The 57,671-nt window shown below is 71.0% G+C and carries 46 protein-coding genes and 2 tRNA genes (1 of these 48 running past the window's edge); 17 read left to right on the top strand and 31 right to left on the bottom strand.

Annotated elements, in window-relative coordinates:
• Positions 1-94: 94 nt before the first annotated feature.
• Complete coding sequence (locus tag ACFUCU_RS09065; protein WP_377972106.1) at positions 95-1,321, bottom strand: cysteine desulfurase family protein; 1,227 nt, start codon at positions 1,319-1,321, stop codon at positions 95-97.
• Between the two features lie 127 nt (positions 1,322-1,448).
• On the opposite strand from ACFUCU_RS09065, the gene ACFUCU_RS09060 reads away from it, so the two are divergent.
• Positions 1,449-2,456 carry a DMT family transporter gene (locus ACFUCU_RS09060; RefSeq protein WP_377972104.1) on the top strand — a complete coding sequence of 336 codons (1,008 nt, stop codon included), beginning with the start codon at positions 1,449-1,451 and terminating at the stop codon, positions 2,454-2,456.
• On the opposite strand, the gene ACFUCU_RS09055 is transcribed toward ACFUCU_RS09060, so the two are convergent.
• Positions 2,363-3,049, bottom strand: coding sequence for a hypothetical protein (locus ACFUCU_RS09055; RefSeq protein ID WP_377972102.1), 687 nt, complete (start codon positions 3,047-3,049; stop codon positions 2,363-2,365). The two genes, ACFUCU_RS09060 and ACFUCU_RS09055, sit on opposite strands and share 94 nt — an antisense overlap.
• Positions 3,050-3,056: 7 nt before the next feature.
• Positions 3,057-4,001 carry a diacylglycerol/lipid kinase family protein gene (locus ACFUCU_RS09050; protein WP_377972100.1) on the bottom strand — a complete coding sequence of 315 codons (945 nt, stop codon included), beginning with the start codon at positions 3,999-4,001 and terminating at the stop codon, positions 3,057-3,059.
• Positions 4,002-4,127: 126 nt separating this feature from the next.
• Between ACFUCU_RS09050 and ACFUCU_RS09045 the strand changes: the two genes are divergently transcribed.
• From ACFUCU_RS09045 to ACFUCU_RS09030, 4 genes are all read left to right on the top strand, one after another.
• A complete protein-coding gene (locus ACFUCU_RS09045) occupies positions 4,128-5,099 on the top strand; it encodes a J domain-containing protein (protein ID WP_377972099.1) in 972 nt (323 codons plus the stop codon).
• A 29-nt stretch (positions 5,100-5,128) separates the two neighbouring features.
• A complete protein-coding gene (locus ACFUCU_RS09040; protein WP_377972098.1) occupies positions 5,129-5,596 on the top strand; it encodes a tRNA (cytidine(34)-2'-O)-methyltransferase in 468 nt (155 codons plus the stop codon).
• 207 nt (positions 5,597-5,803) lie between these two features.
• Positions 5,804-6,406 carry a sigma-70 family RNA polymerase sigma factor gene (locus ACFUCU_RS09035; protein ID WP_364132913.1) on the top strand — a complete coding sequence of 201 codons (603 nt, stop codon included), beginning with the start codon at positions 5,804-5,806 and terminating at the stop codon, positions 6,404-6,406.
• Position 6,407: 1 nt separating this feature from the next.
• On the top strand, positions 6,408-7,328 hold the full coding sequence (locus ACFUCU_RS09030) for an anti-sigma factor domain-containing protein (RefSeq protein WP_377972096.1): 921 nt from the start codon (positions 6,408-6,410) through the stop codon (positions 7,326-7,328).
• A gap of 92 nt (positions 7,329-7,420) precedes the next feature.
• Here ACFUCU_RS09030 and ACFUCU_RS09025 read toward each other — a convergent pair whose 3' ends face one another.
• The 6 genes from ACFUCU_RS09025 to ACFUCU_RS09000 form a co-directional block, all read right to left on the bottom strand.
• Complete coding sequence (locus ACFUCU_RS09025) at positions 7,421-8,830, bottom strand: gluconate:H+ symporter (RefSeq protein WP_290255707.1); 1,410 nt, start codon at positions 8,828-8,830, stop codon at positions 7,421-7,423.
• 35 nt (positions 8,831-8,865) lie between these two features.
• Positions 8,866-9,399, bottom strand: a complete 534-nt coding sequence (locus tag ACFUCU_RS09020; RefSeq protein ID WP_290255708.1) for a gluconokinase — start codon at positions 9,397-9,399, stop codon at positions 8,866-8,868.
• A gap of 70 nt (positions 9,400-9,469) precedes the next feature.
• A complete protein-coding gene (locus ACFUCU_RS09015) occupies positions 9,470-10,249 on the bottom strand; it encodes a PIG-L deacetylase family protein (RefSeq protein WP_377972094.1) in 780 nt (259 codons plus the stop codon).
• Between the two features lie 4 nt (positions 10,250-10,253).
• Entirely contained in the window at positions 10,254-11,204 is a 951-nt protein-coding gene (locus ACFUCU_RS09010) for an electron transfer flavoprotein subunit alpha/FixB family protein (RefSeq protein ID WP_377972093.1), read from the bottom strand.
• Positions 11,205-11,215: 11 nt separating this feature from the next.
• Positions 11,216-12,016 carry an electron transfer flavoprotein subunit beta/FixA family protein gene (locus tag ACFUCU_RS09005; protein WP_377972091.1) on the bottom strand — a complete coding sequence of 267 codons (801 nt, stop codon included), beginning with the start codon at positions 12,014-12,016 and terminating at the stop codon, positions 11,216-11,218.
• Positions 12,017-12,268: 252 nt separating this feature from the next.
• Complete coding sequence (locus tag ACFUCU_RS09000) at positions 12,269-13,873, bottom strand: S1C family serine protease (RefSeq protein ID WP_377972089.1); 1,605 nt, start codon at positions 13,871-13,873, stop codon at positions 12,269-12,271.
• A gap of 263 nt (positions 13,874-14,136) precedes the next feature.
• On the opposite strand from ACFUCU_RS09000, the gene ACFUCU_RS08995 reads away from it, so the two are divergent.
• The 3 genes from ACFUCU_RS08995 (at position 14,137) to ACFUCU_RS08985 (ending at position 18,746) form a co-directional block, all read left to right on the top strand.
• The gene (locus tag ACFUCU_RS08995) at positions 14,137-16,194 is read left to right on the top strand and encodes a TPM domain-containing protein (RefSeq protein WP_377972087.1); all 2,058 of its coding nucleotides are present in this window, start codon (positions 14,137-14,139) and stop codon (positions 16,192-16,194) included.
• Positions 16,195-16,317: 123 nt separating this feature from the next.
• A complete protein-coding gene (locus tag ACFUCU_RS08990; RefSeq protein WP_290255714.1) occupies positions 16,318-17,106 on the top strand; it encodes a PspA/IM30 family protein in 789 nt (262 codons plus the stop codon).
• 215 nt (positions 17,107-17,321) lie between these two features.
• Entirely contained in the window at positions 17,322-18,746 is a 1,425-nt protein-coding gene (locus ACFUCU_RS08985) for a cryptochrome/photolyase family protein (protein WP_377972084.1), read from the top strand.
• Positions 18,747-18,863: 117 nt separating this feature from the next.
• Here ACFUCU_RS08985 and ACFUCU_RS08980 read toward each other — a convergent pair.
• From ACFUCU_RS08980 to ACFUCU_RS08965, 4 genes are all read right to left on the bottom strand, one after another.
• Positions 18,864-18,937, bottom strand: a tRNA-Met gene (locus ACFUCU_RS08980).
• Positions 18,938-19,116: 179 nt separating this feature from the next.
• A tRNA-Met gene (locus ACFUCU_RS08975) sits at positions 19,117-19,190 on the bottom strand.
• A 126-nt stretch (positions 19,191-19,316) separates the two neighbouring features.
• Positions 19,317-22,322 carry a UPF0182 family protein gene (locus ACFUCU_RS08970; RefSeq protein WP_377972082.1) on the bottom strand — a complete coding sequence of 1,002 codons (3,006 nt, stop codon included), beginning with the start codon at positions 22,320-22,322 and terminating at the stop codon, positions 19,317-19,319.
• Positions 22,323-22,414: 92 nt separating this feature from the next.
• Complete coding sequence (locus tag ACFUCU_RS08965) at positions 22,415-23,443, bottom strand: PDZ domain-containing protein (protein ID WP_377972174.1); 1,029 nt, start codon at positions 23,441-23,443, stop codon at positions 22,415-22,417.
• Between the two features lie 418 nt (positions 23,444-23,861).
• Here ACFUCU_RS08965 and ACFUCU_RS08960 point away from each other — a divergent pair, with 418 nt between their 5' ends.
• Entirely contained in the window at positions 23,862-25,343 is a 1,482-nt protein-coding gene (locus ACFUCU_RS08960; protein WP_377972080.1) for a zinc-dependent metalloprotease, read from the top strand.
• 74 nt (positions 25,344-25,417) lie between these two features.
• On the opposite strand, the gene ACFUCU_RS08955 is transcribed toward ACFUCU_RS08960, so the two are convergent.
• The 3 genes from ACFUCU_RS08955 to nudC all read right to left on the bottom strand — a co-directional run bounded on the left by ACFUCU_RS08955 (position 25,418) and on the right by nudC (position 29,313).
• The gene (locus ACFUCU_RS08955) at positions 25,418-26,023 is read right to left on the bottom strand and encodes a M48 family metallopeptidase (RefSeq protein WP_377972079.1); all 606 of its coding nucleotides are present in this window, start codon (positions 26,021-26,023) and stop codon (positions 25,418-25,420) included.
• Complete coding sequence (locus tag ACFUCU_RS08950; RefSeq protein WP_290256460.1) at positions 26,023-28,125, bottom strand: ATP-dependent DNA helicase UvrD2; 2,103 nt, start codon at positions 28,123-28,125, stop codon at positions 26,023-26,025. The genes ACFUCU_RS08955 and ACFUCU_RS08950 overlap by 1 nt, the downstream gene beginning before the upstream one ends.
• Before the next feature lie 105 nt (positions 28,126-28,230).
• Positions 28,231-29,313: an NAD(+) diphosphatase gene (gene nudC / locus ACFUCU_RS08945; protein ID WP_377972077.1), complete on the bottom strand. Its 1,083-nt coding sequence runs from the start codon at positions 29,311-29,313 to the stop codon at positions 28,231-28,233.
• A 166-nt stretch (positions 29,314-29,479) separates the two neighbouring features.
• Between nudC and ACFUCU_RS08940 the strand changes: the two genes are divergently transcribed.
• Complete coding sequence (locus ACFUCU_RS08940; RefSeq protein WP_377972075.1) at positions 29,480-30,862, top strand: phosphotransferase; 1,383 nt, start codon at positions 29,480-29,482, stop codon at positions 30,860-30,862.
• A 6-nt stretch (positions 30,863-30,868) separates the two neighbouring features.
• On the opposite strand, the gene ACFUCU_RS08935 is transcribed toward ACFUCU_RS08940, so the two are convergent.
• From ACFUCU_RS08935 to ACFUCU_RS08925, 3 genes are all read right to left on the bottom strand, one after another.
• Positions 30,869-34,348: an ATP-dependent helicase gene (locus tag ACFUCU_RS08935; RefSeq protein WP_377972073.1), complete on the bottom strand. Its 3,480-nt coding sequence runs from the start codon at positions 34,346-34,348 to the stop codon at positions 30,869-30,871.
• Positions 34,345-37,644: an ATP-dependent helicase gene (locus tag ACFUCU_RS08930; protein ID WP_377972173.1), complete on the bottom strand. Its 3,300-nt coding sequence runs from the start codon at positions 37,642-37,644 to the stop codon at positions 34,345-34,347. Before ACFUCU_RS08930 ends, ACFUCU_RS08935 begins: the two co-directional genes overlap by 4 nt.
• A 68-nt stretch (positions 37,645-37,712) precedes the next feature.
• Positions 37,713-38,129, bottom strand: a complete 417-nt coding sequence (locus ACFUCU_RS08925; RefSeq protein WP_377972171.1) for an MGMT family protein — start codon at positions 38,127-38,129, stop codon at positions 37,713-37,715.
• An 85-nt stretch (positions 38,130-38,214) separates the two neighbouring features.
• On the opposite strand from ACFUCU_RS08925, the gene ACFUCU_RS08920 reads away from it, so the two are divergent.
• The 4 genes from ACFUCU_RS08920 (at position 38,215) to ACFUCU_RS08905 (ending at position 41,787) form a co-directional block, all read left to right on the top strand.
• The gene (locus ACFUCU_RS08920; protein WP_364132957.1) at positions 38,215-38,925 is read left to right on the top strand and encodes a 3'-5' exonuclease; all 711 of its coding nucleotides are present in this window, start codon (positions 38,215-38,217) and stop codon (positions 38,923-38,925) included.
• Between the two features lie 380 nt (positions 38,926-39,305).
• Positions 39,306-40,256 (top strand): ABC transporter substrate-binding protein, encoded by a 951-nt coding sequence (locus tag ACFUCU_RS08915; protein WP_290256463.1) that lies wholly within the window; start codon positions 39,306-39,308, stop codon positions 40,254-40,256.
• 32 nt (positions 40,257-40,288) lie between these two features.
• Complete coding sequence (locus ACFUCU_RS08910) at positions 40,289-41,053, top strand: amino acid ABC transporter permease (protein WP_364132960.1); 765 nt, start codon at positions 40,289-40,291, stop codon at positions 41,051-41,053.
• Positions 41,050-41,787, top strand: a complete 738-nt coding sequence (locus tag ACFUCU_RS08905) for an amino acid ABC transporter ATP-binding protein (RefSeq protein WP_377972070.1) — start codon at positions 41,050-41,052, stop codon at positions 41,785-41,787. The genes ACFUCU_RS08910 and ACFUCU_RS08905 overlap by 4 nt, the downstream gene beginning before the upstream one ends.
• Before the next feature lie 66 nt (positions 41,788-41,853).
• On the opposite strand, the gene hemL is transcribed toward ACFUCU_RS08905, so the two are convergent.
• The 10 genes from hemL to hemE form a co-directional block, all read right to left on the bottom strand.
• Complete coding sequence (gene hemL / locus ACFUCU_RS08900) at positions 41,854-43,185, bottom strand: glutamate-1-semialdehyde 2,1-aminomutase (protein WP_377972069.1); 1,332 nt, start codon at positions 43,183-43,185, stop codon at positions 41,854-41,856.
• Between the two features lie 13 nt (positions 43,186-43,198).
• The gene (locus tag ACFUCU_RS08895; RefSeq protein ID WP_377972067.1) at positions 43,199-44,332 is read right to left on the bottom strand and encodes an LLM class flavin-dependent oxidoreductase; all 1,134 of its coding nucleotides are present in this window, start codon (positions 44,330-44,332) and stop codon (positions 43,199-43,201) included.
• Complete coding sequence (hemB, locus tag ACFUCU_RS08890) at positions 44,329-45,312, bottom strand: porphobilinogen synthase (protein WP_377972066.1); 984 nt, start codon at positions 45,310-45,312, stop codon at positions 44,329-44,331. The genes ACFUCU_RS08895 and hemB overlap by 4 nt, the downstream gene beginning before the upstream one ends.
• Before the next feature lie 10 nt (positions 45,313-45,322).
• Entirely contained in the window at positions 45,323-46,249 is a 927-nt protein-coding gene (locus tag ACFUCU_RS08885) for a uroporphyrinogen-III synthase (protein WP_377972064.1), read from the bottom strand.
• A 17-nt stretch (positions 46,250-46,266) separates the two neighbouring features.
• Positions 46,267-47,265, bottom strand: a complete 999-nt coding sequence (gene hemC / locus ACFUCU_RS08880) for a hydroxymethylbilane synthase (RefSeq protein WP_377972063.1) — start codon at positions 47,263-47,265, stop codon at positions 46,267-46,269.
• Positions 47,262-48,563 (bottom strand): ferrochelatase, encoded by a 1,302-nt coding sequence (locus ACFUCU_RS08875; protein ID WP_377972062.1) that lies wholly within the window; start codon positions 48,561-48,563, stop codon positions 47,262-47,264. Before ACFUCU_RS08875 ends, hemC begins: the two co-directional genes overlap by 4 nt.
• Positions 48,560-49,261 (bottom strand): hydrogen peroxide-dependent heme synthase, encoded by a 702-nt coding sequence (gene hemQ / locus ACFUCU_RS08870; protein ID WP_290255731.1) that lies wholly within the window; start codon positions 49,259-49,261, stop codon positions 48,560-48,562. Before hemQ ends, ACFUCU_RS08875 begins: the two co-directional genes overlap by 4 nt.
• Before the next feature lie 102 nt (positions 49,262-49,363).
• Positions 49,364-50,122: a hypothetical protein gene (locus ACFUCU_RS08865; protein WP_377972061.1), complete on the bottom strand. Its 759-nt coding sequence runs from the start codon at positions 50,120-50,122 to the stop codon at positions 49,364-49,366.
• A gap of 110 nt (positions 50,123-50,232) precedes the next feature.
• Positions 50,233-51,780, bottom strand: coding sequence for a protoporphyrinogen oxidase (gene hemG, locus ACFUCU_RS08860; protein ID WP_377972170.1), 1,548 nt, complete (start codon positions 51,778-51,780; stop codon positions 50,233-50,235).
• Between the two features lie 20 nt (positions 51,781-51,800).
• Positions 51,801-52,934: a uroporphyrinogen decarboxylase gene (gene hemE / locus ACFUCU_RS08855; RefSeq protein ID WP_377972059.1), complete on the bottom strand. Its 1,134-nt coding sequence runs from the start codon at positions 52,932-52,934 to the stop codon at positions 51,801-51,803.
• A gap of 158 nt (positions 52,935-53,092) precedes the next feature.
• On the opposite strand from hemE, the gene ACFUCU_RS08850 reads away from it, so the two are divergent.
• Positions 53,093-54,424: a glutamyl-tRNA reductase gene (locus ACFUCU_RS08850; protein WP_290255734.1), complete on the top strand. Its 1,332-nt coding sequence runs from the start codon at positions 53,093-53,095 to the stop codon at positions 54,422-54,424.
• A gap of 73 nt (positions 54,425-54,497) precedes the next feature.
• On the opposite strand, the gene ACFUCU_RS08845 is transcribed toward ACFUCU_RS08850, so the two are convergent.
• Together ACFUCU_RS08845 and moeB are read right to left on the bottom strand one after the other, a co-directional pair.
• Complete coding sequence (locus ACFUCU_RS08845) at positions 54,498-55,499, bottom strand: SDR family NAD(P)-dependent oxidoreductase (RefSeq protein ID WP_377972058.1); 1,002 nt, start codon at positions 55,497-55,499, stop codon at positions 54,498-54,500.
• Positions 55,500-55,510: 11 nt separating this feature from the next.
• On the bottom strand, positions 55,511-56,728 hold the full coding sequence (gene moeB / locus ACFUCU_RS08840) for a molybdopterin-synthase adenylyltransferase MoeB (RefSeq protein WP_377972057.1): 1,218 nt from the start codon (positions 56,726-56,728) through the stop codon (positions 55,511-55,513).
• Between the two features lie 82 nt (positions 56,729-56,810).
• On the opposite strand from moeB, the gene ACFUCU_RS08835 reads away from it, so the two are divergent.
• The gene (locus ACFUCU_RS08835; RefSeq protein ID WP_290255737.1) at positions 56,811-57,476 is read left to right on the top strand and encodes a TetR/AcrR family transcriptional regulator; all 666 of its coding nucleotides are present in this window, start codon (positions 56,811-56,813) and stop codon (positions 57,474-57,476) included.
• Positions 57,477-57,539: 63 nt separating this feature from the next.
• Positions 57,540-57,671: the 5' portion of a DUF3107 domain-containing protein gene (locus ACFUCU_RS08830; RefSeq protein WP_290255738.1), read on the top strand. Its footprint extends 93 nt past the window's final position; 132 of the gene's 225 nt are visible here — the first part of the coding sequence; the start codon lies at positions 57,540-57,542; the stop codon falls past the right edge of the window.

Raw genomic sequence — 57,671 nt, 5'->3', positions numbered from 1 at the left:
CCAGCCCCGATTCTACCGCCGCGCCGGAGGCTGCCCCAAAAACCGCCCCGGGCCGCGGTCGGCGGCGGCCCGGCCGGCGGCGCCGTCGGGAGGCCTAGCCCAGGGCGTTGCGGCGGGCCACGGTGCCCGCGGTCTGGATGCTGGATTCGTGCCCGGCCATGCCGGCCTGCCGGGCCCGGGCGTACGCGCCGGGCAACGCGGCCAGCAGCGCGTCGACGTCGGCGTCGGTGGAGGCGTGGCCCAGGCTGAAGCGCTGCGCGCCGCGGGCGGTGTCCTCGTCCAGCCCCATGGCCAGCAGCACGTGGGAGGGACGCGGGACCCCGGCGGTGCAGGCGGAGCCGGTGGAGGACTCCACCCCGGCGAGGTCCAGGAGGAACAGCAGCGAGTCGCCCTCGCAGCCGGGGAAGGTGAAGTGGGCGTTGCCGGGCAACCGGCCCTCCCCCGGGGCGCCGCGCAGCACCGCCTCCGGCACGGCGGCGCGGACGCCGTCGATCAGCCGGTCCCGGAGCGCCGTGATCCGGGCGGTCTCCTCCGCCAGCCGGGCCGTGGCCGCCTCCGCGGCGGCGGCGAAGGCCGCGATCGAGGCCGTGTCGAGCGTGCCGGAGCGCACGTCACGCTCCTGCCCGCCGCCGTGCTGGACCGGGGTGAGGGTGACGGCGCGGCCCAGGACCAGGGCCCCGACCCCCACCGGGCCGCCGATCTTGTGGCCGGAGATGGACATGGCGTCCAGGCCGCTGGCGCGGAAGTCCACCGGCAGGGATCCGAAGGCCTGCACGGCGTCCGAGTGGACGGGCACGCCGGTGGCGTGGGCCAGCCGCACGGCCTCAGCTACGGGCTGGATGCTGCCGACCTCGTTGTTGGCCCACATGAGCGTGAGCAGGGCGATCGACTCCGGGTCACGCTCAAGTTCGGCCGCGAGCGCGGCCAGGTCCAGCACGCCGTCGGAGTCCACGGGCAGCCAGGCCACCTCGGCGCCCTCGTGCCGTTCCAGCCATTCGACGGTGTCCAGCACGGCGTGGTGTTCAATCGTGGAGCACAGGATCCGGGTGCGGCGGGAATCCTGGGCGCGGCGGGCCCAGTAGAGGCCCTTGACGGCCAGGTTGTCCGCCTCGGTGCCGCCCGAGGTGAAGATGATCTCGGAGGGGTGCGCCCCGGCTGCGGCTGCGAGCGCCTCGCGGGCGTCCTCGACGGCGCGGCGGGCCCGGCGGCCGGAGCCGTGCAGCGATGAGGGGTTGCCGGTGCGGGCAAGCTCCCGGGTCAGGGCGGCGAGCGCCTCCGCGGCGAGCGGGGTGGTGGCGGCATGGTCGAGGTAGGCAGGCACCCTCCAATTCTACCGGCGGCCCGTCCCGCCGTCGGTGGCCGCCCGCGGGGCCGCTACTGAATCCACTGCGGAACGACGTCGAAACGGGTGCCGGTCCGGTCCCGGCGCGCTGGTGTACATTCGAGCGGTGAAAGCGCCCCTGTACCTGGTCCTGGCCACCCTGTTCTGGTCCGGAAACTTCGTCGTCGGGCAGGCCGCCGTGGCGTCCATGTCGCCGCTGGACCTGACCTTCTGGCGCTGGACCCTGGCCGCGCTGCCGCTGCTGGCCCTGGCCCACGTCGTGGAGAAGCCGGACTGGCGCGCGGTGCTGCGCCGCTGGCCGGTGCTGCTCCTGCTCAGCGCGTTGGGGATGAGCGGCTACACCCTCCTGCTGTACGGGGCGCTGGGTTTCACCTCCGCGGTGAACGCCTCCCTCATCACCGCGGCGAACCCGGCCCTGATCGTGGTGCTGGCGGTGCTGTTCCTGGGCGAGCGCACCACCCGGCTGGGCTGGCTGGGCATCGGCCTGGGGCTGCTGGGGGTGCTGCTGGTCCTGACCCAGGGCCAGCTGGAGCGGATCCTGAGCCTGTCCATCAACACCGGTGAGCTGCTGATGATCGGCGCGATCGTGGTCTGGGGCTGCTACACGATCATCGCCCGCCGGCTGGCGCTGCCGCCGATCGCCGCCACGGCGGTGCAGGTGGCCATGGCCTCCGTGACCCTGGCACCGCTGGCGCTGGCCTTCCACGCCCGGCTGCCGGACACCCCGGCCGAGGCCTGGTCGCTGGCCTACATCGCCGTTTTCCCCTCACTCGGCGCCTACCTGTTCTGGAACCTTGCCCTGCGGACCACCCCGCCCGGGACAGCCGGGAACTACCTGAACCTGATGGTGGTGTTCACCGCCGCGATCACCGTGGCGCTGGGCACGGCGCTGACGGTGGTGCAGATCCTCGGCGGGATCCTGGTCATCGCCGGGGTGCTGCTGACCGGGCTAAGGGGCCAGCCCCGGGCCCTGCCGCTCACAGCGGCCCCGGCTACGGCCTCTTGGGCGTCCCCCGCCCGTCAGGACGACGGCGGCAGCACGGCCAGGCGCGCGGCGACGTCGGCGCGGGCCGCGGCCAGCGAGCCCCGGTCCGGGCACGCCACGGACACGTAGACCGACGAGCCTGCCTTCGCGAACATCCGGGCGTAGCTGACCGCTGCCCGCGTGCCGGCCGCGGCGCCGTCGTACACCAGTACCTCCACGCGGGGGCCGGGCTTGTCCGCGTCGCCGCCCCAGCGAAGGGTGTCGGTGGCGAGGTAACCGGGCAGGATGCTCGGGTCCAGGTAGTGGAACAGCGCCTCGGTGGAGGCCTTGTCATCCCCCGGAACCGCCAGCGGCCCCTGGTTGGTGCTGACCCGGGCCGCCGCCTGGCAGCCGTCGGCCTTCTTGTAGATGCTGGCCCCGGCCGTACCCTGCCCCGCGGCGGACCAGCCCGGGGCGTCCTTGAGCCCGTCGGAGAGTTGGACGGGGACCCCGGCGGCGAGGCTCTCCCCCGCACTGAAGGGCAGGTCGCGGGTGGCGACGGCGTCCGCGTCGTGGCCCGGGGTGACGATAGGGGTGGCGGGGGCCGGCACGCCGGTGGAGGTGGCGGGCGCCGGGGCGGCCGGGTCGGGGACGCCGACGCTGCACCCGGACACGGCCAGCAGCAGGACCCCCAGTAAGGGCAGGGCCGCGGCCGGGGAGCGGCGGAACGGGCAGGCAGGCATTGGACTCCTAGGCCAGCACCCGGAGGGCCCCGGGCACCACATCGATGGTCAGGGGCAGGGGTCCCAGCCGCTCGCCGTCCGCATAGGCGACGACGCCGTCGGCCTCCAGCACCACCCGGCGCACCCGGCGCAGTTCCACGGCGGGATGGCCGACGTGCCGGCCGGTGAAGACCTTCGGAAAGACCGCCAGGAGCGCGGCACGGGAGAGCGGGTGCACCACGAACAGGTCCAAAAGACCGTCCTCCAGGCTCGCCTCCGGAGCGATCGCCATGCCGCCGCCCATGGAGCGGCCGTTGGCGACCGAGACCAGCATGGCGCCCTGCCGGCGGCGCTCGCCGTCGATGGTCAGGGCGTAGTCGATGGCTGTGAATCCGGCCAGCTCGCGGAGCATGGCCAGGTTGTAGCGGGACTGGCCCCGCGGCCAGCGCCAGGCGTTGGCACGTTCGTTGACGGCGGCGTCGAAGCCCGCGGAGAGGACGCCGGCGAACCAGTGCGTCCGGCCGGCAGACACCGCCCGGCCGGCGTCGATCCGCCGGCCGCCGGAGCCGAGGGCCGCGAGGACGCGTTCCACCGCGGCAGGAATGTCATGCCGCGGCAGCTCCAGCATCCGCGCCAGGTCGTTGCCCGTGCCGGTGGGGATGATGCCCAGCGGGGTCCCGGCGGCAGTCCCTGTGAAGCCTTCGGGGGCGCCGCCGTCGGCCCCGGCGACGGCGGGCACGGCGGCGAGCGCATTGACGCCCAGGTGGACCATGCCGTCGCCGCCGACCACCACCAGGGCGTCCACTCCGCCAGCGACAGCGTCGGCCACCCGCGCGGCGAGGGCGGCATAGCTGTCCTCGCAGAGCAGCTCCACCTCCGCGCCGGCAGCCCGGAAACACTCCGCCGCTGCCCCGCCGGCGTGCCGGCCGCGGCCGAACGAGGCGCGGGGGTTTACGGCGAGGGCGATCTTCATGGCCTGAATTATGCCAGCCGCCGGGGAACCTTCCACGGCTCCGCGCTCGTTGTTCCCCTCAAGCCGGTTAAACTGGCGACGCCGGAGCCGCCGGCGGGAAGTCCCCTCGAGGCAAAGGAACGGTGCGTGACGCAGGGCAGCAGTTCGCATTACCAGGTCCTTCGGATTCCGGTCACGGCGACGGAGAAGGACATTAAGGTGGCGTACCGGAAGGCCGCACGCACCGCCCACCCTGACCACGGCGGGGACCCGGCCACGTTCCGTCGTGTCACCCTGGCCTACGAGACCCTCATCGACGCCCGCCGCCGGGCTGACTACGACCGTTCCTACGGCAGCGGGACCTCGGCCGCCAGCAGGATTCCGCCGGAGGACGAGGGCGCGCACTTCGACGCCCCGGCCGCCGGCAGCCGCGCCTCGGCCCACGTGCGCCGGCCCAACACACCGCGCAGCACCGCCGCGGACGCCCCGGTGAACGTCCCCTCCTTCGAGGACCTGGCGGCGGCCGGCGAGGTGCCGCTGATTCCGGCATCAACGGCGCGCCAGCAGGTCCACGGGATGCCCCGCCGCCGGGGCATCTTCGGTGCCGAGGCCCGGATCCAGCGCGAACTGCGGACGGTGCAGCTGCTCTCCCGGCAGGTCCTCCCCGGCATCCCGGCCGCCCGGCTGATCAACGGGCTGCAGTCCCCGGCGGACAACAGCCACATCGATCACGTACTGCTCTCCGGTTACCGAATGGCGATCATCGGCTCCATGCTGCTGCCCCCGGGCGCGTACGCCTGGGATGGACGCACCCTGAACCACGGCGGCCGCTCGGTCGCCCCGCCGCAACTGGCCCACGTGGTCCGGCGGATGCAGGACATCTTCCCCGAACTCAACGTCACCGGCTGGACCGTGGTGCACAGCACCGACGGCAACCTGCACGAGCCGGTGATCGACCGGCCCGGACGCCGGCGGGGCGGGGAGGACGCCCTGGAGACCGTCCAGGTGGTCAACGCCGCGGGCCTGGCCCGGGGACTAAAGCGGTTCCTCGGCTCGGGTCCGGCCCCCAACACGGTCCTGGTGCCGGTCCTGGCCCGGCTGCTGCGCGGGATGCATTAGCGGCCGGGGCCGCTGGCTAGGATGGGAACGTGTTCCGCATCCTCTTCGACAGCCCAGAAATTCCCGGTAATACCGGCAACGCCATCCGCCTCGCGGCCATCACCGGGGCACAGCTGCACCTGGTGGAGCCGCTGGGCTTCGACTTCTCCGACGCCAAGCTCCGCCGCGCGGGCCTGGACTACCACGACCTCGCCGTCGTCACGGTGCACCCGGACCTGGCCGCGGCGTGGGAGGCCCTGCAACCCGAACGGGTCTTCGCCTTCACATCCGACGGCGACACCTCCTACACGGACATCGCCTACCGCCCCGGGGACGTGCTGATGTTCGGCAGGGAATCCGTGGGCCTCTCCGAGGAGGCCAAACACGACCCGCACGTCACCGCGCGGGTCCGGCTGCCCATGTTGCCGGCGCTTCGTTCGCTGAACCTGGCCAATGCCGCCTCGATCGCCGTCTACGAGGCGTGGCGGCAGAACGGTTTCGCCGGCGCCAAGCTCTGAACGGCCCCGTTTAAGTCCCTCCCATCCAACTCCGGCGCGGCGCCGAATCCTTCATGGACACCACAAATGCCAACCAAGGAAAGGAGCGAGGAGCGGCCGGTGAGCACACTCCAGGTACACAGGTCCGGCGGACCGCACCGGGCGGGGCACTCCCCGCACGCCCGGCCTGATCTCCGCACGGGCGGCGGCGGCCTATGCTTGAAGGTGATGGAAACTCCGAACGCCCCGAACCGCGAGGCCGCTCCCCCGACGAGCACCACCGATGTGAACCACCGGCTCGGCGTGCTGCTCGACCAGATCGCCGGCGGCAGTCAGTCCGCCTTTGCCGAGTTCTACGAGCTCACGTCCCGCCGTGTCTTCGGCATGGCACGCCGTGTCCTGATCGATCCCGAACTCAGCGAGGACACCACGCAGGAGGTCTTCCTCCAGGTCTGGCAGAACGCGGCCAAGTTCGACGCTGCCGCCGGCAGCCCGCTGGCCTGGCTGATGACCATCTCGCACCGGCGCGCCGTGGACAAGGTCCGCTCAACCCAGTCCGCCAGCGACCGGGAGGCCCGCTACGGTGCCAGCAGCCAGGACATCGACCACGACTCCGTGTCCGACGAGGTCGGCGGCCGGCTCGAGGCCGAGGCGGTGGTCCGGTGCCTGGAAACGCTGACGGATACGCAGCAGGAATCCGTCAGGCTCGCCTACTACGGCGGGCTTACCTATCGTGAGGTGGCGGAGAAACTGAACGCCGCCGTGCCCACCATCAAGTCCCGCATCCGCGACGGCCTGATCCGACTGAAGAACTGCCTGGGGGTGAGTTGAGATGAACGACATTAATCCGCTGAACGGCGGGCGACCCGCCGGCGGTTTCTCCGACGACATCGCCACCGATCTCGCCTCCGGCCGCGCCGTCGACTTGGCCGAGGTGTACGCGCTGCACGCCCTCGACGACGGCGAACGCGACGCCGTCGACCGCTATCTGTCCTCCGCCCCCGCCGCTGAGCGGGCCGAGTTCGAGGAACGCGTGCGTCAGGCCCGGGAGACCCTGGCCATGAGCTTCACCGCCGAGGAGGAACCACCCGCCGGGCTGTTCGACAAGATCTCCGCCGCGCTGCCCGCGGCCGCCTCGGCGTCGACCCCTGCGACCCCGGAATCGGGGACCCCGGAGTCAGGAGCACCCGTCGTAGCCCTCCCGGGCGCCTCCGCCCCGGTGGTCGCCCGGCCCGTCCGGGACGCGGCCCAGGCAACCGGCACCGACGACCTCGCCGCGGCCCGGGACCGCCGGGAGCAGCGCCGCCGGCCGCAGGGCATGCGTACCTGGCTGATCGGCGTCGCAGCGGCGGCCGCCGTCGCCGTCGGCGGCGTGGGCGTGGGTGCCTACATCGCCAACCAGAACGACCCGATGGCCCAGGTGCTGCAGGCCGGTGACGTGAAGAAGGAAACCATCGACGTGATCGGCGGCGGCACGGCGTCGCTGACGCTGTCCTCGTCCAAGGACGCCGTCGTGGTCAAGATGAACGGCGTGCCCGCTCCCCCGTCCGGCAAGGTCTACCAGATGTGGCTGATCCCCAAGGACGGGTCGGCCCCGGTCTCCAAGGGGCTGATGGACGCCGAGGCGCTGTCCAAGCCCGCCGTGGTCACCGGCATCGGCTCCGCGGCGGCGCTGGGCATCACGGTGGAACCGGTGGGAGGGTCCAAGACACCCACCATGCCCACGGTGGCGGCGGCCTCGCTGGGAGCCTGAGCGGCCGCGCGAACAATCTCTACAACGACAAAAGCCGCGCCGACCCCGGAATTCCGGGACCGGCGCGGCTTTCTTGTATCAGTTGAACGGCGCTAAATCACCAGCGAGAGCAGCATCACGAAGCCGAAGCCCACCACGGAGATCAGCGTCTCCATCACGGACCAGGTCTTGAAGGTCTGCCCCACGCTCAGGCCGAACAGTTCCTTGACCAGCCAGAAGCCGGCGTCGTTGACGTGCGAGAGGAACAGCGAGCCGGCACCGATCGCCAGGGCCAGCAGGGCGGCGTGGGTGGGGGACAGCGAGCTGGCCAGCGGACCGACGATACCGGCCGCGGTCACCGTGGCCACGGTTGCCGAGCCGGTGGCCAGGCGCAGCGCCACGGCCACGATGAAGCCCAGGACCAGGACGGACATGTTGGCGCCCTCGGCCCACTTCTTGACCGCGTCGCCGACGCCGGCGCCGATCAGGGTCTGCTTGAAGCCTCCGCCGGCGCCGACGATCAGCAGGATCGCGGCAATCGGGCCCAGGCTCGCGCCGATCTTGGTGGTGATCTTGTTGCCGGTGAAGCCGACGGCGTAGCCGAAGGTCACGATAGCGAGCAGCACCGCCAGGGTCATTGCGACCAGCGGCTGGCCGACGAAGTCGAAGAACACCCGCGCCGCGGGGGCGGTCTTGGGGTCCGGCCAGACGATGTCCACGACGGCCTTGAGCAGCATCAGGACCACCGGGAAGATGATGGTCAGCAGGGTCACCAGGAAGCTGGGCTGGCGCTTGACGCCCTCCAGGTCGGCCCCGTGCCGGGTGTCGATGCCGCCGGCAACCTCGGGGGCACCCACCGGCACCCAGCGGGCGGCGAGCCGGGCGAACAGCGGGCCGCAGATGATGACGGTGGGGACGGCCACCAGCAGGCCCAGGGCCAGGGTGGTGCCCAGCTCGGCCTTGACGGCGCTGATCGCGATCAGGGGTCCGGGGTGCGGTGGCACCAGGCCGTGCAGCACGGACAGGCCCGCCAGGGCGGGGATGGCGATGCGCATCAGCGGCATCTTGGACCGCTGGGTGACCAGGACGATCACCGGCAGCAGCAGCACCAGGCCGATTTCGAAGAACATCGGCAGGCCGATGATGACGGCCACCAGGGTGATGGACCAGACCACGCGGTTGCCGGTGGCCTTGGCCAGCAGCGTGTCCACCACGCGGTTGGCGCCGCCGGAGTCGGCCAGCAGCTTGCCGAGCATGGCGCCGAGGGCGATCAGCAGGCCGACTTCCTTGAGGACGCCCCCAACGCCGTCCTCGAAGTTGCTGATGATCTTGGCCAGTTCGACGCCGGAGGCCAGGCCCACGAACGCGGAACCGAGGACCAGGGCCAGGAACGGGTGGAGCTTGAATTTGGCGATCAGGACGACGATGAGCGCGATGCCCACGGCGGCGACCACCAGGAGTTGGGTGTCGTGGCCGGACCAGGCCTCGACGGCAGCGGGAAGCTGCAGGGCAAGAGATTTCACAGGGTATTCCTAAAGGGAGGGGGTGGCCGGAAAGGTCAGAGCGCGGCGGTGCCGGCGGCCTCGAGGTGGAGCCGGTCAATGATTTCCTGGGCCTCTTCGGCGGGCGTCGCGCCGACCGAGAGGGTGATGGCGTTCTCGTCCGCGGCGGGCTTTTCCAGCGCGTCGAACTGGGAGTCCAGCAGCGCCGGCGGCATGAAGTGTCCGTGCCGGGAGGCGAGCCGGTCCGAGATGCGGTCCTTGCTGCCCTCGAGGAAGACGAAGGTGACGCCCTCCCCGCGGAGCACATCGCGGTACCGCTTCTTCAGGGCCGAGCAGGTCACGACGCCGGGCCGGCCGGAGTCGGTGTGGTCCCGGATCCATTCCGCGATGCGTTCGAGCCAGGGCCACCGGTCCTCATCGGTCAGTGGCTGGCCCGAGTGCATCTTGGCGACGTTGGACTCCGGGTGCAGGTCATCGCCCTCGGCCAGATCCCAGCCGAGGCGCCCGGCCAGCAGGCCCGCGACGGTGGATTTACCGGATCCGGAGACGCCCATGATGACAAGGACGGGGTGCTGCGCAGTCTTCGCCATTAAAGTCTGCCTTCCATAAATATGATTTAAACATGGTCAGCATATGGCAGTGGGGGCGGGCAAACAAACACTAGAACCCGGCGATGGTCTCCGGCCCGTTGACCGCCACGACGTGGAACGCCTCGGCGCTGCGGCCGGCCGGCAGTCCGCCGCGCTGCGCGGTGGACCGCAGGAGCCCCCGGACGGTGCGGTCCATGGCGTCGACGTCGGGGTGCTGGCTGACGTGGACGTGGATGGCGGCGAGCTTCTGCTCCACCTGGCCGGTGACATCGACGAAGTGGTTCTCCCGCTCCTCCGGGCCGGCGAAGAGCCACAGCCAGGGAAGCTTGTAGGCCTTCAGGCCGGCGGCGGCCAGCTCCGGGTACGCGAGCGGGTTCTCCACGGCCGGGTAGACCGCACGGGTGACGGCCTCCCCCACGGCCAGGTGGTCCGGGTGGCTCTTCTGGATCCGGGTCCAATTCCGTTCCGGGTGCATGGCGAGCACGACGTCGGGCCGGACCGTGCGGATCAGCCGGACCACGTCCCGGATCACCTCGTGGGTGGGTTCGAGGTAGCCGTCGCGCTGGTGCAGGTAGTGGATGTCGGTGACCCCGACGAGGCCGGCGGCGTGCTGCTGCTCCTCGATCCGCTGCCGCACTATCTCCTCACGCGTGTCCGGGTCGAAGCCGCCGGCGTCGCCGTCGGTCATGATGCAGTAGCTGACCTCGACCCCGGCCGCGGTCCAGGCCGCGATGGTGCCGGCGGCGCCGAAGTCGATGTCGTCCGGGTGCGCGGTGAAACAAAGCACCCGCCCGATCCGGTGCTGCGCCGGGTCGAACGGGCTTTGCGCCGAAGTGGCGGTGGTGTTCAAATGCCTAGCCCTTGCGTTTGTTGATCTCTTCGGTGGCCTGTGGCAGGACCTGGAACAGGTCTCCGATGATGCCGAAGTCGGCGATCTCGAACACCGGCGATTCGGCGTCCTTGTTCACCGCCACGATCACCTGGGCGGTCTGCATGCCGGCCTTCTGCTGGATGGCGCCGGAAATCCCGGCGGAGATGTAGAGCTGCGGGGAGACGGTCTTGCCGGTCTGCCCGATCTGGGCGTCGTGGCCGATCCAGCCCGCGTCCGTGGCGGCGCGGGAGGCGCCGACGGCGCCGCCCAGGGCGTCAGCGAGCTCCTCGAGCGGGCCGAAGTTCCCCTCGACGCCGCGGCCGCCGGCCACGACCACCCGGGCCTCGGTCAGGTCGGGACGGCCGCTGGCGGCCTTGGCGCTGCGGGAGACCACGCGGGCCGCGGCGCCGGCGTCGGCCGGTACCTCGACGGTGGCGGTCTGCGGCGCCGTGGCCTCGGCGGCGGGTTCGGCGGTGATGCTGTTGGCCTTGACGGTCAGCAGCGCCACGGCGGTGGTGGCGCGGGCAGTGGTGGTGTAGGACCCGGCGAGGACCGGCTTGTGCGCGGTGCCGTCCGGATCGACGGCGACGACGTCGGTGATGACCCCGGCCTCAAGCTTGATCCCGGCGCGGGCCGCGATCTCGCGGCTTTCGGCGGTGTTGTCCAACACCACGGTGGTGGCCCCGCTCTCCCGGACGGCTGCGGCCAGGAAGGCGGCCTTCGGGGCGACGAGGTAGTCCTCCAGGTCCGCGGCGGAGGGCCGGTAGAGGACGTGGACGCCGTAATCGCCGAGCGTGGCTGCGGCGCCGTCGTGCAGCTCGCCGGTGACGGCGGCGGAGGCCTCGCCCAGGCTCCGGGCGAGGGTGAGCAGTTCCAGGCTGGACTTCTTCAGCGCCTCGCCCGGGTTGTCAATGAAAACCAGTACGTGTGCCATGGATGATCCCCTTAGAGCAGCTTCTGGGCGGCGAGGAAGTCGACCAGCCGGATGCCGGCGTCGCCCTCGTCGGTGATGATGGTCCCGGCGGTGCGCGGCGGGCGGGCCTCGGCGGTCTCGACGGCGGTCCACGAGCCGGAGCGTCCCACCTGTGCCGGGTCGACGCCGATGTCCGCGAGGGACAGGGTGGTGATGGTCTTCTTCTTCGCCGCCATGATGCCCTTGAAGTTGGGGTAGCGGGGGTCGTTGATCTGGTCCGTGACCGAGACGACGGCGGGAAGGTCCGCCTCGACGGTGAGCGCGGAGGTGTCCCCCTCGCGGCGGGCGGTGAGGGTGCCGCCGTCGATCTCCAGGCTGGCCGCGAAGGTGACCTGCGGCAGTCCCAGACGTTCGGCCAGCTGCGCGGGGACCAGCGAGGTCTCCCCGTCGGTGGAGGCCATGCCGGTGATGACGAGGTCCGCTGGCGCGTCGGCGCCGAGGTGGCGGACGGCGGCGGCGAGGGCCAGGGAGGTGGCGGCCGCGTCGGAGCCGGCGAGGGCGTCGTCGGAGAGGTGCACGCCCTCGGAGGCGCCGATCTGGAGGGATTTCTTGATGGCATTGACGGCCCCCGCGGGTCCCATGCTGAGCGCGATGACCTTGTTCCCGGCGGCCTCGCCGCCGCGGGCCTCGATCAGCTGCAGGGCCGCCTCGAGGGCGTACTCGTCCAGCTCCGAGAGGATGCTTTCGGACCGGTCCAGGGTGTTGTCCGGGCCGCTGAGGTGGCGGTCGAACTGGGCGTCCGGTACGTGCTTGACCAGCACAATGATCTTCAAGGGTTCTTCCACTGTGTCTACAGCAGCCTTCCGTGCGGGGGCAGCCAGCCCGGTGGGTGGTGGCCTGGGAGCGGTTCCCGGCGCGGCCGGGTCTTCCTAGCTAACCATATAGCGGCGGCCACTTCCGGCCGGGGTTAAGCCGGATGTCAGGAAGGGGCCGCCCGGTACCTTGCGGTTCCGGGCGGCCCCTTCCTGGTGCGGGTCCCGGCCGTCGCTGCGGCCGGGCTGTTGCCAGTGTTAGTGGTTCTGCTGTTACTGGTCGGCTGCGGCGCCCAGGGTGACGTCCACCTGCTTCTCCTGGCCGCCGCGGAGGACGGTGACCTTAACGGTGGCGCCGGCGGCCTGTTCGCGGACGGCTGCGGTGAGCTGGTTGGGGTCGCTGATGACCAGGTCCTGGAACTTGGTCACGACGTCGCCGACCTTGATGCCGGCCTTGTCCGCGGCGGAACCGGGCTCCACCGTCGCGACGTCCGCGCCCACCGAGAAGCCGGAGGCGGAGGAGCCGGAGGGCTTGGCCTTGACGCTGACGCCCAGCTGGCCGTGGCTGGCCTTGCCGTTGCTGATGATCTCCTGGGCCACGCGCTTGGCGTTGTTGATCGGGATGCTGAAGCCGACGCCGATGTTGCCGCTGCTGCTGCCGCTGCTGGAGTCACCGCCGGCCGAGGCGATGGCCACGTTGACGCCGATGATTTCGCCCTTGCTGTTGACCAGGGCACCGCCGGAGTTGCCAGGGTTGATGGCCGCGTCGGTCTGGATCACGTTGATCGAGATGCTGCCCTGGTTGCTGGTGCTGGGCGCCTGGCCGCCGCCCGGAGGGGCGAACTGGAAGCCCTGGTCACCGCCCTGGGAGTTGTCCGCGCCATCCTTGGGGGCGGCGGAAGACGCGACGCTGATGGTGCGGTTCAGGGTGGAGACGATGCCGTCCGTCACGGTTCCGGTCAGGCCCAGCGGGGAGCCGATCGCGACGGCGGTGTCGCCGACGTTCAGCTTGCTGGAGTCACCCAGGCTGGCCGGTACCAGGCCGCTGGCGTTGTCCACCTTGATGACGGCGAGGTCCGAGAGTGGATCCGTGCCGACGATCTTCGCGCTGTAGACCTTGCCGTCGTTGAGGCGGACCTCGACGGCGGCCTTGGCGGTCTTGCCGTCCAGGGTGACGACGTGGGTGTTGGTGAGGATGTGGCCCTCGCCGTCGAGGATGATGCCGGAGCCGGTGCCGCCCTCGGAGCCGCTGGTGGCCTTGATGGTCACCACGCTGGGCGAGGCCTTCTGCGCCGCGGCGGTGATGGCGTTGACGTCGTCCTTGTTATTGACGATCACCGTGCCGGGCTGGGTGCTGCTGCCGGTGGAGGAGACCTGCCGGCCGCCGATCAGGGCGCTGCTGCCGGCCACGACGCCGCCGCCCACCAGGCCGGCCGCCAGCATGCTGGCGATCAGGACCGGGACGCCGAAGGCGGCCTTGCGCCGCGGCGCGTTGTTGGGGTGGTTGAACGAGGAACCGGGAGCGTGCTGGGGGTGGGCCTGGTGGGACTGCTGGCCGGTCCAGCCGGCAAAGTGGCCCTGCTGGTTCTGGTGCTGGCCGTGCTGGTGCTCGCCGTAAGCGCCCGACTGCTGTCCCGGGGCGCCGAACTGCTGCGTTGGCGGGGACGGGTTCTGGGCTGACGGGTTCTGGCCGTAGGCCGGCTGGTGCTGCGGGTAGACCGGGCGCGGGGCGTCCTGGCCCGGCTGGTCAATCCGCATCGTGGGGTTCTCCTGGCCGGAACCCTGCGCAGGTGCGCCGTACCGGTCCGTGCCCTCGCCCGGCTCCCGCTCCGGCTGTGCTGGATCCGGCGAGCCGCCCTGCAGTGGGTTCTCAGTCATGGAACTTCCTTTCATCCGTGTCTGCCATTAACTATGGTCGCTCAGACTGGTACAACTGCGGACATTCGCTGGGAGGTTCCTGAACGCCGCGGCTTTTCGCTGGTGGCATATTCCCGGCGATGGACTGCCCCCGGGGGGCACCATAGAATCAAATGGAATTGCCACAGCGACCTGCGGCTTCACACCTGCGTGGGGGCGCTGCCGCAGTTCTGGGACGACCGGCACGGACCGTGCCGGCCACCGAGGCGCTGAAGGGTTTGCAGATGCGGTCAATGATGAAACGTTTCCTCGCGGGGGTTGGGGTCGCCGGCCTGCTGGTCCTGCCCGCCGCGCCGGCCCTGGCCGAGGACCCGGTCACCATCCCCTCCGGCCAGAACGTCGTGGACAACGCCAACGTGTTGGGAAGCCGCAAGGGTGAAGTCCAGGACGCGGTCCAGAAACTCCTCAAGGACCACAAGTACAACCTGTACGTCGTGACCGTAAAGACCTTCGAAAACCCCGCGGACCCGAAGGGCTGGGCGCAGGCGGTTGCCACGAAGAAGGGCATGGGCCGGGCGGACGTCATCCTCACCATGTCCGACGACGGCAAATACTACTTCTCGCCGAACTCGGCCAGCGCCATCTACTCCAAAACCAGCACCATCACCCAGAACGCCATCGCCGCCAACCTCGGCGGCGGCAAGCGCGACTTCGCCCAGGCGGCCATCGACACCGCGGCTGCCGTGGGCGACGCGGCCGGCGGCGGCAGCGGCACCGTGCCCTCCGGCGCGGGAGCCGGCTCCGGCGTGCTGGTGGGCGTCGGCGTCGTCGCGCTCGGCGGCGCGGGAACCTACCTTTACCTGCGCAACCGCCGGAAGAAGGCCGTCACGGCAGGCACCGCCGGGGAGGGCCAGCAGGCCGAACTCGACCCCCTGGCCGGCCTCAGCGTGGACGAGCTGCGCCGCAAGAGCGGCTCGCTGCTGATCGAGGCCGACGACGCGATCAAGTCCAGCGAACAGGAACTCGGCTTCGCCCAGGCCCAGTACGGCGACGCCGCCGTCGGCAACTTCACCAGGGCGCTGCAGGACGCCAAGGCGCACATGACCGAGTCCTTCAAGCTCCAGCAGCAGCTCGATGACCACATCCCCGACACCGAGGCACAGCAACGCTCCTGGTATGGCGAGATCATCCGCCGCTCGGAGGCCGCCCTGGCATCCCTGCAGGAGCAGAAAGCCGACTTCGACTCCCTGCGCGAGCTGGAGAAGAACGCGCCCCAGGCCCTCGCCGCCGTCGGAACCGGGGCCCGCGAGGCAGAGACGAAAATCGCCGCGGCCGACCAGTCCCTCACGGACCTGCGCGCCCGGTACGCGGACAGCGCCCTCACCGCCGTGGCGGACAACATCACCCAGGCGAAGGAGCGGCTGGCCTTCGTCCAGAACGCCTCCTCCACTGCGCAGGACAAGCTCGACGCCGGCGACACCAGCATGGCCGCCGTGGCGGTCCGGGCCGCCGAGGAAAGCCTGCACCAGACCAACGTCCTGCTCGGCGCCATCACCAAGGTGGCCGCCAACCTCGACGAGGCCCGCAACGGGCTGGAAACCGCCGTCGTGGACACCTCCCAGGACCTCGCCCAGGCCCGCGCCATGATCCAGTCCGGCGCACACCCGGAACTCGCCGGCCCCGTGGCCGGGGTCGAGGCGGCCCTGGCCCAGGTCAAGGCCGAGATCCAGGCCGGCAAGATCGATCCGATCGCCACCCTGGAACGGATCGAGACCGCCCATCAAAGCCTGGACAGTGCGCTGACCGGCATCCGCGACCAGCAGGAACAGACCCGCCGGGCCCAGGCCTCGCTGCAGCAGAGCATCATGTCCGCCCAGGCCCAGATCAGCGCTACCTCGGACTACATCACCGCCCGCCGCGGCGGCGTCGGCACCGAGGCGCGGACCCGGCTGGCGGAGGCCCAGCGCAACCTCGACTACGCCCTGTCCATCTCCCGGACGGACGCGGTCACGGCCCTGCAGTACGCCCAGCAGGCCCACGCCCTCGCGGCGCAGGCCGCCCAGCAGGCCCAGGCCGACGTCGACCAGTTCGGCGGCTACGCCAACCAGGGCTACGGCCGGGGCGGCATGTTTGGCGGCGGCGGTGGAGGCGGCGGCCTGGGCGGCGCCATCCTCGGCGGCATCCTGATCAACTCCATCCTGCACGGCGGCGGCGGCGGAGGCGGCTGGGGTGGCGGAGGCGGCGGCTGGGGCGGCGGTGACTCCGGCGGAGGCTGGGGTGGCGGCGGCGGCGACTTCGGTGGCGGCGGCGATTTCGGCGGCGGCGACTCCGGCAGCTTCTGAGCGGACGGGAGCACGCTCACAGAGACTAGCGCCGGCGGACCCGGTCCGGCCGGCGGGTAGAGGCAGTACATCCACAGATCACCGATTCCAGTGACCCCACTGGAGAGGACGAGAGGTAGCACCATGGTTAAGCAGTCCATTTTCGGCCGCATGGCACAGCTGGCGAAGGCGAACATCAACTCGCTGCTGGACCAGGCCGAGGATCCGCAGAAGATGCTGGACCAGATGGTCCGCGACTACACCAACAACATCGCCGAGGCGGAGTCCGCCGTCGCCCAGACCATCGGCAACCTGCGGATGCTGCAGGATGATTACAACGAGGACCTCAAAAACGCCCAGGACTGGGGCAACAAGGCCCTCGCCGCCTCCCGCAAGGCCGACGAATACCGGGCCAAGGGCGATTCCGTAGACGCCGAGAAGTTCGACAACCTGGCCAAGGTGGCGCTGCAGCGCCAGATCACCGCAGAGAACGAGGCCAAGTCCGCCGAGCCGAGCATCGCCTCCCAGACCGAGGTGGTGGATAAGCTCAAGCAAGGCCTGGACCAGATGAAGAACAAGCTCAACGAGCTGACCAGTAAGCGCAACGAACTGGTGGCCCGGTCCAAGACCGCCGCCGCGCAGAGCCAGGTCCACGACGCGCTCAAAAGCATTGACATCATGGACCCGACCTCCGAGGTGGGCCGCTTCGAAGAGAAGATCCGCCGCGAGGAGGCCAAGGTCCGCGGCCAGCAGGAGCTCGCCGCCTCCAGCCTGGACGCCCAGTTCAACGCCCTCGAGGACCTCGGCGAGCAGACCGAGATCGAGGCCCGGCTGGCCGCGCTGAAGTCCGGCGGCAGCCAGCAGGCCCTCGGCGCCGGCAACGGTTCCCACACCGGCTCCACCGTGGACGAGGCCGACTTCGACAAGCTCTGATCAAGGTCCACGCCGGCGCGTGACGCGCCGCCGGACGACGACGGCAAGGGCCGGGTTCGCTGCGCAACCCGGCCCTTGCCGTACCCGGGCGTTTCCCGGCCCTGCCCCTCCTCCTTGACCCTGTGCGTCCGGCCCTGCGCTTTCTGCCCCGTGCTTCCTGCCCTGCGCATCCGGCCCTGCGCTTTCTGCGGGGCGGCATCCAGTAGCGTTGAGCCATGTCTTCGACTTTGGTTTGGCTACGCGACGATCTGCGTCTGGATGACAACCCGGCCCTGGCGGAGGGGGCCGCCGCCGACGGGCCACTGACGGTGGTCTACGTCCTGGACGAAGAGTCCCCCGGCATCCGGCCCCTGGGCGGCGCCACGAAGTGGTGGCTGCACCATTCGCTGGAGTCCCTGGCCGCCGACCTCAAGGAGGCCGGCAACCGGCTGGTGTTGCGCCGCGGCCGGGCGGACCGGATCATCCGCGACCTGGTCAAGGAAACCGGCGCGGACCGCGTGCTGTGGAACCGCCGCTACGGCGGCCCGGAGCGGGCCGTCGACGCGGGCCTCAAGGACTGGGCCGCTAAGGAGGGCCTCGAGGCCGAGAGCTTCCAGGCCAACCTCCTGTTCGAGCCGTGGACCGTCCGGAACGGCTCCGGTGGCCCCTACAAGGTCTTCACCCCGTTCTGGAAGGCCTGCCTGGACTCCCAGGACCCCCGGCAGCCGCTGGACGCCCCGCAGCAGCTCCCCGCCCCCGCCAAAACCGGTGAGCGCCGGCTGCCGGCCACCGACACCCTGTCCGACTGGGAGCTCCTCCCCCAGCGGCCGGACTGGAGCGAGGGCCTGGCTAAGGAGTGGACCCCCGGCGAGGCGGGCGCCCACGAGCGGCTGGAGACCTTCCTGGACGGCCCCGTGACCGAGTACGGGACCGGGCGGGACCGGCCCGGCATCGAGGGCACCAGCAGGCTCTCCCCGCACCTGCGCTTCGGCGAGATCAGCCCGTTCCGGGTCTGGCACGCCCTGCGCGCCCGCTTCCCGCACCACGCCCCCGCCGACGTCGGCGTGTTCCGCTCCGAGATCGGCTGGCGGGAGTTCTGCTGGCAGCTGCTGTACGAGAACCCGCAGCTGGCCACCCGCAACTTCCGGCCCGAGTTCGACGACTTCGCCTGGGACAAGCCGTCCGCGGCGGACCTCCGGGCCTGGCAGCAGGGCCGGACCGGGTATCCGCTGGTGGACGCCGGCATGCGGCAGCTCTGGCAGACCGGCTGGATGCACAACCGCGTCCGGATGGCGGCGGCCTCGTTCCTGGTGAAGAACCTCCTGGCGGACTGGCGCACCGGCGAGGAATGGTTCTGGGACACCCTGGTGGACGCCGATTCCGCCTCCAACCCCGCCAACTGGCAGTGGGTTGCCGGCTCCGGCGCGGACGCCTCCCCCTACTTCCGGATCTTCAATCCGGTGACGCAGAGCAAGAAATTCGACGCCGCGGGACGCTACCTGCGCGCCCACCTCCCGGAGCTGGCCGACCTGGACGACAAGGCCATCCACGAGCCCTGGAAGGCCGCGGACGGCGCCGGGGACTATCCGGAGCCGGTGGTGGGGCTGCCCGAGTCCCGCGCCCGGGCGCTGGAGACGTACCAGAAGCTCAAGGACGGCTGAACGAACCGGCGGCCCGGGCGGGTTTGGCCCGGCCCTGGCCCGGAACAGCGCACCTGGCCGCGGGGCCGCGGGAACGCGAAAGGCCCGGATCCTCAATGGATCCGGGCCTTTCCTTTGTTGCGGGGACAGGATTTGAACCTGTGACCTCTGGGTTATGAGCCCAGCGAGCTACCGAACTGCTCCACCCCGCGTCGCATGATCAAGCCTACCCTACGTTTGGCCCGCCCCCGACCACCGGGCCGGATTCCCCCCTCGGCGTCCCCGCCGAAACCCGGAGTCCCAGTCCGCAGTTTCCAAGCCCGGGCCCAGGACCCACAACGCCGGTTAAAGCAAGAAGTCCGGAACATTTCTGTTCCGGACTTCTTTCCAGTTGCGGGGACAGGATTTGAACCTGTGACCTCTGGGTTATGAGCCCAGCGAGCTACCGAACTGCTCCACCCCGCGTCGCACCAACAACATTACCTGCCGGTGAACGAGGGGCCAAATCGGGGCGGCGTGATCTGCATCGCACCGCCCCGGTCCCGGGGTGGCCGGCGCCCCGTCACGGGAGGCCGGCCACGAGGCCCGCGGCTACTTGGTGGGCGAGGGCGAGGCTGTCGCCGTCGGCGACGCCGTGGGCGAGGGGCTGCCGCCGCTGGCCGGCGGGGTCAGCTTCCCCTCGGCGTCGATCGCCCGCTGCAGGGCGGCGGAGAGCTTCTTCTGCTGGTCGCCGTAGGCTGCGAAGTCGCCCTTGGCCAGGGCCTCCTGGCCGGCCTTGATGGCGCTGTTCGCGTCATCGAGTGCCGCCTTGAGGTCAGCGTTGGCGTTTGAGCCGCCGGTGGGCGGGGTGGTTCCGGTGCCCGGGCCCGGGGTCGCCGGTGTCTGGCCGTTGTTCGCCGCGTCGCCCGCCGTGGCGCCGGAGCTGCCGCCGAAGAGCTGGTTCAGCGCCTCGTCCAGGGTCGGCGCGAAGCCGATCTTGTCGCCGAAGGCCACCAGCACGCGCTGCAGCGTCGGGTAGGAGGTCTCGCCCGTCGACTTCAGGTAGACCGGCTGGACGTAGAGCAGGCCGCCGCCCACCGGCAGCGTCAGCAGATTGCCGTTGAGCACCGCGGACGCGCCCTGCCGGAGCAGGTTCAGCGCCTGGGACACCGTGGGGTCCGAGTTGAACTTGTTCTGCGCCTGGCCGGGTCCGGGGACGTTGGCCTCCGGCGGGATCTGCAGCAGCCGTAGCTGGCCGTAGCTGTCCGCCTTCACGCCCTTCTGGTTACCGGCGTCGGAGTCCGCGGCGAGGAAGCCGTAGAGGACGTTTCGGGCGTTGCCGTTGACCACCTGCGGGATGAAGGAGGAGGTCAGCTGGAAGGCCGGCTTGTCCTGGTCCGGCATCTGCAGCGACATGTAGAACGGAGGCTGCTTGACGCCGTCGTCCTTCACCGTGGGGTCGTTCGGGACGCTCCACGCGTCGTTGTTGGTGAAGAAGTTGTCCGGGTTGGTCACGTGGTACCGGCCCAGCAGCTCACGCTGGACCTTGAAGAGGTCCTCCGGGTACCGTACGTGGCTCATCAGCGCCCCCGACATCTCCGAGAACGGCTTCAGCGTGGACGGGAAGATGCTCTGCCAGGCCTTCAGGACCGGGTCCTGGTCATCCCAGGCGTAGAGGGTGACGGAGCCGTCGTAGGCGTCCACCGTGGCCTTGACCGAGTTCCGGATGTAGTTCACCGAGCTGCTGGGCAGCGCGGCGGTCCGGCCCGCGGAGGTCTGCGAGTCCCGGGTGGCGTCCGAGAGCTGTTCCTGCTGGGAGTACGGGAAGTAGGGACTGGTGGTGTAACCGTCCACGATCCACTTCACGCGGCCGTCCACGACGGCGGGATACGCATTGCCGTCCACAGTCAGGTACGGGGCCACCTTCTCCACGCGGTCCTTGGGGCTGCGGTCGTAGAGGATCTGCGAATCGGCGTTGACGCCGTCGGAGAGCAGGAGGTCCGAGGACTGGAACTTCACCGCGTACAGGATCTTGTTGAAGAAGCTGCCCACGTTCGGGCCGCCGTTGCCGGTGAAGGTGTACTGCGTGCCGGCGTCGCCCTCCTTGGCGGCGGGGCGGTCCTGCTCACGGTGCGGCGCGCCGTCCGGGGCGCCGACGATCGAGTAGTCCGGGGAGTTTTCGCCGAAGTAGATCCGCGGCTGGTACGTGGTGTCTGTGCCGAGGACGCCGGTCGACGGGATGCCGGACTGCAGGAAGTCGGGCTTGCCGTCGGCGGTGAACTTGTTGCCCTTGGCCGCGACGACGCCGTAGCCGTGGGTGTAGACGACGTGCTTGTTCAGCCAGGACTGCTGGTTGCTGGCCAGGCCGCTGGGGTTCAGCTCGCGGACCGCGATCACCGTGTCCTGGATCTTGCCGTTGACCTCGTACCGGTCCACGTTCAGGGTGCTGGGGAACTGGTAGTACGGCCGGTACTGCTCGAGCTGCGAGAACGCATCGGAGATCAGGTTCGGGTCCAGCAGGCGGATGTTCGCCGTCGTCTGGGCGTCCGGGGCCAGCGCGCCGGTGGTGGCGTTGGTCGTGGCCTCATAGCGCTTTTCCTGGATCTTATCCAGGCCGTAGGCGGCCCGGGTCATGGCGATGTTGCGCTCGATGTAGGTCTTTTCCAGGGTCTGCTCGGAGGGGCGGACCTGGAACTGCTGGATGACCCACGGGTAGACGCCGCCGGCCAGGATGGAGGTGATGACCAGCATGGCGGTGCCGATGACGGGGAGGCGCCACTTGCCGATCACGGCCGCGACGATGAAGAGCACGGCCACCAGTGCGGCGGCGACGGCGAGGATCGCCTTGGTGGGGATCACGGCGTTGACGTCCGTGTAGAGGGCGCCGGCCCAGCGGCCGCTGTTGTTCAGCACGGCCGAGTAGCGGTCCAGCCAGAAGTTCACGCCCAGCAGCAGCAGGAAGGCCGCGCCGGTGACGGCCAGGTGGATCTGGGCGGCGCGGCTGGTGAAGACGCCGCGTTCCATCAGCCGGATGCTGCCGTAGAGGTAGTGGGTGAGGATCCCCGCGATGCCGGCGACGACGGCGACGCTGATCAGGAAGCCGGTGACGAAGCCCAGGAACGGCAGGGTCATCATGTAGAAGCTGATGTCCAGGTTGAACTGCGGATCATTCTGGCCGAACGGCTTCTGGTGCAGGAACAGCAGCACCTTCTGCCACTGGCTGGCGGCCGCGCTGCCGGCGAAGAGGCCGAACAGGACGGGCAGGCCGATCATGACCACGCGGCGGATCGGCTCGAGCTGGGCCTGGTAGCGGTTGAGGTTGTCCCGGATCTCGGAGTCCGGGGCGTAGACGGGCCGGGCGGTGTAGGCGATGCGGATGGCGAAGAACATGGCGGCGAACATCACGGCGAAGCCCGCCAGGAAGATCAGGATCCGGGACACGTTCTCGGTCACGAAGACTTCGAAGTAGCCCAGTTGCTGGTACCAGAGGACGTCCGTCCACACATTGGCGAAGAAGATGAAGCCCACGACGAGCAGGGCCACGATAATCAGCGTGGGCGTCAGGGCGCCTCGCCGCTGCTGTTGCCTTCCGGGTGGGACGGTGCTGGGACGGGACAAACTCGATACCTCATAGCTGGTCGTCGGTGCTGCTGTTTTTTCAGTTGTCTCTTGTGCCACGAGCGGCACGGAGGCTTAGTTCCGGGGTCAGTCTAGTTCCTGGTGCAAGCGGGCAGCTCGGCCGTGTCGCCGCCTGACGCGGAGAGCTCGACGGCGTGCCGTGCGTCGGCCAGGGTCTCGACCTTCACCACCTGCAGGCCGGCCGGGATGTGGCCGACGACTTCGTCGCAGTTGGCCGCCGGCGCGAGGAACAGGGTGGCCCCGCCGGAGCGGGCGCCGACCATCTTCTGGTCGATGCCGCCGATGGGCCCGACGGCGCCGTCGGGGGTGATGGTTCCGGTGCCCGCGATGTGCTTGCCGCCGGTGAGGTCGCCGGGGGTCACCGTGTCCACGATCCCAAGGGCGAACATCATGCCGGCGCTGGGGCCACCCACCTTGTCCAGGGAGATTTTCACGTCGAAGGGGAAGGTGAACCTGTACTGCAGCACCACGCCGAGGAGGTAGCGGCCGTTCTCGGACTTGGCCGGCGTGATGGTAAGCGTCTGCTGGCTGCCTCCCCGGTCCACCACCACGGGGACCGGTTTGCCGTTGCCGGCGGCTAGCTCGGACTGGATGACGCTCAGCGAGGAGATCGGCTTGCCGCCGATGGAGACCAGCAGGTCGCCCTCCTGGATCTTGCCCTTGGACGCGGAGTCGTCGGGGATGCTGGCCACCTGGAGCTTCTGCCCGAACGGGATGCCGAGTTCCTTCAGGGCGGCCGCGACGGCGTTCTCCTGGGAGGTGGTCATGGCCACGGCACTTTCCTGCTGCGACTGTTCCTTGGTGACGCCGCTGGGGAAGATCAGTTCCTGCGGGTAGACGGCCTTGGCGGGGTTCAGCCAGGCGGTGAGGGCCTCGAAGACGCTCACGGGTCCGTTGGGGCCGCCGTCGACGTACACCGTGGTGAGGTCCAGGTTGCCCTTGGCCGGGTAGGACTCGTGCCCGGTGACGGTGATGACCGGTTTGCCGTTGTCCGTGCCCAGGGTGTTGAAGGTGGGGCCCGGGGATTCAATCACGTAGGGAACGGGCAGGCTGAGCGCTGCGACGCCGAGTCCGATCGAGAGCAGGCCGGAGACCACCATGGCCGAGGGCCGGCGGCCTCCTCCCCCGGCGCCGCCCTGCCGGCCGGCGCGAGCTCCGCGGCGCGGCCAGAGGCCCGCGTGGTCGGCGCCGTCGCCGTCGGTAGCGGGGCTTTCGACCGTGCCGTTGGCGGTACTGTCGGCCACGGGGCCGTTACCGGGCTGCCCGTCCTGCGTAAACGTCACTGAAGGACCTCTCGTGCCGGCGTCCGGCACCCCTGCCGGGGGTGGTCCGGACGCTGGGCCGGCGCCCGGAAACGGCGCGTCAGCCATGCAAATATTCCAGAGCCCCACACTACGCGCTCGCGGGGTGCCGGAGTGCTTTGCCGACAGCGAACGGCGCCGGTTTCTGCAAGACAGCCGCTGAGCGGGAGGGGTAGCGTGAAGTTGAGTACCAGTCACACCGACGATCGGCGGGATCATGACCTCTAACCCACACCAACCGTCCAACGGGGACGACGAGCCCAAGGATCCGCTGGCGGAAATGCTGCAGAACCTGATGGGCGGCAAGGGCATGGGGAACATCGATCCGGCCGAACTGGCCAAAGCCGCGGGCCTGCCCGATGACCCCAACCTGCTGGCGCAGATGTTTTCGCAGGTCCAGGCCATGATGAGCGCCTCCTCCGACGGGCCCGTCAACTGGCAGCTGGCGCACGAGAACGCCCGGCGGGTCGCGGCCAGCGGTTCCGACCCCTCCGTCACCGCCGCCCAGTCCCGCGAGGTGGACGAGGCGCTCCGGCTGGCTGAGCTGTGGCTGGACCAGGTCACCGAGCTTCCCTCCACGGGGCTGATCGGCCGTGCCTGGTCCCGGGCCGAGTGGGTCGAGGAAACCCTGGGCACCTGGAAGCGGCTGACCGAGCCGGTGGCCAACAGCATCGCCAACGCACTCTCCACCGCGATGACCGAACAGATGCCCGAGGAAATGAAGTCCATGATGGGCGGCGCCTCCTCGATGCTGCAGAACATGGGCGGCGCGATCTTCGGCATGCAGCTGGGCCAGGCGATCGGTGCACTCTCCGCAGAGGTGGTCAGCTCCACCGACATCGGCGTCCCGCTGGCCGACCTGGAGATGGCGCTCCTCCCCGCCAACGTGGCCAAGTTCGGTGAGGGCCTCAGCCTTCCCGAGAACGACATCCGGCTCTTCCTGGCCGTCCGCGAGGCCGCCCACGCCCGGCTGTTCGTCCAGGTCCCTTGGCTGCGCGGGCACCTGCTGGGCGCCATCGAGGCCTACGCCCGGGGCATCCACATCGACACCTCCAAGATTGAGGACCTCGCCCGGGAGCTGGACCCCAGCAACCCCGAAGGCATCCAGGAGGCCCTCTCCCAGGGTGTCTTCATGCCGCAGCGCACCCCCGCCCAGGACCAGGCACTGGAGAAGCTCGAGACCGCGCTCGCTCTGGTGGAGGGGTGGGTGGACGAGCTGACCGCCGCCGCCACCGAGAAGCTGCTGCCTTCTGCGGCGGCCCTGCGCGAGACGGTCCGCCGCCGCCGTGCCACCGGCGGACCGGCCGAACACGCCTTCTCGTCCCTGGTGGGCCTGGAGTTGCGGCCGCGCCGGCTGCGCGAGGCCGCGACGCTGTGGGCCCAGTTGAAGGAGGAACGCGGCGTGGAGGGCCGGGACGCCATCTGGCAGCACCCGGACCTGCTGCCCACCGCCGAGGACCTCGATGACCCGAAGGGCTTCAGCGAACGCCGCAAGCTGGCGGAGGCCTCCGACACCGAGGTGGACGACGCGTTGCAGAAGCTGCTCAGCGGCGGCTTCGACGAGGCGCCCGAGCCCGGCAACGGCGACGGCGGTAGCGACAAGCGCGAGGGCGGGAGCGACAAGCGCGAGGGCGACAAGGGCGACGGCGACACCAAGGGAGACGCCGGCGCCTCCGACGGGGACTCCCCCAAGGCTTAGTCCGCCGGGCGGCGTCCGGGCCTGACCGGCCCGGGCTCCCCCGCGGCCGTGCCGCTTGGCCCCCGCGTCCGGGCTTAGCCGGCCGGGGCTTCCTCGACGTCGTCCTCGTCGGCGGGGAGCCCGCGGGCGGTGGCGAAGGAGACGCCCTCGAGGAAGGCCTTCGCCCGCTCCGTCTCCGGGTAGGCCGCCAGCAGCCGCCAGAACGCTGCGTTGTGCGCCGCCACCAGCAGGTGCGCGAGTTCGTGCAGCAGCACGTAATCGATGACCCACTGCGGCATCTGCCGCAACTTGTGCGAGAGCCGGATGGTGCCCTCCGACGGCGTCGCCGAGCCCCAGCGGGAGTTCTGGTTGGTCACCCAGCGGACCGACACGGGCTCGGCCCGGCCGCCCAGGTACGTGGCGGAGAGCTCCGCCGCCCGGGATGCCAGGGCCGCGTCGCTGCCCGGCCGGCGCCGGCCGTTCCCCTTCTGCCCCCGGCTTCCCTGGGCGCGGAGCTTGGCCAGCATCCGCTCCACCCAATCGCGTTCCTGGGCGCCGCTAAAGTGCGCGGGGATGGCCACGACGGCGGTGCCGTTTTCCCAGAAGGCCGCCACCGTGCGTCGGCGCCTGGACGAGCGGCGCACCTCCACCGGCGCGCCGTCCGCCGTCGTCGTCGGAGTTCCCGCAGCCCTGCCCGGCATCAGGCGGTGGTGCTTTCCGCGAGGATGGCCAGGACCGCCTCGCCGTACTTCTCCAGCTTGGACGCCCCAACGCCGGGCAGCGTCGCGAGCTCCTGGAGGGTCGCCGGGCGGGCCTCGGCGATGGCCGTCAGGGTGGCGTCGGTGAAGACCACGAACGCCGGGACGTCCGATTCCAGCGCGGTGGCCTTCCGCCACTGGCGCAGCGCGTCAAAAGTCTGCTCCTCGTAGCTGGGCGGGCACTGGTTGCAGCGGCCCACCTTGCGTTCGGCGCCGCTGCTGAGCATGCTGCCGCACACCCTGCACGACGCCGGCGCGGCGGCCTTGCGGCGCGGGGCCGGGCCCTTGCCCCGGGCGCTGGAGGAGGCGACGGAATCCGGCCTCAGCCCGTCCAGGAAGCGGGAGGGCTTGCGGTTCGCCCGGCCGCCCGGGGTCCTCGCGGTGGACCAGGACAGGTACAGGTGTTCCTTGGCCCGGGTGATGCCGACGTAGAGGAGCCGGCGTTCCTCGTCCACGGCTTCCGGGGTGTCCGCGAACGAAATCGGCATCAGGCCCTCGCTCAGGCCCACCAGGAACACCGCCTCCCATTCCAGGCCCTTGGCCGCGTGCAGCGAAGCCAGGGTGACGCCCTGGACCGTCGGGGCGTGCTGGGCGAGGGAGCGTTCCTGGAGTTCGTTGACGAACTCGGCGAGGCCGAACTGCGGCCCCCGGGCCGCGACGAGCTCGTCCGCCAGCGCCACCAGGGCGGCCAGGGATTCCCAGCGTTCCCGCAGGGCGCCGCCGTTGTGCGGTGCTTCCTCGGTGTAGCCGAGCGAGGACACGATGTCCCGGACCAGCTGGCCCAGCGGCTCCGGCCCGTCCGCGCCGTCGATGGCCCGGGTGGCGGCCCGCAGCTGCAGGATGGCGTCCCGGACCTCCTTCCGGGCGAAGAACCGTTCGCCACCGCGGAGCTGGTAACCGATGCCCGCCGAGGCGAGGGCCTGCTCGTACGCCTCCGACTGGCCGTTGGTGCGGAAGAGCACGGCGATCTGGCTGGCCGGCGTGCCCGCCTCCAGCAGTGCCTTGATGTTCTGGGCGGCCGTGGCGGCCTCCGCCTCGTCGTCGGAACATTCGGTGAAGTGCGGCACGGGCCCGGCGGGGCGCTGCGCGACGAGCTGCAACGGCGTCGCCCAGGCCGCGTCCGCGACGGGGCCGCCGCTGCGCCGGCCGGCGAGCAGGTCGTTGGCGAGCCGGACCACCTGCGGGGTGGACCGGTAGTCGCGGACCAGTTTCACCACCGTGGCGTCCGGGTACTGGGCCTTGAAGCCCAGCAGGTGCTTGGGGGACGCCCCGGTGAAGGAGTAGATGGTCTGGCTCGCGTCGCCCACGACGCAGAGGTCGTCGCGGCCGCCCAGCCAGAGCTCGAGGAGCCGCTGCTGCAGCGGCGAGACGTCCTGGTATTCGTCCACCACGAAGTGCCGGTACTGTTCCCGGACGGTGGCGGCGACCTTCGGGTCCTCCTGCAGGATGCCGACGGTGATCAGCAGGACATCCTCGAAGTCAATGACGTTGCGGTCCGTCTTGACGTCCTCGTAGGACTGGAAGACGCGGGCGACGGCGGTCAGGTCGAAGCCGCCGGGGGTGCCGCGGCCCTGGGCCTTCTCCAGGTAGTTGGCCGGGGTCAGCATGGAGACCTTGGCCCATTCAATCTCGGAGGCGAGGTCGCGGATGGAGGCCCGGTCCGTGCTGAGCCGCAGCCGGCGGGCGGCCTCGGCGATCATCTGGGCCTTGTGGTCCAGCAGGTTCGGCAGGGCACCGCCGATCGCCTGGGGCCAGAAGAACTGCAACTGCCGGAGGGCGGCGGCGTGGAAGGTGCGGGCCTGGACGTTGCCCACGCCGAGGTCACGGAGCCGGCTGCGCATTTCCGCCGCGGCCCGGGCAGTGAACGTGACGGCCAGCAGCCGCTGCGGGCTGTAGACGCCGGAGTGCACGCCGTAGGCGATGCGGTGTGTGATGGCGCGGGTCTTGCCGGTGCCGGCGCCGGCGAGGACGCACATGGGCCCGGTCAGGTTGCTGGCCACCTCGCGCTGTTCGGCGTCGAGTCCGCCGAGAATGCGTTCCTCCAGGGAACGCTCATCCGCGGCGGGAAGCCCTTCGGCGGGCGGGGTGCCGGGAAATGATCCGGCGGAGAAAAGATCTGTGTTCACGTCTGCTGCTCAAATATCGGAGGGTCAGGGGGTGCCGGGGGCGTCCTGGATGACGCCGCCGTACCAGTGTTCAATCAGGGCCCGGGCAATGGAGAGCCGGCTGGAGATGGTGATCTCTCCGCTGGAGACCGCGGCCTGCAGTTCCTCCCGGCTGAACCAGCGGGCGCGGGTGACCTCGACGCCGTCGGGCCGGGCCTCCGTGTCCCCGGTGGTGGCGGTGAAGCCGAGCATCAGCGATGCAGGGAACGGCCAGGACTGCGATCCCAGGTACTGGGAGGCGGTCACCCGAACGCCGACCTCCTCGCCGATCTCGCGGACGACGGCTTGTTCGAGTGATTCGCCCGGTTCGACGAAGCCTGCCAGCGTGGAGTAGTTCTTCGCATCCAGCGGTCCGCCGCCGCCGAGCAGGAGCCGTCCGTCCGGGCCGACCACCGTGACGATGATCGCGGGATCGGTGCGGGGATAGTGCTCGGAGTTGTCCGCCGGGCACCGCCGCACCCAGCCGCCGGCCTCGATGGTGGTGGCGGTCCCGCAGCGCGGGCAGTGGGTGTGGGTGGCGTGCCAGTTGGCGATGGCGCTGGCTTCGATGAACAGGGCGGTGTCCGGGGCGTCGAGGCGTCCCGCCACCTCGCGGAATCCGGCCCATTGCGCCCCGGCGGGGATCCCGTCGACATGCTGCTCGAACGGCTCCGCGCGGACCTCGAACTGCTCCGGCAGGATGAACAGCACGAACTCGGTGCCGGGCCGGGACGCCGGAGCGGGGTTCCCGCTGTCCGCGTCGAGGGAAGCCCCGAGGTAGACGACGTGGAGGGGTTCGAAATCGGTGCCCTTGAGTCGGCCCGCGAGCGCCTTGGCGTCGAGGAACACCAAGCCGTCCCCGCCCACCAGCGCCTGGCGGCGGGAGAGCACCATGGCCTGCACGCCGTCGGCGTCCAGGAGTTCGTCGAGCATCCCGGGCCGCATGCGTGCGGCGGAGCGCCGGTCGATGAGGGCGGGCCGGACCGGAAGGACGGTCTCCCTCAGGTGGTTGGCCGGCTGTCCGGTCCCGCCCTGCCGGGACGCGGCGGGCGTCGTGGTGGTGGACGCGGACGGCTCCGGAAGACTCATATCTCCACCGTACCCACCCCCGCTGACAATTGACATTTGCCAGGAAGGCCGACGGCGGCCCAGCGAGGCCCGTGTCTGCCGGGTCCGGGGGGCGTTTTCGGGCCTAACTTTCAGACTCGCCGCCCTGCCTCGCCGTGTTGGGCGCCGGTCAATCTACCGTGGGAACGTGAGAAGAAACCCAATCGAACTGGCAGCGGTAGCGACGGCAGCGGTCCCCGGACTGACCCCTACGGCCGTGTGCTCCGCGCCCGACGATGCGGCTGACTTCGACTCCGCCCTGCTGCTGGATTCCGAGGGGAAGCGCTGGCGCGTCCGGTCGCCGCGGCATGCGGAGGCCAGCGCACGGCTGGAGACCGAGTTCCTGGTGCTGCGGGCCTTCACCCCCGGGATCCGTGCCGAACTGCCGTTCCTGATGCCCACCGTGGCCGGGACCGTGCGGCAGGGTGAGTTGAGCACGTTTGTGTACGCCCACCTCGCGGGACGCACCCGTTCCGTTGAGGAGCTGGGCGCCGGGACGCCCGCGCTGGCCCGGGAGGTGGGTGCCGCCCTCGCCGCGATCCACGATCTTCCGCATTCGCTGGTGAGCAACGCCGACCTGCCCACCTACACCCCAAACGAGTTCCGCCAGCGCCGCCTCAATGAGCTGGACCAGGCCGCCACGACCGGGAAGATCCCGCCGCTGCTCCTGCGCCGCTGGGAACACGCGCTGGAGGACGTCACCCTGTGGCGCTTCAATCCCAGCGTCGTGCACGGCGACCTGCACGAGGACAACATCATGGTCGACGGCGAGCGGGTCACCGCCGTGACCGGCTGGACCGACCTGCGGATCGGCGACCCTGCCGACGACATGGCCTGGCTGGTCGCTTCCAATGACCAGGACTTTGTGGACAGCGTCCTGGCCGCGTACTCCTCCGCCCGCCGGGACACTCCCGATGCGCACCTGTTGCGCCGGGCGGCCCTGTCCGCGGAGTTCGCGCTGGCCCAGTACCTGGTCCGTGGCTTGGCTGCCGGGGACACCGCGATGGTCGCGGAGGGCGAGTCGATGCTTGCACTGCTGGCCGACGACGTCGCGGCCCACGGAGGCCAGCCGATCAGCGTCGAACCGCTGCCCGCTCCGGCGCCCGCACAGTCACCGGCGGTCACGGTGCAGCCGATCGAGACCGAGGCGGAGACACCCGGGATGGCCGCGCCGGAGGCCGCCGCGGGGCAGCCCGCCCCGCTCGCCGCGGCTCCCGCCGTGCACGTCACCCCGATCCCCGACACCCCCGAGGACGACGAGCAGTCTTCGGGTGGCGAGGACGGTGCCTCCCGGGACGCGGTCTCCCGGGACGCGAAGGGCGGGGACAACGGCGATGACGCCGGCCGCGGAGCCACCCAGGCTGACGACGCCGACGTCGCACCTTCCAGCCCCACCGCGGAGGACCGTTCCGCAGCGGACCGCAGCGAAACGGTCTCCGACAGCCCTGCCGGTGCCGACACTCCTGCTCCGGCCAGCGGCGAGGATACGTCCACGACGGCGCTGACCGTCGTGCCGCTCCACCGCCACTAGCCCGTCCTACCTGCCGGGGACGCCCACCGGCCGGCCGAGCGCACCGGCGACGATCCGTTCGAGGTCCGCCGCGCTGCCCAGGTCGTGCGGGCGCACCACGGCGTCGTCGGCCACGTAGTAGAACGCCGCCCGGACGTCCTCGAGGGGCACGCCCTTCAGCCGTGACCAGGCGAGCCGATACACGGCCAGCTGGACCGCCTTCGTCGTGAGCTGCCGTGCCGAAGGCCGGCGGCCGGTCTTCCAGTCCACCAGGTCCCAGCCGCCGTCGGCGTCGCGGAAGACGGCGTCGATGCGGCCGCGCACCACCACGTCGCCGATCCTGGTCTCCACCGGAACCTCCACGTGCGCCGGAGCCCGGTCCGCCCATTCGGAGCGCCGGAAGGTCTCGACCATGGCCTCCAGGCCGTAGGCCTCATCGATGTGCCCGTCCGAGCCGGGGGCCTCCCCCAAATCCAGCATCCCCGCCGTGCCGAAGTACTCCTCCACCCAGGAGTGGAATGCCGTGCCCTTGCGGGCGGACATCCCGGGCTCGCGCGGCACGGGCCGCCGGAGCCGGGCCACCACGGCGCCGGGATCTTCGTCCAAGTCCACCAGGGTGGAGGCGGAAATGTGCCCGGGCAGGTGAACCTCGTGGACGGTGGTGCGCCGGTTGCGGCGGTCCAGCAGGGTGGCGGCCTCCTGGGCCCAGCCGCCGGCGGGTCCGCGCAGCGGCTGTCCCGCCGGGGCGGGCGCCGGCAGGTGCCCGGCCCCGGGCCGCTGCAGGTGGTCCAGGACCAGGGCGGCCGCGGAGTCCATGGCCGCGCGGCGACCCGGCCGCAGGCGCAGCCGTGCCCCGGTGCGGGGGTTGACCGGTCCCTCCAGCGGGTCGTAGGGCCACCCGGCCAGCTCGAGTTCCGAGGTCAGCGGACTTTCCTCCGGCAGGGCGTCCTCGGAGACCGAGAGCGGGTGGACCGCGGCACTCCCCCGGCCCACCAGGGCCTCCAGTTCGGCCAGAAAAGGGGACATGTCGGCGATGCCGGCCCGAGAGCCCACCCACGCGGCGCTGGAGACCCAGAGCACGTGCTTGGCCCGGGTGTAGGCGACGTAGGCCAGGCGCCGCTCTTCTGCCTCGCCGTGGGCCTGGACGTCGGCCTTGAAGTCCTTTTCGGCGTCCAGCCAGCCCTTCTGGTCCGGGTGCTCGAGGTCCCACTGCGGCAGGTCCGCGCGGTCGCCGCGCAGGGGCCACGGCAGGGCCGCGGAACCGCTGCTCCAGCGGGAGTCGCGGCTGCTCGGGAACGCGCCGGCGTTCAGGCCGGGGACGAACACCACGTCCCACTCCAGCCCCTTGGAGGCGTGCACCGTGAGCAGTTGGACGGCCTCGTGGTTGGCCTCGGGCGCGGCGGCGTCGAGGCCGTTCTCCTCGGCTGCGGCCGCCTCGAGCCAGGCCAGGAAGGCCAGGACGTCCACGCGCTGGGAGGTGTGCAGGAACCCGGCGGCCGCGTCCTGGAAGGCGTCCAGGTTGCGGCGGGCCTGGTGGATGCTGATCCCGGGCCGGGCCGCCACCTCGATGTCGAGCAGCATGGACCGTTCCACCTCGCCCAGCAGGGTGGTCAGGTCGTCGCCCATGAAGCTGCGCAGCTGCCGGAGTTCGGCCGAGAGCAGCTGCAGCCGGCCGAGGGCCTCGGCCCCCAGCTGCCGTCCGTGGGCCGAAGTCCAGCCGGGCCGGGGCAGCCAGTCCAGCGCCTCGACCAGGCTGGCGCCGTCGGTCACGTCCGTTTCGATGACGGCCGTGTCGTCGTCGTCGAGGTCCTCGTCGGCGCCGGCCCCGGGGGCCCCGCGCCGCCGGGCCAGGAAGCTGGACCAGTCGCGGAAGGCCATCAGGTCCGCGGGTCCGATCCGCCAGCGGGCCCCGGCGAGCAGGCGCATCAGCGAGTCCGACCGGCCCGGATCCGCCAGGACGCGGAGGGTGGCGACGAGGTCGACGATTTCCGGGGTGTCCAGCAGACCGCCGAGGCCGACGATCTCATACGGGATGCCGCGGAGCTCGAATTCCTTGCGGATGCACTCCATCTGGGCCCGGCGCCGGCAGAGCACGGCCATCGCGGGCGGTTCGAAGTCCCCGGTGCCGGCGTTGCCGCCGAAGTCGGTCCGGCGGTAGGTCAGGACGTCGCCGGCGATGGCGGCCGCTTCCTCCTCGTCGGTGCCGAACCGGCCCATCACCACGCGGCCCTCCACCGCGGCGGGGCTGGGTTGCAGCGGCGGAACCTCGACAGCGGGGGCGGTGTCCCGGGCGCCGGCGGGACCGGCTTCCCCGGCGGCGCGGCTGAGGGGTGCCGAGATGACGTTGGCGGCGTCGAGGATGGTGCGGCCGTTGCGCCAGGCCGTGGTCAGGTACGACGTCGGCGCCACGGCGAAGCGGCGGTCCGTGCCCCCGTCGCCGGCGTCGGAGCCGGCACCGGAGCCGGCCTCACCGACCAGTACCGGGAACTCCCGCACGAAGTGGAAGAGCTGCCCCGCGGAGGCGCCGCGGAAGCCGTAGATGGACTGGTTGGGGTCCCCCACCGCGGTGACGGCGTGGCCGCCGCCGAAGAGCCGGGAGAAGAGCACCAGCTGGGCGTGGGAGGTGTCCTGGAATTCGTCCAGCAGCACCACCTTGTAGCGCTGGCGTTCGGTTTGCGCGGCCAGCGGGATCTCGCTGGCAACCCGGGCGGCCAGGGCCACGAGGTCTCCGAAGTCGAGGGCGCCGCGGGCCCGCTTGGCCTCCGCATACCGGCCCACCATGTCCGCCACGCTGGCGCGGGTCCGGAACAGGACGCTGAGGTCGGCCGCGGCCTGGGTGGGGTTCTTCTTGGCGGTGGCCAGGTACGGCAGGGACTCGAACTCCTGGACCCGGTCCAGGAGCCAGGCGCGGACCCCGGCCGGCTCCTGCAGGTGTTCGGCGCACTCCCCCGCGAGCTGGATGACGGCCTTGACCAGGGTGGACTTGGCGGCGCGGAAGTGCTCGTAGTCGCCGTCGTAGGCTTCGACCACCTCGCTGGCGAGCTGAAAGGACTGCGCGGCGCCCAGCAGCACGACGTCGCGTTCGACGCCGAGCCGGAGGCCGTAGTCGGAGACGATCCCGCTGGCGTAGGAGTGGTAGGTGGAGACCTTCGGCTCCAGCGCCTCGGTGCTGAGCAGCCCGGCGGGGAACACCGAGTGGTCCCGGTCCTCGGCGGCGATCCGGGCCAGGGCGGTGAGCTTCGCCCGGATCCGGGTGGCCAATTCGCCGGCAGCCTTGCGGGTGAAGGTCACGCCGAGGACTTCTTCGGGGCTGACCCAGCCGTTGGCCACCAGCCAGACCACCCGGTCCGCCATGGTGGCGGTCTTCCCGGAGCCGGCGCCGGCGATGACCAGCCGGGGTGCCAGCGGCGAGGAGATGGTCAGGGACTGCTCCGCCGTGGGGCGGTTCTTTTCCCCGAGCATGGCCGAGAGCTCCTCGGGGCTGAACCGTGGATCCGGGAGGCTCATTCGGTGACCTGCTTTCCTCGGGCGCAGAGCGGGCAGACCTCGGGCAGACGACACCCGTGGCCGCCGTGGCCGCCCTTGGCCGGGTCGTGACGGGCCTCGAACGTGCTGCCGGACATGACCCGGGCGGAGTCGTTCACCAGGTCCAGGGCCCAGTTGGCGTCCGGGTCCAGCGGCGGTTGGTGTTGCACGCCCGGGCTCTTCGTGGTGGTGCCCAGCTGGGCGAGGACGGCGCCGCCGGGCCGGGGCGGCGGCCCGTCGTCGGGGCCGGCGAAACCGCCGGCGAGGACGGCCGCCTGGTAGGCGCCGAGCTGCGGGTGGCGTTCCAGCTCGGCCTTGCCGGGCTGGCGTTTGCCGGTTTTCAGGTCCACGATCACCAGCCGGCCCTCGCCGTCGATCTCCAGCCGGTCCACCTGGCCGCGGAGCACCGCCGCGCGCGCGGGCCAGCCGTCGCCGTCGTCTGCCGCTCCGGCGGGGACGACGTCGGCCAGCTTGACCTCGAAATCCTGTTCCACCCCGAGCAGGCTCCGGCCCTCGCTGCGCATGACCAGGACGTACTGGGCGAGCTTGCGCACCATGCCCTCGGCCCGCTGGAAGTCCAGTTTGCCCTCCCAGTTGTCCTTCATGCCCAGGGTGGGCCAACGCTTGACCAGCTCGGCCACGTATTCGCCGCCGGAGGCCTCGGGAAGGTCCTGCGCGATGGCGTGGACGAGGGTGCCGAGGCTGCGGGCGAAGTCGGTGGCGGCCTCCCCGCCGGCGGCCTGGACGAACCAGTCCAGCGGCGACTTCTGCACCGTCTCGACCTTGGAGGGTGAGACGAAGACCGTGCCGCCGGGCGGCACCACCGGCTCCGCCGAGGACAGCGGAGCCAGGCCCCACCACTGGTCCGGATGGGCGCCGGGCACGGGTGGTTCGGCGGCGGCCAGCGCCCCCAGGATGGCTGCGGCCTCCTCGCCCTCGGCGGTCCCGGCCTGGGCGTGCTGGCGCAGTTCCGCGACCAGGGCCCGCAGCGTCAGCGGCCGTTCCACCGGGGTGTAGCCCCGCCGGTCCTGGCCCGGGGCCAGCGGCGCTGCGTAGTCGAGGAAGGACGAGGGCTGCTCGTCCTCGGAAGACACGGCGGTACAGATCAGCACCTCGCGGGCGCGGGAGACAGCGGTGGAGAAGCTGCGCAGTTCGTCGTAGCGGATGTCCCGGAGCCGGCTGAGCGGATCGAGCCGCAGGGCGTAGTCCACGCCGTGCTCCACCGCGTCCGCGAACAGCGTGCTGCCCAGCAGCTCGCCGCGCAGCCGCGTGTTGGGCCAGACGCCTTCCTGCAGTCCGGGCACGATGACGACGGGCCATTCCCGCCCGGCGGCGCTGGCCGGGGTCATCAGCTCCACCGCGTCCTCCAGCTGGGCGCGGGCGGCCAGTGTGTCCATCGGCAGTTCCTGGCTGAGCAGGTACTCGAGGAACTGTTCCGGTCCGGACCCGGGCAGCTGGTCCACGTAGCGTTCGGCGGTGTGGAAGAGGGCCATCATGGCGTCCAGGTCCCGGTCCGCCCGGTCCCCGGCGGCACCGCCGGCCAGGGCGGCCTCGGTCCAGCGCTTCGCCAGGCCGGTGGCGTTCCACAGCGCCCAAAGCACGGTCTCGGCGTTGGCGCCCGGCGCGGCGGCGGCCTCGCGTCCGGCGTGGATCATCCGGGCGATCCGCCGCGCCGAGCGTCCCTCCAGTCCGGTCGCGGCAAGCGCGCCGGGTTCCAGCAGCGCCTCGACCAACAGGGCATCGCTGGCGCGCCCGCCGCCGCCGAGCAGTTCGTCCTGCCGCAGCGTCTGGCGCAGCCGCCGCAGCTCGATGGAGCTGGCCCCGCCGATGCGGGAGGTCAGCAGCGACACGGCAGCTTCGGCGGTCAGGGCCTCGGGGTCCAGGGCGACGGCGTAGGCGTCCAGCAGCGGCCGCACCGCAACCTCGTCCCGGACGGCGGCCTCGGCCACGGGAATCCGCACGGGAATGCCCTGCCCGGCCAGGTGCCGTTGCAGCTGGCTGAGCTGGCCGCCGTTGCGGACGATCACGGCGATGTCGCCCAGGGCGCGGCCCTCGTTCAGCTGAGCCTCGAGGATCCGCTGGGCCACATAACGCAGTTCGTGTACCGGTGAGGGCAGCAGGTGCCCCTCTACGGTGCCGGACACTGGCGGGTTTGGGGCGGCTGGGTTTGGGGCGGCGTGGTCCGGTGCCGCGGGTGCCGGGTAGTCCAGCCGCCGCGCGGTGGCGCCGCCGGAGCGGAGCGAGATCCGTTCGGCGACGGCCTGCCAAGCCTGCCCGACGGCGGGGGCCTGACGGTGCGCCGTCCAGAGCGGCCGTTCCAGCACGACGCCGCCCGGGGCGAGCAGCCGGGGCAGCTCCGCCACCAGGTCCGGCCGCGCACCGCGGAAGCCCTGCACGACGGTGTCCGGGCAGTAGGTCACCAGGGCGTCCTTGCCGGAGGCGATGTCGGCCAGCAGCTCGAAGACTGCCGGGTTCGCCTCCTGGATGTCGTCCACGAGGATCAATTGCAGCCGGTCCCGTTCGGCGGACAGGAAGTCGGGCGCGTCCTGGAAGATCTGGCGGGCGGCGGTGATGATGCCGGCTGGGTCAAAGGATTCCGGCATCCGCAGGTCCAGCACGTCGCGGTACTCGGCGTAGAGCGCCGCGGCGGCCTCCCAGTCCGGCCTGCCGCAACGGCGGCCCAGGGCGGCGAGGTCCTCGGCGGTGCGCCCGGATTCGATGATCCGGTCGAAGAGCTGCCGCACCTCCTGCCGGAAGCCGCGGGTGGGCAGGGCGGCGCCGAGGTCCTCCGGCCAGGGCAGCTCGAAGCCCGGACGCGTGTGGCCCTCGAGGAGTTCCTTGATGATCAGGTCCTGTTCGGGGCCGGAGAGCAGCTTCGGCGCCCGCGGCAGGGGCAGCACCCCCTCGGCTTTGGCCCGCCGGATCAGGTCGAAGGCGTAGGACGCCCAGGTGCGTGCCGGCGTCGTACTCAGGCTGCGGTCCAGCCTCGCGGTGAAGCGGTCCCGCAACGCGTCCGCGGCGAGCCGCCCCGGGGCCAGGATGAGCATCCGTTCGGGGTCCAGGCCGTCCCGCCGGGCACGGTGCACCGCGGCCTCGACCAGGACCGTGGACTTCCCCGTGCCAGGCGCGCCGGGCACCAGGACCGGCCCGCTCCCGCGCGCGGATTCGACGGCGGCGCGCTGGTCCGCGGAAAGCTCCGGGGCCTGCGCGTGCCGGGTCCGCGGCGGCAGCAGCGTCAGCCCGGGCACGGGGGTGCCGGGGACAGCTGTTTCTTGCACGGCCTGGTTGGGCACGGTGGTGCGTGAATCGGTAAGGCTGATGCCGGCGGGGCGGTGGCTGGGGCTACTCACACAAACATTTCATCATCGGGCACCGACAGTTTCCGGCTGGCGGGCTCCAGCCGCTCCGCTACGGCGTCGATCGCGGCAAATTCTTCATCGGTGGGAGCCCATCGGGCAGCCGCAAGGTCCACCCGCCACCGGCCCTCGCCGCTGCGCTGGAAGTCCAGGAAATCACCGCGCAGGGGTGTCCCCTCGGCCAGGTAGTGGGCGAGCGCGTCACGCTCGTGGCCGGGGGGCGCCTCGCCGCTGGCCCGGATGATGCGCCACCAGGGGATCGAGCTGCCGTGGTGGCTGAGCACCGCGCCGACCTGCCGGGGGCCGCCGGAACCCAGCAACTCCGACACGTCGCCGTAGGCGAGGGCGGTCCCGGCAGGCACCATCGCACCGAGCTCCAGCACCGCCTCCACGTACTCCATCCGCATGCCATCAAGGGTACCGTCGCCGCCTCCGCGCCCCGGCCGCAGGTCGCTGCCCAGGACTGTCCGTGGCAGCAGGTAGCGTAATTGCATGAGCACTTGGCACACCCTCCCCCGCGCAGCATTCGACCTCGAAACCACCGGCCGGAATTCCCGCGCGGCGCGGATCGTGACGGCGTCGGTGACCCTGGTGGACGGGGACGGTGCCGTCATCAAGGAGCACGAGTGGCTCGCCGATCCCGGCGTCGAGATCCCCACCGAGGCCAGCGACATCCACGGCGTCACCACGGAGCGGGCCCGCAGCGAGGGCCGCCCGGCCGCTGAGGTGGTCCGGGAACTCGCCGGGGTGCTGCAGGAACTGTTCGACGCCGGGGTTCCAGTCATCGCCTTCAACGCCAGCTACGACTTCACGGTCCTCGCGGCGGAATCCGCGCGCTACGGGGTGCCCCAGCTGCACCGTTACCCGGTCCTGGACCCGTACATCATGAACAAGCAGGTGGACCGCTACCGCAAGGGTAAGCGCACGCTGACGGCCCTCTGCGAGGAATACGGCGTGGACCTGGACAACGCCCACACCTCTGCCGCCGACGCGCTCGCCACCCTGCGGGTCCTGGACGCGATGGCCGGAAAGTTCCCTAAGCTTCGGATGCCGGCGGCCCACCTGCACCAGCTGCAGGTGGAATGGGCCACCGCCCAGGCAGCGGACTTCCAGAGCTACCTCCGGAAGACCAAGCCGGCCGCGGTGATCGAGGGTGACTGGCCCGTCCTGCCGCCCGAGGACGCAAGCCGCGGCAGTTTCTAGCCGCAACCCCGTCGCCCGGGCTGCGGCGTCATAAATCGACACGTCCGCCCCGAAGATCGGCCGGAACCCTGCTTTTCGGCGTCCCATCGGCAGAATGAGACGGACCACACACAGCTTCCACACAGCCGGGACGCCCCGCCACGCCGGACGGGATTCTGTGCATTGGACGGTGGCCGCCGCTCTCAAGCCGCACAGCCCACATGACACTCGCGTTATTCGCTCATCACACTCCAGGGCGCCCGGAAATTCGATTTGATCCGGCCCAATGCCCCGGTGACACAATTATCTTTTGCGGTGCCGCCCTGGTGCGGCATGCCCTCCGGCGGCCGGACCTGCTGTCCCGCCGCCGCCCCAGGACTTCAGACGAAAGTGATTGCGTGATGAAAAGCAAAGCCTTGAAGTGGCTCACCGCCCTTCCGGTGGCCGTGGCCCTGTCGGTCTCCCTCGCCGCGTGCGGCGGCGGGTCCGCCCAGAGCTCGGGCTCCCCGACTGATGCCCTCCAGGGCAGCGACCAGACCTCCCTGGACAAGTACACCACCAAGGATGTCCCGGCCCTGGACAAGATCGACAAGTCCAAGCTCGGCCTGATCAGCGAGGGCACCCTGCGCGTGGGCACCCTCTCCGACGCCCCGCCGAACATCTTCATCGATCCGTCCGGTAAGTTCACCGGCTACGACAACGAGCTGCTGCGGGCCATGGCCGACAAGCTGGGACTCAAGATCGAGTTCGCCTCCACAAAGTTCCAGGCGCTTCTCAGCCAGGTGAAGAACAAGCAGTTCGACGTCGGCTCGTCCTCGATTTCCACCACGGACGCGCGCCGCGAAACGGTTGCGTTCACTAACGGTTATGACTTCGGCTACATGGCTCTTGTGACTAAAGAGGACGCCAAGGTCCAGAAATTCGCCGATCTGAAGGGCAGCCTTCGCATCGGCGTCGTCAGCGGCAGTGTGCAGGAGGACTACGTCAAGAACACCCTCAAGCTTGAGCCTGTTTCCTTCCCCGACTACAACACCGTGTTCGCCAGCCTCAAGAGTGGGCAGGTTGACGCCTGGGTGGCTCCGTCCCAGCAGGCCACCGGCCAGGTCAAGCCCGGCGACGGTACCAAGATTGCCGAGAAGAAGCTCAACACGCAGAACTTCACCGCCTACGCCGTAGCCAAGGACAACCCTGCCCTGCTTGACGCGCTTAACTCGGCCCTCGACGCCGTGGTTGCCGACGGAACCTGGTCCAAGCTGACCGCCCAGTGGTACACGGACCGGCCGACGTCCGCCGAGCAGACCCCCGAGGGGTGGAAGCCGGGCAGCAAGGCCGTCAAGGTCCCCGCGAAATAGATACCGGCTACCAGGAGAGATAGCGACGCCATATGGATTACCTGACACGACTCGGAGAGACCTTCTTTGACTGGGGGAAGATCGCTGAGGTCTTGCCAAGCATGTTCACCGTTGGCCTGCCCAACACCTTGGTCCTTGCGATCACTTCGGGACTTATCGGTGCCTTCCTCGGTCTGATTCTGGCTCTCATGGGAATTTCCCGTAATCCCGTGGCACGGTGGGCGGCCCGGGTGTACACGGACGTTTTTCGTGGACTCCCGGCCGTCCTCACCATCTTGGTCATCGGACTTGGATTCGGACCGATTTTCCGCGAGATATCGGGTAGCAACAGCCCCTACCCCATGGGCGTTGCGGCTCTGTCGCTCATGGCCGCCGCGTACACGGGCGAAATCTTCCGCTCCGGCATTCAAAGCGTAGACAAGGGTCAGCTTGAGGCGTCACGGGCCTTGGGGTTCGGTTATGGCCCGTCCATGCGCCTGGTGGTGGTGCCGCAAGGTATCCGCCGGGTGCTTCCTGCCCTGATGAACCAGTTCATCGCTCTGATCAAAGATTCCTCGTTGGTATTCACCCTGGGCTTGCTGGCAACGGAACGCGAATTGTTCCAGATCGGCCAGGACGCCGCCGCACGCAGCGGGAATCTGTCCCCGTACGTGGCAGCGGCTATTTTCTACCTCGCCATGACCATTCCACTCACTCACCTGGTGAACTTTATTGATTCCCGGCTGCGCTCCGGCCGGCCGGAAAAGAAGCAACCGGACGAGGCTGCCGCCGTCGTCGGAAAGGGAGCCCAGGCATGAGCGAATTCGCGTCCGGATCACTGACGGCGAAGAACATCCACCTGTCCTTCGGGTCGAACCACGTCCTGCGCGGCATCGACCTGCACGTCGAGAAGGGCACCACGGCCTCCGTGATCGGCCCCTCCGGCTCCGGCAAGTCGACGCTGCTCCGGGTGATGAACCGGCTGATCGAACCGGACCAGGGCGACATCCTGCTCGACGGCCGGTCCGTGCTCAAGGACAACCCGGATGAGCTGCGCCGCCGCATCGGCATGGTCTTCCAGCAGTTCAACCTCTTCCCGCACAAGACCGTGGAGGAGAACGTCTCCCTGGCCCTGCGCAAGCTCCGCGGCATGTCCAAGGAGCAGGCCCGCGAGGAGGCCCTGGCACAGCTGGACCTGGTGGGCCTGAAACACAAGGCCGATTCCCGGCCCGCGAACCTCTCCGGCGGCCAGCAGCAGCGCGTGGCGATCGCCCGGGCGCTTGCCATGAAGCCCGAGGTGATGTTCTTCGACGAGGCCACCTCGGCGCTCGACCCGGAGCTGGTCAAGGGCGTCCTGGCACTCATGGCCGACCTGGCCAAGGGCGGAATGACGATGGTGGTGGTGACCCACGAGATGGGCTTCGCCCGCAATGTCTCGGACACCGTGACGTTCATGGACGCCGGCAAGGTGGTGGAGTCCGGCGCCCCGGAGCAGCTCTTCACCGACCCGCGGACCGAACGGCTCCGCGGCTTCCTGGCGGACGTCCTCTAGGCAGCACCTCCTTAAACGACTGAAGGCACCCGCCGCGGCGGGTGCCTTCAGTCGTTTAAGCGCCGGTCAGGCGGTGGCGGCCGCGGCGGCCTTCGCGGCGGCCGGAAGCGCGTCGAAGATCCGGTTCATGGCGGCGTCGTCGTGCGCGGCGGAGAGGAACCAGGCCTCGAAGACGGACGGCGGCAGGTACACCCCGGAGTCCAGCATGGAGTGGAAGAACGGCGCGTACCGGAAGACCTCCTGGCCCTGGGCGTCGTCGTAGTTGTGGACGCCGCGGGCGGAGGTCCCGAAGGCCACGGAGAACAGGTTCCCCGCCCGCTGGATGGAGTGGTCGACGCCGGCGGCGTCCAGCGCCTCCGACAGGGCGTCGGAGAGTTCCAGGGAGCGGGCGTCGACGAAGTCGTAGACCTCCGCGGTTGCGTGCGTGAGGGTCGCGACGCCGGCGGCCATGGCCACCGGGTTACCGGAGAGCGTGCCGGCCTGGTAGACCGGGCCCACGGGTGCGAGGTAGTCCATCACGTCGGCGCGGCCGCCCAGGGCCGCCGTCGGCATCCCGCCGCCGATGACCTTGCCGAAGGTCAGCAGGTCAGGAGCCCACGGTTCGGCGGCGTCTGCCGCGCCGCCCGTGAGGCCCCAGTAGCCGGCGTAGCCGGTGCGGAAGCCGGTGAGGACCTCGTCCAGGATCAGCAGCGCGCCGTGCTCCCGGGTAATTCGGGACAGGCCCGCGTTGAACCCCTCACCCGGGGTCACCACGCCCATGTTCGCGGGTGCGGCCTCGGTGATGACGGCTGCGATGTTGGGCCCGTGCGCGGCGAAGGCGGCTTCGACGGCGCCGAGGTCGTTGTAGGGCAGCACGAGGGTTTCCGCGGCGGTCGCGGCGGTGACGCCGGCGGAGCCCGGCAGGGCGAGGGTGGCCAGGCCGGAGCCGGCGGCGGCGAGCAGGCCGTCGAGGTGGCCGTGGTAGCAGCCGGCGAACTTGATGACCAGGTTGCGGCCGGTGTAGCCGCGGGCCAGCCGGATAGCGGTCATGGTGGCCTCGGTGCCGGTGGAGACCATCCGGACCCGTTCCGCGGCGGGGACGCGTTCGCGGACCAGCGCGGCGAGGTTGGCCTCGTCCGGGGTGGAGGCGCCGAAGGAGAGGCCCCGGTCGACGGCCTCGTGGACGGCGGTGAGCACGGCCGGGTGGGCGTGGCCCAGCAGCGCCGGACCCCACGAGCAGACCAGGTCGACGTACTGGTCGCCGTCGGCGTCGGTCAGGTAGGCGCCCTGGGCGGAGACCATGAACCGCGGCGTGCCGCCCACCGAGCCGAAGGCCCGGACCGGGGAGTTCACGCCGCCGGGCATCAGCCCGCGGGCTCGGTCGAACAGTTCCTCATTGCGGTGGTGGCTGGAAGTCATGAATCCTATTCTTTCAGTTCCGGGAGCCGGAGGTCCGGCTCCCAGTCTCGGTCTCCCCGGCCAGCAGGGCGGCGACGCGCGGAGCCACGTCGGTGCCGAACAGCTCGATGGAGCGCATCATGGCGGCGTGCGGCAGGGTGCCGTTGCTGTATTTGAGGTCGAAGCGGTCCGCGCCCAGGTTCCGCTTGAGCAGGGCGATCTTCGCGGCCACCGTCTCCGGTGACCCCACATAGAGCGCCCCCTCGGGGCTGCAGAGCTGCTCGAACTCGGCCCGGCTGCCCGGACCCCAGCCGCGTTCGGAACCCAGCTGGTTCCGCTGCGCCAGCCAGTGCGGGAAGAACTCCTCCCGCGCCTCCTCGTCGGTGGCGGCGATGTGCCCGGGCGAGTGCGTGGCGACCTGCTGCAGGGGGTTGCCGTACTTTTCCATCGCCTCCCGGTACAGCCCCGCCAGCGGCCCGAAGGCCCGGGGCGCCCCGCCGATGATGGCGAAGATGATCGGGTAGCCGTATTCCGCGCAGCGAAGGACCGACTCGGGGGTACCCCCGACGCCGATCCAGGCCGGCAGCAGGTGGTGCTCCAGCGGCGGGTAGACGCTCAGCCCGTTGACGGGCGCCCGGGTGCGGCCCTCCCACTTGATGGGTTTCTGCGCCCGGACCTTGTCGAAGAGTTCGAGCTTTTCCTCGAACAGGACCTCGTAGTCGGCCAGGTCCAGGCCGAAGAGCGGGAAGGACTCAATGAAGGAGCCGCGGCCCAGCATGACCTCTGCGCGGCCGTTGGCAATCGCGTCCACGGTGGCGAAGCGCTGGAACACCCGGATGGGGTCATCGGAGCTGAGCACGGTGACGGCGGAGCCGAGCCGGATCCGCTTGGTGCGGGCGGCCGCGGCGGCGAGGAAGACCTCGGGCGCCGAGACGGCGAAGTCGCGGCGGTGGTGTTCCCCCACGCCGAAGGCGTGCAGCCCCACCTCGTCGGCGAGTTCCGCCTGTTCCAGCAGCTGGCGCAGCACCTGGGCGTGCGGGACCGGCTGGCCGTCCGGGAAGACACCGACGTCGCCGAAGGTGTTCAGGCCCAGCAGGATGGTCTCCGGGCCTACCGGCGCGGTGGGGTTCGCGGCGGACGCGGGGTCCGGCTGCACGGCGTGGTTCACCGGGTCTCCTTCAGCCAGCCGGCGAGCTCGGTGGCCCAGTAGGTCAGGACCATGCTGGCGCCGGCGCGCTTGATGCCGAGCACGGACTCGGTGATGGCGGCGCGGCGGTCGATCCAGCCGTTCGCAGCGGCGGCCTCGATCATCGAGTACTCGCCGGAGATCTGGTAGGCGGCCACCGGCACGGGGCTCATGGCGGCGACGTCGGCGAGGATGTCGAGGTAGCTCATGGCGGGCTTGACCATCACCATGTCGGCACCCTCCTCGAGGTCCAGTTCCACCTCCAGGATGGCCTCGCGCCGGTTGGCGGCGTCCATCTGGTAGGTGCGGCGGTCGCCGGTGAGCTGGGAGTCCACGGCCTCGCGGAACGGGCCGTAGAACGCGGAGGCGTACTTGGCGGCGTAGGCCACGACGGCGGTGTTGGCGTGGCCGGCCTGTTCAAGTGCCTGGCGGATGACGGCAATCTGGCCGTCCATCATGCCGGAGGGTCCGAGCACGTGGGCGCCGGCCTCGGCCTGGGCCACCGCCATCTGTCCGTAGATCTCCAGGGTGGCGTCGTTGTCGACGTAGCCGTTGCCGTCCAGGACACCGCAGTGGCCGTGGTCGGTGAATTCGTCGAGGCAGACGTCGCTCATCACCACCAGCTCGTCGCCCACCTCGGCCCGGACGTCGCGGATGGCCTTGTTCAGCACGCCCTCGGGGTCCAGGGAGGCGGTGCCCCGGGCGTCCCGCTCGGCGGGGATACCGAAGAGCATGATGCCGCCCACGCCCAGCTCCACGGCTTCGGCGGCGGCGCGCTTGAGCGAATCGGTGGTGTGCTGCTGCACCCCGGGCATCGACGCGATCGGGTTGGGCTCGGTGAGGCCCTCGCGGATGAAGGCGGGAAGGATCAGTTCGGCCGCGTTGAGCCGGTGTTCTGCCGTCAGGCGGCGCATCGCGGGGGTGGTGCGGAGCCGGCGGGGGCGGTGGGTCGGGAAGCTCATGGCTGGTCCTTCACTGTGGTGGGCGGTCGGGGGAAGTATGCGGGTGGTTCGGAATCAGGGCGTGGACTACGGCGGCCACCAGCCCGGAGGCGGTGGGTTCCTCGGCGACGGCGGCGACCTCCAGGCCGAGCGCCGCGGCCTGGGCCGCCGTCGAGCGGCCGATCGCCACGAGCCGGCACTCCCCCAGCGGCGTGAGTCCGGAGTGGATCCGCCGGGCGGCGCTCGGGGAGGCGGCGACGACGGCGTGCAGGGTGCCGGCGTCCACCGCGTCCCGGGCCTGGGCCGGGGTCAGGACGGGGGCACCATGGCCGGGTTCCCGGGCGGAGGGTCCATCTGTGGCGGCGGTGGTGGCGATGCGCCGGCGCGGGTCGGCCGGGTAGTCCACCGTGCGGTAGGCGGTGACCGCCTGGACGGCGGCGCCCCGGGCGGCGAGGCCGCGGCGCAGGGCCGGGTCGGCGATGTCGGCCTGGGGCAGGAAGACGCTGCCGGCCCGGTCGGGCCAGATGTCCAGCAGCCCGGCTCCTGACTGTTGCCCCGCCGGGGACAGGTCGACGGGGATGTCCAGTGCTTCGAGGACGCGGCGGGTGGCCGGGCCGATCGCGGCGATCTGCAGGCTGCCGGGAAGCCAGGCGTTGAGCGCGGAGCCACGCTCGGCGGCCAGTTCCTGGAGGACCTGGACGGTGGTGACGCTGCTGACCACCAGCCAGGTGTAGGCGCCGGCGCCGAGGGCGTCGAAGGCCACGCCTAGGGAGTGCTGGTCGGCGGCTTGTTCGAAGTCGATCAGCGGCAGCAGCAGCGGTTCGGCACCGGTGGCGCGCAGCGCGGAGACCAGCGCTCCGGCCCGGTCCGGGCTGCGGGTCACCAGCACGCGGGCACCATCCAGCGGCCGCGGCACGGCGGTGCCGTCCGCCCCGGAGGTGGCGCTGCGGCGTCCCATCAGGCTGGTGGTCCTCCTCAGGAAGCGGTCAGGTCGGCGATGTCCGCCGCGCCGGCCGCGAGCAGTGCCTCGGCGAGCTCGATGCCGAGCAGGGTGGCGCCCACCTCGGTCAGCCCGTCGGTGGCCTTCTTGTCCCGGACGCTGGCGGTGCCGTCGACGGCGCAGACGACGGCGTCCAGGTGCAGCATGCTGCCCTTGCGGTAGGCGTAGGCGCCCACCGGGGCGGCGCAGCCGGCCTCGAGCCGGGCCAGCAGGGCCCGTTCGGCGGTGACGGCCAGGCGCGTGTCCGGGTCATCCAGCGCCGCGAGGGCCTGGGCGAGGACGCCCTGGGAGCCCTCGGTGGACCCGGCCTTGCGCGGGGCGTCGGCGGTGCGGCATTCGATGGCCAGCGAGCCCTGCCCGGCGGCGGGGAGCATCACGTCGGGGTCGAGGTATTCGCTGACCGCGTCCAGCCGGCCGATGCGGTGCAGCCCGGCGGCGGCGAGCACGACGGCGTCGAGGTCGCCGGACTTGCCCGGCACCACGGCGTCGGTGGCGTTACCCGGCAGCCCGGGCACGCGGCCCAGACGGGTGTCCACGTTGCCGCGGATGTCGCGGATGTCCAGGTCCGGGCGCGCTGCGCGGAGCTGGGCCGCACGCCGCGGTGAGCCGGTGCCCACCGTGGCGCCCGCCGGCAGCTGGGCGAGCGTGAGTCCGTCCCGGGCGCAGAGCACGTCGCGGACGTCCACACGCTTCGGGGTCGCGGCCAGGCTCAGGCCGAGGGCCGGGCCGACGGGCAGGTCCTTGAGCGAGTGCACGGCCACGTCACAGGCGTCCTGGAGCAGGGCGTAGCGGAGGGCGGCAACGAAGACGCCGGTGCCGCCCATCTGGGACAGCGGGCCGGTGAGGACGTCACCGTCGGTGCGGATGTGCACCAGCTCCACGGGGAACCCGCCGACGGCCGCCAGCTGGTCCGCGGTCTGCTGGGTCTGGGTGAGGGCGAGCTTGCTGGCCCTCGTTCCGATCCGGACGGTCACGGCGCGGCGTGCCCGGTCACTTTGGCAGCCGCGGCGGCGTCCGGGTAGGGATCGTGGCCCGTGCCGACGGTGGTGTCGGCACCGGAGATGGTCGGCTTCTCACCGCGGAAGTTGGCGCAGCAGCCGGGGCGGCAGACGTCGTACCAGGGGCCGAGCTTGGTCAGGTGAGGACGCTCGGTGATGGTGTTGGAGCTGGTCCGTTCCGAGATCAGGTCCACGATACCGGCGACGAACTTGCGGTGCGTGCCCGGGGTGGGGACGCGGGTGGCGGCGACGCCGAGCTTTTCGCAGGTCTCGAGGGCCTCGGTGTCCAGGTCCCAGACGACTTCCATGTGGTCGCTGACGAAGCCGAGCGGCACGATCACGACGCCCTTGACGCCCTGGCCGGCCAGGTCCTCGATGGCGTCGTTGATATCCGGTTCCAGCCACGGCACGTGCGGGGCGCCGGAGCGGGACTGGTAGACCAGGGACCACGGGGCGGTGTCACCGGTCTGGGCTTCGACGCGGCGGATGACCTCGCCGCCGGTGGCCAGATGCTGCGCGGCGTAGGCGGAGTCCTGTTCGAACCGGCGCGGTTCGCCCTCGGAGCGGCCGGACGCCTCGGCGTCGCGGGTGGGGATGGAGTGGGTGGCGAAGAGGATGTGCACCGGGGCGTCCGGCGTTCCGGCGGAGGCCAGCTGGGCGCGGACCTCGGCCAGGCCTGCGGCGGTGCCCTCAACGAACGGCTCCACGAAGCCGGGGTGGTCGAAGTACTGGCGAACCTTGTCCACCTCGAGCTTGCCGTCCAGGCCGGTCTCGGTCAGGGCCATGCCGATGTCCTCGCGGTACTGGCGGCAGCTGGAGTAGCAGGAGTAGGCGCTGGTGGTGATCATCAGGACCTTGCGGTGCCCGGCGTCGTAGATCTCCTGCAGTGTCTGCGGGATGTAGGGGTCCCAGTTGCGGTTGCCCCAGAACACCGGCAGTTCGATGCCGCGCTTGGCCAGCTCGACCTCCATGGCGGCCTTGAGCTCGCGGTTCTGGGCGTTGATGGGGCTGATGCCGCCGTTGGCGCGGTAGTGGTGGGAGACCTCTTCGAGGCGCTCGTCCGGGATGCCGCGGCCGCGGGTGACGTTGCGCAGGAAGGGGATGACGTCTTCCTGGCCCTCGGGGCCGCCGAAGGAGGCGAGGAGCACTGCGTCGTAGTCCTTGGGGGCCATGCGGCCCGCCTCGGTGACGGGGTTGACGGAGGTCAGGTCGGTCTCAGCGGTCACGTTGCTCTCCAGCGTCATTGCGGTTTCCTTGGGGTCGAGCGGGCTCATGCGAGGACTTCCGCGACCTCGGCGGCGCTGACGCGGCGGCCGGTGTAGAACGGAACTTCCTCGCGGACGTGGTGGCGGGCCTCGGTGGCGCGCAGGTGGCGCATCAGGTCCACGAGGTCCACCAGTTCCGGGGCTTCCAGGCCGAGGATCCATTCCCAGTCGCCGAGGGCGAAGGAGGACACGGTGTTGGAGATGACCTGGGGGAAGTCGCGGCCCAGGAGGCCGTGGTCGCGGAGCATGGCGCCGCGCTCGGCCTCGGGCAGCAGGTACCACTCGTAGGAGCGGACGAAGGGGTAGACGCAGAGCCACTCGGCCGGTTCCACGTTCCGGGAGAAGGCCGGGGTGTGGTTCTTGGCGAATTCTGCCTCGCGGTGGACGCCCATGGCGGACCAGGCGATCTCGGTGCCGGCGAAGAGCTTGCTGCGGCGGATGTCGCGGATCGCGCGCTGCAGCGCCTCCGGCTGCGGGCCGTGCAGCCAGACCATGATGTCCGCGTCAGCGCGCATGGCGGAGACGTCGTAGCTGCCGCGGTGGATCACGCCGTCCTCGGCAAGCCGGCCGAGGAGTGCCTCGAAATCCTCGGCCGCATCGCCGCTGCGGAGGACATCGGAGGAGCGCTTGAAGACGGTCCAGAGCGTAAAGAACTGCTCGGCTGATTCTTCGGTTTTGGTGACAGATTCGGCAGAAGTGTGGCTCATATGTACCAGTCTGCCCCCTCCCCGAGACGAAGTCGAAACAGGGAACTTCTACAAGCGGTAGAAGTGACGAATGTCACACAAGCGGCCTCGGAGCCGGGCGTGTCAGGCCCGGCGCATCCGGAGGTAGACGGCGCCGGCGCCGAGGGAGACGGCCACCAGGCAGATGCCCCAGCCCACCAGCGCGGAGCCGCCGAAGGGCTGCACGTCGGAGGCGGCCTGCATGCTGTCGCCGGACCGGGCGCCCGCGGCCGGGGCGGCCTTCGCGGCTGCCCGGGTGCTGGCCGACGTCGGGCTGCCCGCGGGCGTGGGCGTCCCGGCGGCGCCGGGGGCCGGGGTCGCCGTGGCTGCGCCCGGAGCGGCGGGGGCTTCGGTGGGAGCCGGCGCCGGTGCGATGCCTGCCCCGGCCGCCGGGGCAGCGGGAACGGCGGGGGCCGGGACAACCGGCGCCACGGTTCCGGGCGCGGCGGGAGCCGTGGTTCCGGGGGTGGCAGGGGCCGGGGTTCCGGGGGTTGCGGGAGCGGGTGCCGACGGTGAGGAGGGCTGGCTGGGGGTGCCGCCGGGCGAGGGCGAGGAGGACGACGGCGGGGCGGTGCTCCGGGTAGGGGTGGGGCTGGACCCGTCGTCGGAGGTGGGCGTCGGTGACGGGGTCCACGAGCCGCTCAGTCCGTCGATGAGGCCGCCGAGGCCCACGGAGACGGACGCGGTGGGGGCATCGGGGCTGGGTGTGGGCGTTGCAGCCTGGGTGGCGGGGACTCCCGCCGTAAGGACCAGCACCGCTCCGAGCGCCGCTGCTGCCGTGCCGCGCCGGAGTCCCCCATGGCCGGCCGGCGGACTAAAATCTTCGGACCTGTGCGTAACCATGGTCATCGACTGTAGCGGCCCGTCAGGGGGCGGGGAAAATTTGCCGAACCGTTATTTTGCCGCTAGCGGAGGCAGGTCCGGATCCCTTACAGGAGGCCGCTGGACCACGTTCAGGGTGCGGAATCCCGGGCGACGGCGGGCAGCAGCGGGGCAATCTGGCGGGGGGTGTCCGCGACGATCGCGGCGAGGCCGTTGCCGGCGACCCAGCCGCCGACGACGGCGAGGTCCCCCTCCGCGGCGCAGAGTTCCCGGACCCGGGCCACCCGCTGTCTGTGTCCCAGGGACGCGAACGGCAGGGCACCCGCCCAGCGCACCACATCCCACCCGGCGAGGTCGTCGCGGGAGAGGCCCACGCCCAGCAGCGTGGAGGCGTCCCGGAGGGCCGCGGCCAGCAGGTCCGCCTCGGTGTCGGGTTCCGGCATTGCGCCGGCGGTCGCGCTCACCGGGGCACCCGGCGTGGCGCCCCGGCCGTAGGAAAGCCGGAGGACGTGGCGGCCCGGGGCGGTGGATTCGTCCAGCCAGGCCCACTTGGCGGTGGCGTGGGTGAGGGCCTTGGCCTGGATGCCGGGGCTTTGCGGGGCCACCAGCACGCCCGTGCCGCGCGGGGCGGCGTCCAGCTCGGACCGGTCCAGCACCAGGGTGACCAGCTTGACGTCCGGGCCGGCCGCGGGACGCAGGGCGGTGATTTCGGGGAGGACACCGGAGAGGAGGCCGACGGCGGCCGGGCCCTCGACGGCGACGACCAGCCTCCCGGCCCCGTACTCCTCTCCCCCGGCGGTGACCTGCCAGCCGGTGGGGGTCCGCCGGACCCCGGCGGCAGGGGTCCCCGCGAGAAGCGTGACGCCCAGGTCCGTGAGCTCGGCCAGCAGCGCCGTGACCAGCGTGTGCATGCCGCCGCGGAGGCCGGCGACGGCGGAGCCCGCCTTCTGCAGGGCGGCGCTCCCCTGCGGGGCAGTGCTCTCCTGCGGCGCAGCGCTCCCCTGCGGGGCAGTGCTCTCCTGCGGGGCCGCAGGGGTGGCGGTGGTGGAGGCCCGGCGCTGGGCCTTGACGGCAGCGGCGAGGGATCCGTGGGTGCGCAGGCCGGAGCGCAGGCCGGGGGCCACCATGTCCACGTCGAGCAGTGACGGGTCCGCCGAGTGCACGCCGCCCACCACCGGCGAGACCAGCCGGTCCAGGACGCGGCGGCCCATCCGGGCACGGACCAGGGCCGCCACGCTGGTGGCGGCGCCCCCGGTCCCCACGGAGGCCGGCAGGAGCGTGTCGACCCAGGCTCGGAGGGAGCCGGCCAGGCCCAGGGTGCGGCGGACCTCGGGGTCCCAGGGGTTTGCGGGGATGCCCAACACGCCGGTCCTGGGCAGTTCGCGCGGGCCTTCGGGCAGTTGCACCCATGCCCCGCCCGGGTTCGGGGCAACGATCTGCGGCCCCAGGCCCAGTTCACGGGCCAGCGCGGCGACGGCGTCGGAGCGGGTGGCGAAGGATTCGGCGCCGCTGTCCAGGGTCAGGCCGGCGACCACGTGGCTGCCGACGCAGCCGCCCCAGGTTCCGGTGGCCTCCAGCACGGTGGTGCGGACGCCGGCCCCGGCCAGTTGGCGGGCGGCCAGGAGTCCGGAGATGCCGCCGCCCACCACCACCGCGGTGGGGGCGGGGCTGGCGGACATGTCGTCGGGGGCCACGGGGCTCACTCGGGGGCGATGGAGTGGATGAGTTGCACCACGCGGGTCAGGACGTCCGGGTCGGTTTCCGGCGGGACGCCGTGGCCCAGGTTGAGCACGTGGCCGGGGGCGGCGGCACCGGCGGCGATGACCTCGCGGACGTGGGCCTCGAGCACCTCCCACGGGGCGGCCAGCAGGGCCGGGTCGATGTTGCCCTGCAGCGGCACGGTGCCGCCCAGGCGGCGGTTGGCCTCGTCGAGGGGCAGGCGGTAGTCGACGCCGACGACGTCGACGCCCACGTCGCGCATGGCGACCAGCAGTTCCGAGGTTCCGGTGCCGAAGTGGATCAGCGGGGCGCCGAGGTGGCGGACGTGGTCCAGGGCGCGGGCCGAGGCGGGGGCCACGAAGCGGGTGTAGTCGTTCAGGCCGAGGGAGCCGGCCCAGGAGTCGAAGAGCTGGGCGGCGGAGGCGCCGGCCTCGAGCTGGGCTCGCAGGAACATGCCGGAGGCGTCGGCGGCCCAGTTGGCCAGCGCGGTCCAGGTCTCCGGGTCGGCGTGCATCATGGTGCGCGGGCCCAGGTGGTCGCGGGAGGGGCGGCCCTCCACCATGTAGGCGGCCAGCGTGAAGGGGGCCCCGGCGAAGCCGATCAGCGGGGTAGTGCCAAGCTCGGCGACGGTCAGCCGGACGGCCTCGCGGATCGGTTCCAGCGCCTCCCAGGTCAGGGTGGGCAGCGCGGCGACGTCGGCGGCGGTGCGGACCGGGGTGTCCAGGACGGGTCCGACGCCGGGGACGATGTCGACGCCGACGCCTGCCAGCTTGAGCGGGATGACGATGTCGGAGAAGAAGATCGCCGCGTCCACGTCGTGCCGGCGGACCGGCTGCAGGGTGATTTCGGAGGCCAGCTCGGGGCGGAGGCAGGAATCCAGCATGGCCACGCCCTCGCGGACCTTAAGGTATTCGGGCAGCGAGCGGCCGGCCTGCCGCATGAACCAGACGGGACGGCGGGAGGGGGTGCCGCCGCGGTAGGCGGTGATCAGCGGCGACCCGGAGGTGCGGCCGTCCATCAGGGGGTGGCCGGCGTCGAGCCCGCCCTGGGAGCCGGGGGTGCCGTCCGTTCCGTCCAGTGTCGAGTCGTGGGGTGCCGCCGCGCGTGAAGTCATGCCTTTGATTCTGCCCAAAACCGGCCCCAAAAGATAACGACAGGCTGTCAAACGGCAGCGGCGGGCGGCGGATGTGCCGCGGCTCACAGCCGGGAGTGCCCAGTCCCACGTCCGGAAACTCTTCTACCGGAGGACGAAAAAGCTATGATGGTCGTGCTGTGGTTCTTTTCTCATTGGTGGCTACACACGCCGACATCGATCTCGAGACCGTTGCTCAGTTGAGCACCGGTGCCTCCGGCCTTGCCACTTCAGCCCTCGCAGAATCCCCCGCCGTCGCCGGCGCCGTCGTACTCTCCACCTGCAACCGGTTCGAGATCTACGGCGAGGCACCGAACCCCGACGACGTCGAGGCGGCCCGCGCCGCCCTGATCTCCCGGATCAGCGACACCAGCGGCCTGAACAAGCAGCTGGTCTCCCGCGCCTTCAACACCCGCACCGGCGCCGACGTCAGCCGGCACCTCTTCGCCGTCAGCTCCGGGCTGGATTCCGCCGTCGTCGGCGAACGCGAGATCGCCGGCCAGGTGCGCCGCGCCCTGATCTCCGCCCAGCACGAGGGAACCGCCAGCTCCGGCCTGGTCCGGCTCTTCCAGGCCGCCTCGAAGACCGCCAAGGACGTCGGCGCGCAGACCGCCCTCGGTTCCCGCGGCCTCTCGATCGTCTCCGTCGCCCTCGACCTGGCCACCGACCTCTCCGAGAGCAACGACTGGGCCGGCAAGAAGGTCGTGGTCTTCGGCACCGGCGCCTACGCCGGCGCCACCATGTCCCTGCTGCGGGAACGCGGCTGCACCGACATCTCCGTCTTCTCCTCCTCCGGCCGCGCCGCCGGATTCGTCGCCACCCGCGGCGGGACCGCCCTGGACAGCGACTCGCTGCCGGGCGCCGTCGCCGCGGCGGACATCATGATCGGCTGCAGCGGCTCGGACAGCCGGGTCGAGGCGGACGAGCTCGCCCGCATCCGCTCGGCCTCGCCGCAGCCGCTGATCGCCATCGACCTGGCGCTCACCCACGACTTCGACCCCGCCGTGGCCGAGCTCGACGGCGTCGAACTCCTCACCCTCGAATCGGTCCGCCTCGCCGCGCCGCAGGAGCAGGCCGAGTCCCTGACCCAGGCCAGCGGCATCGTGGCCGGCGCCGCCACCGCCTTCGAGCAGGAGCGGGAGGCGCGGTCCGTGGACTCCGCCATCGTGGCCCTGCGCCGGCACACCATGGACGTCCTCGACGCCGAGATGGAGAAGGTCCGCGCCCGCCACGGCTGCACCGCCGCCGCCGAGGAGGTCGAGTTCGCCCTCCGCCGCATGGTCAAGCAGCTGCTGCACGTCCCGACGGTCCGCGCCCGTGAGCTGGCGGCCAACGGCCAGCAGGCCGACTACGTCGCAGGCCTCGAGGCCGTCTACGGCATCACCGTCGAACAGCCCGCCCAGCCAGCCGCCGGCAAGGCACCGCGGGCCGCGGAGGCCGGCTGCCCGGTCGACCACAGCGAATCCGCCTGACGAACCCCCTGCCGGCAGCCCTCCCCCTGACCGGCCCTCGGCGTTTCTACCCTGACCCTCCCGCGGCCGCTGACTATGCGAACGCGTTGATGCCGGTCAGTTCCGCCGACTTCTGCCACAGCTTCTCCGCAGCCTCGGGGTCGATCGCGTGGGCGTCGACGCCGCGGACCCTGGCCTCCGGCGAGCCCGGCACGGTAGGCTCCGCGATGTCGCAGTCCTCGCAGTAGACCCCGCCCATTCCCGCCAGCCGCGGTGAGGTGGCGGCCCAGACCGAGGTGGCCGCGCCCTGCTCGGAGGTCTTGAAGCGTTCGTTGACGTTCCCGGCCTCGTCCATCCAGCCGGAGGCGACCATTTCCTCGCGGGGCAGGTGGCGTTGCAGTTCGGTCATGATGCCGCCGGGGTGCACGGCGAAGGCACGCACCCCGGAGGACTTGCCCAGGGCGTCGAGTTCGACGGCGAAGAGCGCGTTGGCCGTCTTGGCCTGGCCGTAGGCCTGCCACTTGTCGTAGCCGGAGTCAAAATTCAGGTCCTCGAACCGGACCGGCGAGAGCTTGTGGCCGGTGGAGGACAACGCCACCACCCGCGCCCCGTCTCCGGCGGACAGGGCGGGCCACAGCAAGTTGGCCAGGGCGTAGTGGCCCAAGTGGTTGGTGGCGAACTGTGCTTCCCAGCCGGGCCCGACGCGGGTTTCCGGGCTTGCCATGATGGCCGCGTTGTTGATCAGGAGGTCCAGGCTGCCGGCCTCTCCAAGGAAGCCGGAGGCGAGGAGGTCCGCAGCGAAGCTCCTGACGCTGTCCAGGTCGGAGAGGTCCAGGGCGGCGACGGCCACGCCGTCGAGGCCGGCCCGGTCCAGCACCTCGCGGGCGTGTTCTGGCCGGCGGGCCGGGACCATGACCTTGGCGCCGGCGGAGGCCAATGCCCGGACCGTTTCAAGGCCCAGCCCGGAATAGCCTCCGGTGACGACGGCGGTCTTGCCGTGCAGGTCGATTCCCGCGACCGCCTCAGCCGCCGTCGTGCGGGGCCCGAATCCGGAGCCGAGGGGGTGCTGCGGGGTGGTGCCGTTGTCCGTGACCATGGAGCTGCCTTTCAGTAGACGGGTTTGCCGGGCTCGACGTCCCGGACCCAGGCGAGGATGCCGCCCTCGAGGTGGCTGACGCGCTCGTAGCCTGCGGCCCGGGCGGCGGCCAGGACGGCCGCGGACCGGGTGCCGGCCTTGCAGTGGAACACGATGTCCGTGTCCTGCGGCAGCTCGGCCCACGCCTCGCCGGCGAGGATCCGGCCCTGCGGGATGAGCCGGGCGCCCTCAATCCGGACGATGTCATACTCGCCGCTCTCCCGGACGTCCACCAGTTCGAACTGCCGCAGGCCCGCGTTGCGGGAGGCGAGCATAGTGGCCAGCTGGGTGGCGGTGATGGTGTGCCCGGTGTCCGTGCCGGCGTCGGCGGCGGGGGTGATCCCGCAGAACGCCTCGTAGTCGGTCAGTTCGGTGACCCTGGGCGCGTCCGGGTCGCGGGAGACCTTGATTTCGCGCCAGCTGCCGCCCAGGGCGTCGAAGAGCGCCACCCGTCCCAGCAAGGAACGGCCGACGCCGGTGATGAGTTTGACCGCCTCGGAAACCATCAGGGAGCCGACGGCGGCACACAGCATGCCGAAGACCCCGCCCTCGCCACAGGAAGGGACGGACCCGGCCGGCGGCGCCTCGGGATACAGGTCGCGGTAGGTGGGGCCGTGCTGCTCCCAGAACACGCTGACCTGCCCGTCGAAGCGGAAGATCGACCCCCAGACGTAGGGCTTGCCCAGGATGGCGGCCGCATCGTTGACCAGGTAGCGGGTGGCGAAGTTGTCCGCCCCGTCGATGATCAGGTCATAGCCGGCGAACAGTTCCAGGGCGTTGGACGCGTCGAGCCGGACGTTGTGCAGGCGGACGTCAACGAGGGGGTTCAGGGCGGCGATTGCGTCCCGCGCCGACTCGGTCTTGGGCCGGCCGACGTCGGCGACGCTGTGGATCACTTGGCGCTGCAGGTTGCTCAGGTCGACGTCGTCGTCGTCGATGATCCCGAGCGTTCCGACGCCGGCGGCCGCCAGGTACAGCAGCGTGGGTGAGCCGAGCCCGCCGGCGCCAATCACCAGGACCTTGGCGTTCTTCAGGCGGCGTTGGCCCAGGGATCCGATCTCGGGAATGATGAGGTGGCGGGAATACCGTTCCACCTCCGCCGCGGTGAGGTCGGCGGCCGGTTCCACCAGCGGGCCGGGAGCCTGGCCGGCCGCGGCGGAAGTACTGTTCTCGGTCAACTTCGAAGCCATACTTCAATCTATGCCCGAAGTTGCCGCCAGTCATATTACCCCCGCGTATTGTGGAACCAACAGCGAGGAAAGAAGGCCCAGAGTGGTTCATCAGGCACCGGTTGATCGGGGACAGACCGGAAAGCCGGCGGCGCAGCCGCGCACCGGTGGGCAGCGTTCCGCCCGCCTGCCCCGCGATGAACGCCGGGCCCAGCTGCTGGCCGCCGCGCAGGAGGTCTTCGTCGCGAACGGCTACCACGGTGCCGCCATGGATGAGATCGCCGAGACCGCCCACGTGAGCAAGCCGGTCCTCTACCAGCACTTCCCGTCCAAGCGTGAGCTTTACTTGGCGCTGCTGGACAGCCACCTCTCCACCCTCACCGCGCTGCTGCTGGGGGCCTTGAACTCCACGACCGACAACGACGAACGCGTCCAAGCGGTCATGCGGGCCTACTTCCGGTTCATCGCCCACGACGACCAGGCGCACCGGCTGGTGTTCGAGTCCGACCTGGTGAACGACGCCGACGTCGCCCGCCGGCTTGAGACTTTCAACAAGACGTTCGCCGACGCGATCGCCAAGGTCATCGCCGAGGACACCAAACTCCCGCTGCTGGAGGCCCAGCTGCTGGGCCGCGGCCTGTCCGGCATGGCCCAGGTCAGCGCCCGGTACTGGCTGGAAACGGACGGCAACCTGGACCTCGATGTGGCCAGCGACCTGATCTACCGTTTAGCTTGGCGCGGAATCAGCCGCTTCCCGAAAGAGTCCTAGACTACAAATAGAAAACCCCCTTTAGGGGAACGTGAACACTTTGATTGGCTGGGAGGCCTTGCTGTGGAAGTAAAGATCGGCATTCAGAACATCGGCCGCGAAATCGCCCTGGAGTCCGGCCAGGACGCCGACGCCGTGGCGGCGCTGGTCAGCGAGGCCATCGCCAAGGGCACCGAGCTGCGCCTCACCGATGAG

The organism is Arthrobacter sp. NPDC057259, from assembly GCF_042668995.1.
Taxonomy (GTDB): domain Bacteria; phylum Actinomycetota; class Actinomycetes; order Actinomycetales; family Micrococcaceae; genus Arthrobacter.
Note: the sequence above shows the minus strand (reverse complement) of the source record. Positions and strands in the feature narration are given on the sequence as shown.

Bases quoted from the DNA above. Each gene is read 5' to 3' on its own strand.
- ACFUCU_RS08875 (WP_377972062.1), bottom strand. From the start codon at position 48,563: ATGAGCCCGCTCGACCCCAAGGAAACCGCAATGACGCTGGAGAGCAAC.
- ACFUCU_RS08960 (WP_377972080.1), top strand. From the start codon at position 23,862: ATGACCTCTAACCCACACCAACCGTCCAACGGGGACGACGAGCCCAAG.
- ACFUCU_RS08995 (WP_377972087.1), top strand. From the start codon at position 14,137: ATGCGGTCAATGATGAAACGTTTCCTCGCGGGGGTTGGGGTCGCCGGC.
- ACFUCU_RS09050 (WP_377972100.1), bottom strand. From the start codon at position 4,001: ATGAAGATCGCCCTCGCCGTAAACCCCCGCGCCTCGTTCGGCCGCGGC.
- ACFUCU_RS08965 (WP_377972174.1), bottom strand. From the start codon at position 23,443: ATGGTGGTCTCCGGCCTGCTCTCGATCGGACTCGGCGTCGCAGCGCTC.
- ACFUCU_RS08915 (WP_290256463.1), top strand. From the start codon at position 39,306: ATGAAAAGCAAAGCCTTGAAGTGGCTCACCGCCCTTCCGGTGGCCGTG.
- nudC (WP_377972077.1), bottom strand. From the start codon at position 29,313: ATGAGTCTTCCGGAGCCGTCCGCGTCCACCACCACGACGCCCGCCGCG.
- ACFUCU_RS08955 (WP_377972079.1), bottom strand. From the start codon at position 26,023: ATGCCGGGCAGGGCTGCGGGAACTCCGACGACGACGGCGGACGGCGCG.
- ACFUCU_RS08910 (WP_364132960.1), top strand. From the start codon at position 40,289: ATGGATTACCTGACACGACTCGGAGAGACCTTCTTTGACTGGGGGAAG.
- ACFUCU_RS08925 (WP_377972171.1), bottom strand. From the start codon at position 38,129: ATGCGGATGGAGTACGTGGAGGCGGTGCTGGAGCTCGGTGCGATGGTG.
- ACFUCU_RS08985 (WP_377972084.1), top strand. From the start codon at position 17,322: ATGTCTTCGACTTTGGTTTGGCTACGCGACGATCTGCGTCTGGATGAC.
- ACFUCU_RS09020 (WP_290255708.1), bottom strand. From the start codon at position 9,399: ATGGCGAAGACTGCGCAGCACCCCGTCCTTGTCATCATGGGCGTCTCC.
- ACFUCU_RS08990 (WP_290255714.1), top strand. From the start codon at position 16,318: ATGGTTAAGCAGTCCATTTTCGGCCGCATGGCACAGCTGGCGAAGGCG.
- ACFUCU_RS08845 (WP_377972058.1), bottom strand. From the start codon at position 55,499: ATGGTCACGGACAACGGCACCACCCCGCAGCACCCCCTCGGCTCCGGA.
- hemG (WP_377972170.1), bottom strand. From the start codon at position 51,780: ATGTCCGCCAGCCCCGCCCCCACCGCGGTGGTGGTGGGCGGCGGCATC.
- ACFUCU_RS08920 (WP_364132957.1), top strand. From the start codon at position 38,215: ATGAGCACTTGGCACACCCTCCCCCGCGCAGCATTCGACCTCGAAACC.
- ACFUCU_RS08865 (WP_377972061.1), bottom strand. From the start codon at position 50,122: ATGGTTACGCACAGGTCCGAAGATTTTAGTCCGCCGGCCGGCCATGGG.
- ACFUCU_RS09055 (WP_377972102.1), bottom strand. From the start codon at position 3,049: ATGCCTGCCTGCCCGTTCCGCCGCTCCCCGGCCGCGGCCCTGCCCTTA.
- ACFUCU_RS09010 (WP_377972093.1), bottom strand. From the start codon at position 11,204: ATGGCACACGTACTGGTTTTCATTGACAACCCGGGCGAGGCGCTGAAG.
- ACFUCU_RS09035 (WP_364132913.1), top strand. From the start codon at position 5,804: ATGGAAACTCCGAACGCCCCGAACCGCGAGGCCGCTCCCCCGACGAGC.
- ACFUCU_RS08885 (WP_377972064.1), bottom strand. From the start codon at position 46,249: ATGGGACGCCGCAGCGCCACCTCCGGGGCGGACGGCACCGCCGTGCCG.
- hemL (WP_377972069.1), bottom strand. From the start codon at position 43,185: ATGACTTCCAGCCACCACCGCAATGAGGAACTGTTCGACCGAGCCCGC.
- ACFUCU_RS09000 (WP_377972089.1), bottom strand. From the start codon at position 13,873: ATGACTGAGAACCCACTGCAGGGCGGCTCGCCGGATCCAGCACAGCCG.
- hemE (WP_377972059.1), bottom strand. From the start codon at position 52,934: ATGACTTCACGCGCGGCGGCACCCCACGACTCGACACTGGACGGAACG.
- hemQ (WP_290255731.1), bottom strand. From the start codon at position 49,261: ATGAGCCACACTTCTGCCGAATCTGTCACCAAAACCGAAGAATCAGCC.
- ACFUCU_RS09030 (WP_377972096.1), top strand. From the start codon at position 6,408: ATGAACGACATTAATCCGCTGAACGGCGGGCGACCCGCCGGCGGTTTC.
- ACFUCU_RS08935 (WP_377972073.1), bottom strand. From the start codon at position 34,348: ATGAGCCTCCCGGATCCACGGTTCAGCCCCGAGGAGCTCTCGGCCATG.
- hemB (WP_377972066.1), bottom strand. From the start codon at position 45,312: ATGAGCTTCCCGACCCACCGCCCCCGCCGGCTCCGCACCACCCCCGCG.
- ACFUCU_RS08905 (WP_377972070.1), top strand. From the start codon at position 41,050: ATGAGCGAATTCGCGTCCGGATCACTGACGGCGAAGAACATCCACCTG.
- moeB (WP_377972057.1), bottom strand. From the start codon at position 56,728: ATGGCTTCGAAGTTGACCGAGAACAGTACTTCCGCCGCGGCCGGCCAG.